This is a genomic window from Mesorhizobium sp. WSM4830 (assembly GCF_055811495.1).
In genome coordinates this window covers 55,780-106,234 of sequence record NZ_JBVVQI010000025.1, presented here as the reverse complement: position 1 = coordinate 106,234, position 50,455 = coordinate 55,780, and the positions used below count along the sequence as shown (strand labels likewise).

The 50,455-nt window shown below is 63.4% G+C and carries 49 protein-coding genes and 1 pseudogene (1 of these 50 cut by a window edge); 21 read left to right on the top strand and 29 right to left on the bottom strand.

Annotation, left to right across the window (positions count from 1 at the left end):
- The 3 genes and pseudogenes from AC0L2Y_RS26345 to AC0L2Y_RS26335 all read right to left on the bottom strand — a co-directional run.
- Positions 1-346, bottom strand: a pseudogene (locus AC0L2Y_RS26345) (ABC transporter permease); the annotation flags it as partial.
- Complete coding sequence (locus AC0L2Y_RS26340) at positions 343-1,329, bottom strand: ABC transporter permease (RefSeq protein WP_473560521.1); 987 nt, start codon at positions 1,327-1,329, stop codon at positions 343-345. The gene AC0L2Y_RS26340 and the pseudogene AC0L2Y_RS26345, both read right to left, overlap by 4 nt.
- 262 nt (positions 1,330-1,591) lie before the next feature.
- Positions 1,592-3,202, bottom strand: a complete 1,611-nt coding sequence (locus AC0L2Y_RS26335) for an ABC transporter substrate-binding protein (protein WP_473560520.1) — start codon at positions 3,200-3,202, stop codon at positions 1,592-1,594.
- Between the two features lie 368 nt (positions 3,203-3,570).
- Between AC0L2Y_RS26335 and AC0L2Y_RS26330 the strand changes: the two genes are divergently transcribed.
- Complete coding sequence (locus AC0L2Y_RS26330; RefSeq protein ID WP_473560518.1) at positions 3,571-4,758, top strand: M24 family metallopeptidase; 1,188 nt, start codon at positions 3,571-3,573, stop codon at positions 4,756-4,758.
- 11 nt (positions 4,759-4,769) lie between these two features.
- Here AC0L2Y_RS26330 and AC0L2Y_RS26325 read toward each other — a convergent pair whose 3' ends face one another.
- The 3 genes from AC0L2Y_RS26325 to AC0L2Y_RS26315 are packed head-to-tail and all read right to left on the bottom strand — an operon-like array spanning position 4,770 to position 7,253.
- Complete coding sequence (locus AC0L2Y_RS26325; RefSeq protein WP_473560516.1) at positions 4,770-5,189, bottom strand: cupin domain-containing protein; 420 nt, start codon at positions 5,187-5,189, stop codon at positions 4,770-4,772.
- A 16-nt stretch (positions 5,190-5,205) separates the two neighbouring features.
- Complete coding sequence (locus AC0L2Y_RS26320; protein ID WP_473560515.1) at positions 5,206-6,045, bottom strand: phosphoenolpyruvate hydrolase family protein; 840 nt, start codon at positions 6,043-6,045, stop codon at positions 5,206-5,208.
- Between the two features lie 11 nt (positions 6,046-6,056).
- Positions 6,057-7,253 (bottom strand): Tm-1-like ATP-binding domain-containing protein, encoded by a 1,197-nt coding sequence (locus AC0L2Y_RS26315; protein WP_473560513.1) that lies wholly within the window; start codon positions 7,251-7,253, stop codon positions 6,057-6,059.
- A 106-nt stretch (positions 7,254-7,359) separates the two neighbouring features.
- Between AC0L2Y_RS26315 and AC0L2Y_RS26310 the strand changes: the two genes are divergently transcribed.
- From AC0L2Y_RS26310 to AC0L2Y_RS26275, 8 genes are all read left to right on the top strand, one after another.
- Positions 7,360-8,055: a TetR/AcrR family transcriptional regulator gene (locus AC0L2Y_RS26310; protein ID WP_473560512.1), complete on the top strand. Its 696-nt coding sequence runs from the start codon at positions 7,360-7,362 to the stop codon at positions 8,053-8,055.
- A 358-nt stretch (positions 8,056-8,413) separates the two neighbouring features.
- Positions 8,414-9,730 (top strand): ABC transporter substrate-binding protein, encoded by a 1,317-nt coding sequence (locus tag AC0L2Y_RS26305; RefSeq protein WP_473560511.1) that lies wholly within the window; start codon positions 8,414-8,416, stop codon positions 9,728-9,730.
- Between the two features lie 92 nt (positions 9,731-9,822).
- On the top strand, positions 9,823-10,728 hold the full coding sequence (locus AC0L2Y_RS26300) for a carbohydrate ABC transporter permease (protein ID WP_254816733.1): 906 nt from the start codon (positions 9,823-9,825) through the stop codon (positions 10,726-10,728).
- Between the two features lies 1 nt (position 10,729).
- Complete coding sequence (locus AC0L2Y_RS26295; RefSeq protein WP_352484970.1) at positions 10,730-11,689, top strand: carbohydrate ABC transporter permease; 960 nt, start codon at positions 10,730-10,732, stop codon at positions 11,687-11,689.
- On the top strand, positions 11,686-11,907 hold the full coding sequence (locus tag AC0L2Y_RS26290; protein ID WP_473560508.1) for a hypothetical protein: 222 nt from the start codon (positions 11,686-11,688) through the stop codon (positions 11,905-11,907). The genes AC0L2Y_RS26295 and AC0L2Y_RS26290 overlap by 4 nt, the downstream gene beginning before the upstream one ends.
- The gene (locus tag AC0L2Y_RS26285) at positions 11,904-13,007 is read left to right on the top strand and encodes an ABC transporter ATP-binding protein (protein WP_352714066.1); all 1,104 of its coding nucleotides are present in this window, start codon (positions 11,904-11,906) and stop codon (positions 13,005-13,007) included. The genes AC0L2Y_RS26290 and AC0L2Y_RS26285 overlap by 4 nt, the downstream gene beginning before the upstream one ends.
- On the top strand, positions 13,007-14,110 hold the full coding sequence (locus AC0L2Y_RS26280) for an ABC transporter ATP-binding protein (RefSeq protein WP_473560506.1): 1,104 nt from the start codon (positions 13,007-13,009) through the stop codon (positions 14,108-14,110). Before AC0L2Y_RS26285 ends, AC0L2Y_RS26280 begins: the two co-directional genes overlap by 1 nt.
- Positions 14,111-14,356: 246 nt before the next feature.
- On the top strand, positions 14,357-14,638 hold the full coding sequence (locus AC0L2Y_RS26275; RefSeq protein ID WP_473560505.1) for a hypothetical protein: 282 nt from the start codon (positions 14,357-14,359) through the stop codon (positions 14,636-14,638).
- Between the two features lie 30 nt (positions 14,639-14,668).
- On the opposite strand, the gene AC0L2Y_RS26270 is transcribed toward AC0L2Y_RS26275, so the two are convergent.
- Positions 14,669-15,640, bottom strand: coding sequence for an AraC family transcriptional regulator (locus AC0L2Y_RS26270; protein ID WP_473560504.1), 972 nt, complete (start codon positions 15,638-15,640; stop codon positions 14,669-14,671).
- A 91-nt stretch (positions 15,641-15,731) separates the two neighbouring features.
- On the opposite strand from AC0L2Y_RS26270, the gene AC0L2Y_RS26265 reads away from it, so the two are divergent.
- Positions 15,732-16,955, top strand: coding sequence for an MFS transporter (locus AC0L2Y_RS26265; protein ID WP_473560503.1), 1,224 nt, complete (start codon positions 15,732-15,734; stop codon positions 16,953-16,955).
- Here AC0L2Y_RS26265 and AC0L2Y_RS26260 read toward each other — a convergent pair.
- A complete protein-coding gene (locus tag AC0L2Y_RS26260; RefSeq protein WP_473560502.1) occupies positions 16,952-17,299 on the bottom strand; it encodes a GFA family protein in 348 nt (115 codons plus the stop codon). The two genes, AC0L2Y_RS26265 and AC0L2Y_RS26260, sit on opposite strands and share 4 nt — an antisense overlap.
- Before the next feature lie 120 nt (positions 17,300-17,419).
- Between AC0L2Y_RS26260 and AC0L2Y_RS26255 the strand changes: the two genes are divergently transcribed.
- Positions 17,420-18,715 (top strand): amidase, encoded by a 1,296-nt coding sequence (locus AC0L2Y_RS26255; protein WP_473560501.1) that lies wholly within the window; start codon positions 17,420-17,422, stop codon positions 18,713-18,715.
- A 14-nt stretch (positions 18,716-18,729) separates the two neighbouring features.
- On the opposite strand, the gene AC0L2Y_RS26250 is transcribed toward AC0L2Y_RS26255, so the two are convergent.
- The 5 genes from AC0L2Y_RS26250 to AC0L2Y_RS26230 are packed head-to-tail and all read right to left on the bottom strand — an operon-like array spanning position 18,730 to position 22,968.
- Positions 18,730-19,113, bottom strand: coding sequence for a hypothetical protein (locus tag AC0L2Y_RS26250; RefSeq protein ID WP_473560499.1), 384 nt, complete (start codon positions 19,111-19,113; stop codon positions 18,730-18,732).
- A gap of 43 nt (positions 19,114-19,156) precedes the next feature.
- Positions 19,157-20,137: a hydroxyacid dehydrogenase gene (locus AC0L2Y_RS26245; protein ID WP_352491778.1), complete on the bottom strand. Its 981-nt coding sequence runs from the start codon at positions 20,135-20,137 to the stop codon at positions 19,157-19,159.
- A gap of 1 nt (position 20,138) precedes the next feature.
- Positions 20,139-20,855 carry a FadR/GntR family transcriptional regulator gene (locus AC0L2Y_RS26240; protein ID WP_292661187.1) on the bottom strand — a complete coding sequence of 239 codons (717 nt, stop codon included), beginning with the start codon at positions 20,853-20,855 and terminating at the stop codon, positions 20,139-20,141.
- 1 nt (position 20,856) lies between these two features.
- A complete protein-coding gene (locus tag AC0L2Y_RS26235; RefSeq protein WP_352491777.1) occupies positions 20,857-22,026 on the bottom strand; it encodes a mandelate racemase/muconate lactonizing enzyme family protein in 1,170 nt (389 codons plus the stop codon).
- A gap of 54 nt (positions 22,027-22,080) precedes the next feature.
- Positions 22,081-22,968, bottom strand: coding sequence for a sugar phosphate isomerase/epimerase family protein (locus AC0L2Y_RS26230; protein ID WP_023675190.1), 888 nt, complete (start codon positions 22,966-22,968; stop codon positions 22,081-22,083).
- Between the two features lie 392 nt (positions 22,969-23,360).
- Here AC0L2Y_RS26230 and AC0L2Y_RS26225 point away from each other — a divergent pair, with 392 nt between their 5' ends.
- From AC0L2Y_RS26225 to AC0L2Y_RS26215, 3 genes are all read left to right on the top strand, one after another.
- Complete coding sequence (locus tag AC0L2Y_RS26225; protein WP_352491776.1) at positions 23,361-24,416, top strand: sugar phosphate isomerase/epimerase family protein; 1,056 nt, start codon at positions 23,361-23,363, stop codon at positions 24,414-24,416.
- Between the two features lie 153 nt (positions 24,417-24,569).
- On the top strand, positions 24,570-25,757 hold the full coding sequence (locus tag AC0L2Y_RS26220) for a Gfo/Idh/MocA family protein (RefSeq protein WP_352491775.1): 1,188 nt from the start codon (positions 24,570-24,572) through the stop codon (positions 25,755-25,757).
- 36 nt (positions 25,758-25,793) lie between these two features.
- Positions 25,794-26,648, top strand: coding sequence for a sugar phosphate isomerase/epimerase family protein (locus AC0L2Y_RS26215; RefSeq protein WP_352491774.1), 855 nt, complete (start codon positions 25,794-25,796; stop codon positions 26,646-26,648).
- Between the two features lie 228 nt (positions 26,649-26,876).
- Here AC0L2Y_RS26215 and phnE (AC0L2Y_RS26210) read toward each other — a convergent pair whose 3' ends face one another.
- The 11 genes from phnE (AC0L2Y_RS26210) to phnG form a co-directional block, all read right to left on the bottom strand.
- Positions 26,877-28,244 carry a phosphonate ABC transporter, permease protein PhnE gene (phnE, locus tag AC0L2Y_RS26210; protein ID WP_473560496.1) on the bottom strand — a complete coding sequence of 456 codons (1,368 nt, stop codon included), beginning with the start codon at positions 28,242-28,244 and terminating at the stop codon, positions 26,877-26,879.
- Between the two features lie 67 nt (positions 28,245-28,311).
- Positions 28,312-29,268, bottom strand: a complete 957-nt coding sequence (gene phnE / locus AC0L2Y_RS26205) for a phosphonate ABC transporter, permease protein PhnE (protein ID WP_352491772.1) — start codon at positions 29,266-29,268, stop codon at positions 28,312-28,314.
- Between the two features lie 53 nt (positions 29,269-29,321).
- On the bottom strand, positions 29,322-30,230 hold the full coding sequence (gene phnD, locus AC0L2Y_RS26200; protein ID WP_473560494.1) for a phosphonate ABC transporter substrate-binding protein: 909 nt from the start codon (positions 30,228-30,230) through the stop codon (positions 29,322-29,324).
- Positions 30,231-30,377: 147 nt separating this feature from the next.
- Positions 30,378-31,226 (bottom strand): phosphonate ABC transporter ATP-binding protein, encoded by an 849-nt coding sequence (gene phnC, locus AC0L2Y_RS26195; RefSeq protein WP_352644070.1) that lies wholly within the window; start codon positions 31,224-31,226, stop codon positions 30,378-30,380.
- A gap of 278 nt (positions 31,227-31,504) precedes the next feature.
- A complete protein-coding gene (locus AC0L2Y_RS26190; RefSeq protein WP_473560492.1) occupies positions 31,505-32,122 on the bottom strand; it encodes a DapH/DapD/GlmU-related protein in 618 nt (205 codons plus the stop codon).
- Positions 32,119-32,826 (bottom strand): phosphonate C-P lyase system protein PhnL, encoded by a 708-nt coding sequence (phnL, locus tag AC0L2Y_RS26185; protein WP_473560490.1) that lies wholly within the window; start codon positions 32,824-32,826, stop codon positions 32,119-32,121. The genes AC0L2Y_RS26190 and phnL overlap by 4 nt, the downstream gene beginning before the upstream one ends.
- A 2-nt stretch (positions 32,827-32,828) precedes the next feature.
- On the bottom strand, positions 32,829-33,605 hold the full coding sequence (phnK, locus tag AC0L2Y_RS26180; protein WP_473560489.1) for a phosphonate C-P lyase system protein PhnK: 777 nt from the start codon (positions 33,603-33,605) through the stop codon (positions 32,829-32,831).
- A complete protein-coding gene (locus AC0L2Y_RS26175; RefSeq protein WP_473560488.1) occupies positions 33,602-34,501 on the bottom strand; it encodes an alpha-D-ribose 1-methylphosphonate 5-phosphate C-P-lyase PhnJ in 900 nt (299 codons plus the stop codon). The genes phnK and AC0L2Y_RS26175 overlap by 4 nt, the downstream gene beginning before the upstream one ends.
- A 265-nt stretch (positions 34,502-34,766) precedes the next feature.
- The gene (locus AC0L2Y_RS26170) at positions 34,767-35,879 is read right to left on the bottom strand and encodes a carbon-phosphorus lyase complex subunit (RefSeq protein WP_473560487.1); all 1,113 of its coding nucleotides are present in this window, start codon (positions 35,877-35,879) and stop codon (positions 34,767-34,769) included.
- A 1-nt stretch (position 35,880) separates the two neighbouring features.
- A complete protein-coding gene (phnH, locus tag AC0L2Y_RS26165) occupies positions 35,881-36,492 on the bottom strand; it encodes a phosphonate C-P lyase system protein PhnH (protein ID WP_473560485.1) in 612 nt (203 codons plus the stop codon).
- On the bottom strand, positions 36,492-36,953 hold the full coding sequence (gene phnG, locus AC0L2Y_RS26160; RefSeq protein WP_473560484.1) for a phosphonate C-P lyase system protein PhnG: 462 nt from the start codon (positions 36,951-36,953) through the stop codon (positions 36,492-36,494). Before phnG ends, phnH begins: the two co-directional genes overlap by 1 nt.
- A gap of 137 nt (positions 36,954-37,090) precedes the next feature.
- On the opposite strand from phnG, the gene phnF reads away from it, so the two are divergent.
- Positions 37,091-37,834, top strand: a complete 744-nt coding sequence (phnF, locus tag AC0L2Y_RS26155; protein ID WP_473560482.1) for a phosphonate metabolism transcriptional regulator PhnF — start codon at positions 37,091-37,093, stop codon at positions 37,832-37,834.
- 342 nt (positions 37,835-38,176) lie between these two features.
- On the opposite strand, the gene AC0L2Y_RS26150 is transcribed toward phnF, so the two are convergent.
- The 5 genes from AC0L2Y_RS26150 to AC0L2Y_RS26130 all read right to left on the bottom strand — a co-directional run bounded on the left by AC0L2Y_RS26150 (position 38,177) and on the right by AC0L2Y_RS26130 (position 44,711).
- Positions 38,177-39,196, bottom strand: a complete 1,020-nt coding sequence (locus AC0L2Y_RS26150) for a zinc-binding alcohol dehydrogenase family protein (RefSeq protein ID WP_473560481.1) — start codon at positions 39,194-39,196, stop codon at positions 38,177-38,179.
- A gap of 69 nt (positions 39,197-39,265) precedes the next feature.
- Positions 39,266-40,231 (bottom strand): ABC transporter permease, encoded by a 966-nt coding sequence (locus AC0L2Y_RS26145; RefSeq protein ID WP_473560480.1) that lies wholly within the window; start codon positions 40,229-40,231, stop codon positions 39,266-39,268.
- The gene (locus tag AC0L2Y_RS26140; RefSeq protein ID WP_473560478.1) at positions 40,228-41,781 is read right to left on the bottom strand and encodes a sugar ABC transporter ATP-binding protein; all 1,554 of its coding nucleotides are present in this window, start codon (positions 41,779-41,781) and stop codon (positions 40,228-40,230) included. Before AC0L2Y_RS26140 ends, AC0L2Y_RS26145 begins: the two co-directional genes overlap by 4 nt.
- Positions 41,782-41,884: 103 nt before the next feature.
- Entirely contained in the window at positions 41,885-42,880 is a 996-nt protein-coding gene (locus AC0L2Y_RS26135; RefSeq protein ID WP_352491760.1) for an ABC transporter substrate-binding protein, read from the bottom strand.
- A 325-nt stretch (positions 42,881-43,205) separates the two neighbouring features.
- Positions 43,206-44,711 carry a UxaA family hydrolase gene (locus tag AC0L2Y_RS26130; protein ID WP_473560477.1) on the bottom strand — a complete coding sequence of 502 codons (1,506 nt, stop codon included), beginning with the start codon at positions 44,709-44,711 and terminating at the stop codon, positions 43,206-43,208.
- Between the two features lie 257 nt (positions 44,712-44,968).
- Between AC0L2Y_RS26130 and AC0L2Y_RS26125 the strand changes: the two genes are divergently transcribed.
- From AC0L2Y_RS26125 to gndA, 6 genes are all read left to right on the top strand, one after another.
- Positions 44,969-45,871 carry a GntR family transcriptional regulator gene (locus tag AC0L2Y_RS26125; protein WP_352491758.1) on the top strand — a complete coding sequence of 301 codons (903 nt, stop codon included), beginning with the start codon at positions 44,969-44,971 and terminating at the stop codon, positions 45,869-45,871.
- A 119-nt stretch (positions 45,872-45,990) separates the two neighbouring features.
- Positions 45,991-46,347 carry a DUF2946 family protein gene (locus AC0L2Y_RS26120; protein ID WP_473560475.1) on the top strand — a complete coding sequence of 119 codons (357 nt, stop codon included), beginning with the start codon at positions 45,991-45,993 and terminating at the stop codon, positions 46,345-46,347.
- Positions 46,348-46,449: 102 nt separating this feature from the next.
- On the top strand, positions 46,450-46,986 hold the full coding sequence (locus tag AC0L2Y_RS26115; RefSeq protein WP_473560474.1) for a copper chaperone PCu(A)C: 537 nt from the start codon (positions 46,450-46,452) through the stop codon (positions 46,984-46,986).
- Positions 46,987-47,011: 25 nt separating this feature from the next.
- Positions 47,012-47,527: a YcnI family copper-binding membrane protein gene (locus AC0L2Y_RS26110; RefSeq protein WP_473560472.1), complete on the top strand. Its 516-nt coding sequence runs from the start codon at positions 47,012-47,014 to the stop codon at positions 47,525-47,527.
- Between the two features lie 52 nt (positions 47,528-47,579).
- Entirely contained in the window at positions 47,580-49,217 is a 1,638-nt protein-coding gene (locus AC0L2Y_RS26105; RefSeq protein ID WP_473560470.1) for a copper resistance CopC/CopD family protein, read from the top strand.
- A 139-nt stretch (positions 49,218-49,356) separates the two neighbouring features.
- Positions 49,357-50,455 carry the 5' portion of an NADP-dependent phosphogluconate dehydrogenase gene (gene gndA / locus AC0L2Y_RS26100; RefSeq protein ID WP_473560469.1) on the top strand. Its footprint extends 326 nt past the window's final position, so the window shows 1,099 of its 1,425 coding nt (coding positions 1-1,099); the start codon lies at positions 49,357-49,359; the stop codon falls past the right edge of the window.

Genomic DNA, 50,455 nt, shown 5'->3' with positions numbered 1-50,455 from the left:
CGTCGGTGATGCGCATCAGCATCTCGTCGACAAGGCCGCCGGCAAAGCCGGCCACCGTGCCGATCACGGCACCGACGGCAAGGGCGGCGGCTGCCGCAGCCAGCCCGACCGCCAGCGAGGTGCGGGCGCCGTGCAAAAGCTCGGCAAGGACGTCACGGCCGAGGCGGTCGGTGCCGAGTGGCAGCGACCAATCCTGGAACGGCGGCAGCAATGCCGGCCCGGCAATCGCTTGCGGATCGCCGGGAAAGAACAAAGGTGCGGCAAGTGCCACGGCAAACAGCGCCGCCAGGATGACTGCGCCGGCGATCGCTTCCGGCGTGCGAAGAAAGCGGCGAAGCGGGTTCACGCGCCGGCCTCACTGGCCCCGACGCGCGGATCGAGGAAGGCGTAGGCGATGTCGACGAGAAGGTTGATGATGACCACCAGGACGGCGCTGACGAGAATGATGCCGAGCAGCATCGGCGTATCGCGTGCTGCCACAGCTTCCTGCGCCAACCGGCCAAGGCCTGGCACGGAAAAGACACTTTCAATGACGACGCTGCCGCCCAGCATTTGCGCGGACTGCAGGCCGAGCATGGTGACCAGCGGCAACAGCGCGTTACGGGCGACGTGAGCGAGCACGATGCGACGGCGGGAAAGTCCCCTGGCGCGGGCGGCCAGCACAAAGTCCTGTCGCCAGACCTCGGCCATACCGGCGCGCATCATGCGGAGATAGAGCGCGAGATAAATGAAGCCGAGCGCCGAAACCGGCAGGACGAGATGGCGGGCGATATCGGCGGCGCGGTCGAGGCCGGTCCTGGCCGAGACGATACTCTCGATGCCGCCGATCGGAAACCAGCGCAGGTCGACGGCGAAGACAATGATCAGCACAAGCCCGAGCCAGAAGCCCGGCACGGCATAGAGCGCCAGCGAACCGATAGACAGGAAGCGATCGCGGAAGCTGCCGGGTCTGGCGCCGGCATAGATGCCGAGCGCCGAGCCGAGACCGAAGGAGAGCGCGGTGGCGCTGCCCATCAACAGCAGCGTGTTGGGCAGCCGCTCGAGGATGACGTCACGGATCGGCCGCGAAAAAGTGACCGATTGGCCGAGATCGAGATGCAGCAGCGCCCAAAGATAGTTGGCGAGCCGCGTCAGCTCCGACTGGTCGAGCCCCCAGCGGTGACGCAACAGCTCGATCATGCCGGCGTCGCCGCCGGTCGAGACGATGTAGGCATCGACCGCGTCGCCGGGAGCGGCTTCGAGCAACAGGAACGTGCCGATGACGACAATCAGCAGCACGAAGATGCTGCCGACGAGACGGCGGCGAAGGAGGATGACGGCGCGGCTCATGGGGAAAGGGCACCGCTGCCGGCCACTTGAGATTGCGTTCTACGGCGCCCCCCTCTGTCCTGCCGGACATCTCCCCCACGAGGGGGGAGATCGGCCGTCATTGCGGCTTTGGCCAATCTCCTACGTTGCAGGACTGGGCGTGGCGCCAACGCTGCCAATCTCCCCCCTCGTGGGGGAGATGTCCGGCAGGACAGAGGGGGGCGCGAAGGAACTCTCATTGTCGAATCTGAGCACCCAGGCCGTAGATCTGCAAGTCTGGAGGTCAACTCGCCAAATAAGTGTCCGCCCAGTTCGATACCGCCCAGCGCGGGTTGTTGGCGATGTTCTTGACCGTGTTGCGAGCGACGCTGATGAAACTCCATTCGGCGACGTTGATCAGCGGCAGGTCGGCGGCAACTTTTCTCTGGAACTCCTTGTAGAGTTCGGTGCGGGCGGCGGTGTCGAGCATCTCCGATGCCTTGGCTATCAGGGCGTCGAGTTCGGCGTTCTTGTAGCCACCCTGGTTGGAGAAGGGCACGCCGTCGGGAATGCCGCTCTGCACCAGGATGGTGGTCGAGATCGCCGGATCGCCGCGGAATACCGGCGGCCCGACCGCAAGGTCGAAGGCGTGGTCGGTGTAAACAGCCTTAATATGCGCGGCTGAGTCGTTGTTGACCAGCTGGGCGTCGATGCCGATGGCGGCGAGCGCCTGGCGCAGATAGTCGCCGAACTGCTTGGTCTCGTTGAAGTAGGGCGCTGGCAGCAACCTCAGCGAAAAGCGCTTGCCGTCATCGCCTCGGCTGTAGCCGGCCTCGTCAAGCAAGGCGTTGGCCTTGGCGACGTCGAAGGCATAGGTCGGCACGTCGGCGGTGTAGAACTGCGGGTCGTTCTTCGGCACCGGGCCAGTGGCGGTGGCGGCATAGCCGAGAAACACCGTCTTGACGACGAAATCCTTGTCGATAGCGTGAGCGATCGCCTGGCGTACTTTCAGGTCGGCCAGCTCCTTGCGGCGATGATTGATCTCGACGACGAGCTGATAGGTCAGCCCTTCATAACCCTTGGTGATCACCTTGAGTCCGGACACTTTGGAGATGCGGTCGAGATCGGCCAGAGGCACGGCGGAGAAGGCGGCGAGCTGGATCTCTTCGGCCTCGAGTGCGCTGGCGGCGGAGGTGCGGTCCGGCAGCACCTGATAGATGATCTCGTCGAGATAGGGCTCGTCCTTGCCCCAATAGTCGGTGTTCTTCTGCAGCCGGTAATATTGGCCGGGCTTGTATTCGGCGAATTTGAACGGTCCGGTGCCGACCGGGGCGTTGTTGGCCGGATTGTCCTCGATCTTTCCGGTCTCGTAGATGTGCTTGGGCACCACGCTGCTCAGCGCCGGCAAGGCGTTGCGGATCAGCTGGAACGGTGTCGGCTTGGCGAATTTGAACACGGCGGTGGTTTCGTCCGGCGTGTCGACCGCCTCCAGATCCTTGAACACGGTGCGGCCGAGATTCTGCAGCGGCTTCCAGACCTGCAGCGCCGAGAAGGCGACATCGGCTGAGGTGAAGGGCTTGCCGTCATGCCATTTGACGCCCTCGCGCAGTTTGAACGTCACCGACAGGCCGTCGGCGGCACCTTCCCAGCTGAGCGCCAGCCGTGGCTCGAGCCCGTCCTTGCCGCCGAAGGAGGCCTCGGCCAAGGTTTCCACGATCTTGCTCGAAATGAAGAAGACGCCGTTCGAGGCGACAATCGCCGGATTGAGATTGCGCGGCTCGGAATCAGCGGCGACAACCAGTCGTCCGCCCTTTTTCGGCGTCTGCGCCCAGCCGATCGTCGGCATCGCGGTAGAGGCCAGCAGCAATGCCGAACCCGCAAGCATCGTCCGTCTGGAAATGGTGAACTCTGGCATGATCGAACTCTGTCCTCTCCGCGGACCCGGCCGGGTCCGCCGTCCCCCTCGGACGCTCGCAAGCATCCCGCAAAGCTGATTATGGGCCTTGTGCGGGGTTTCACCAAAGACGGAATTGGCGCATTTTTACGTGGCTTTGAAATTTCCGTCCGCTGGACCAGTTGTACAGAAGACGGTTCGATGCGCGGTTCTGGCAAGACCAGACTGGAGTAAAGCACAGCAGGTGGAGCAGCTTTTGGGGGCTGGTTCGCTCCATTCTGGCTGGACCACATCGGGCAAAATGATGCAGATTTGAGCATAGCTGAGGATCAGAGCCGGAAAAGCCGGTGCCGGCGAGCGGCCGGCCAAGGGATTTCAGGGAGAGAGACATGAACATTGCCCCAGGCAAGAATGCCGTCGGCAGCGTGCCGTTCGACCAGGCCAGGGTGGACGGGCTGATGGAGGAGGCCGGTATCGACGTGCTGCTCGCCACCTCCAAGCACAACACGCAATATCTGCTTGGCGGCTATAAGTTCATCTTTTTCGCCGCCATGGATGCAATCGGCCATAGCCGCTATCTGCCTGTTGTCGTCTATGAGCAAGGCGGGCCGGAGCATGCCGCCTATATCGGCAACCGCATGGAAGGCGGCGAGCACCAGAACCATCCGTTCTGGACGCCGACACTGCATGCCGCCTGCTGGGGAACGCTCGATGCCGCCAATCTGGCAGTCGAGCATTTGCGGAAGATCGGCAAGGACAACGCCCGCATCGGCATCGAGCCCGCCTTCCTGCCGTCCGACGCCTATATGCTGATCCGCAACGCGCTGCCGGACGCCAAGCTGATCGACGCGACTGATATGCTGGAGCGCATGAGGGCAATCAAGACCGAGGCCGAGCTGGAGAAGCTGCGCATTGCATCGGAGCTGATCACCGATTCCATGCTGGCGACCATCGGCTGGGCACGCGAAGGCACGACCAAGAGCGAGATCATTGAGCAGCTCAGGCGCGAGGAGACAAATCGCGGTGCGCATTTCGAATATTGCCTGTTGACGCTAGGCTCCAGCCACAACCGGGCCGCCTCGCCACAGGCGTGGAAGAAGGGCGAGGTGATGTCGATCGATTCCGGCGGCAACTACCACGGCTATATCGGCGACCTTTGCCGCATGGGCGTGCTGGGTGAGCCTGACGCCGAACTCAAGGATCTGCTGGCCGAGATCGAGACAGTGCAGCAGGCGGCCTTCTCCAAGGTCAAGGCGGGCACGCTGGGCGGTGACATGATTTCTCATGCCGAAGGCGTGCTGAAAGCGTCGAAGGTTGCGGCCTATACCGATTTCTTTGCCCACGGCATGGGGCTGATCACGCATGAAGCGCCATTTCTGATGACCAACCATCCGGTGACCTATGAAGGTACCTATGCCGAAAAACCGCTGGAAAGAAATATGGTGCTCTCGGTCGAGACGACCATGCTTCACCCGACGCGCGGCTTCATCAAGCTGGAGGACACGGTGGCGGTGACCGATGCCGGCTACGTCATGTTCGGCGATCGGGGCAGGGGCTGGAACAGGGGCGGGGTTTAGGCGCTTCTATCTCACTTCCCGCCCGGCGGCAGCAGCCTGAAATCCGGCAGGTCGCGCAGTGCCAGTTCCGGCCCGGCCGGCGAATAGACGACGAAAAGCTGCATCGGCGCATCGCCGGTATTGAGCGTCGAATGGAAGCGGCTTTCCGGCACATAGATGGTGCAGCCGGGACCGACCTTCTCGACGACCGGGTTGCCCTTCTCATCTTCGACCATCTGCTCGCCATCGCCTGAGATGACAAAGATGATCTCCTCCGCACCCGGATGGTTATGACGCGTATGGCCCTTGCCCGACGGCAGGTCGACGACACCACCGGAAAATCGCTTTGCGCCATTCACTTCGGGCGCGACCGTCAGCGACAGCCTGCCCCAGTCGAAGCCGAAGGCGCTGACGTCTTTTGGGTATACGAACACCTTGCTGTTGTCGGTCATCGTCTCACCCCTTCTTCTACGCAGCGCCGAACGTGACGGCCTTGAAATCCGCCGTTTGCCTGGCGATCGAAGCTTCCGCCGGCAGCCGTTCCATCGAACTCGCGCCATAGAACCCGTGCAGGCCCTTGCAGCGCTCGAGAATATATCTGGCGTCGTCCGGCATCGAGATCGGCCCGCCATGGCAAAGCAGGATTATATCCTCGCGCACCGAGCGTGCCGCTTCGGCAATGGCGTCGATCTCGCTGACACAATCGTCCAGCGATTTGGCCGATGTCGCGCCGATCGAGCCGCCCGTGGTCACCCCCATATGAGCGACGACGATGTCGGCGCCGGCTTCTGTCATGGCGCGCGCCTCGTCTGGGTTGAAGACATAGGGCGTGGTCAACAGGTCGAGTTTGTGAGCCTCGGCGATCATGTCGACCTCGAGCCCGAAGCCCATGCCGGTTTCTTCAAAACTCTGCCGCATCTGGCCGTCGAACAGGCCGATGGTCGGAAAGTTCTGCACGCCGGAAAAGCCCATCGTCTTCAACTCGGCCAAAAGCAGCGGCATGATGACGAACGGATCGGTGCCGTTGACGCCGGCCAGCACCGGCGTCTTCTTCACCACCGGCAGCACTTCGTAGGCCATCTCCTTGACGATCTCGTTGGCGTTGCCATAGGCGAGCAGGCCGGCGGCCGAGCCGCGCCCGGCCATGCGGTAGCGGCCGGAATTGTAGATGATGATCAGGTCGATGCCGCCGGCTTCCTCTGCCTTGGCCGACAGGCCGGTGCCGGCACCGCCGCCGACGATCGGAACGCCGTCCGCGATCATCTTGCGGAATTTCTCCAGGATTTTCTTGCGCGGTATGGCGGTCATGTCTTGGTGTCTCACTGTCTGGCGATGTCGAGGAAGGCCGTTGTGGCAGCCCAGGCGAATTCGGGGTCGTTGATGTGCAGCGGCAGGCGCAGCACGCGCCGCGTTTTGGCGGGTTTGATGGTACGCTCGATCGCCTCGAACAATGCGGCATCGGCTTCAGGGTCGAAGAAGGCGCCGCCTTCGATGTCGAGCGCCGACACGCCTTTCTCCGGAATGAGGAAACGAACCGGACCCTGGCAGAGGCTCAGCCTTGTACCGATCCATTCGCCGATCGTTCTGCTTTCGTCGGCAGTGGTGCGCATCAGTGTGACGTTTGGATTGTGCTCATAGAACAGCCGGCCGCGATAGCGTTCCGGAATTGTCGGCGGCGCCCAGAAATTGACCATGTCGAGCGCGCCGACCGAGCCGACATAAGGCAGCCCGGTGCGGGCGATGGCGCCAAAGCGATCTTCGGTCGCCGGCAGCACGCCGCCAAGCAGCAAGTCGCAGACTTCGGTCGTTGTGATGTCGATGACGCCGGACAACAGGCCGCTGTCGGCCAATTTTTCCATGGTGCGGCCGCCGGTGCCGGTGGCGTGGAAGATCATGCAGTCATAGGTCGAACGAAGCTCATCGGCGATCGCGGTCACGCATGGCGTGGTGACGCCGAACATAGTCAGGCCGAGCGATGGTTTGCCGTCGGCCGGCGGCGCCGGCTTTGCCGCCATGCCTGATATCGCCTGGGCGGCATTGTGCAGCACGACACGGGACAGCCGGTTGAGGCCGGCCATGTCGGTCACCGACGGCATCATCACGATGTCGGAGATGTCGACATATGGTGCGGTGTCGCCGGAGGCCAAGGTCGAAACCATGATCTTGGGCAGGCCGAGCGGCAGCGTGCGCATTCCTGCGGTGATGATCGAGGTGCCGCCGCCGCCGCCGATACCGATAATCCCGGCAATATCGCCGCGCGACTGGACAAACCGGGCAAAGGCGGCGGCCATCGCCGCCACCGCGGTGCCGCGATCGTCGATGCCGAGCACGGCATTGCGACCCTCAGAATGGTGGCTGGCGATTTCGTCTGCCGAAATATCGACCGGCACGGTCGCGCCGCGTGTTCCGATGTCGACACGAGCAACCGAAGCGCCGGTAGCGGCGACTGCATCGGACAGAAAAGCGAGTTCCTCGCCCTTGGTGTCGGCGGTGCCCACCACATAGATCCGCTTCATCGCGTTTCCCCGGTCTTGGGCGTGCTCGGCGCTGCCACCCGTTTGCCCGGCCGTTCGATGGGCGAAGGGCCATTGCAATTTTTTGAGACGCGCGTATCGTATTGACATGGATGTCTCACGTCAACAAGCGACAGTGAACGACGACGCCGGCCAAGGCGCCAGCCCGCGGGTAGAGCGCGGGGCCCGCGCGCGCACCAGGCGTCTCATGCTGGAGACGGCGACAAAGCTGATGCAAGCGGGCGCCACGCCCTCCGTCAGCGAGGTGGCGGAAGCAGCGGAAGTCTCCCGCGCCACCGCTTATCGGTATTTTCCGAGCCAGGCGGCGCTGGTGCAGGCGGTGGTGGACGAAGGGCTCGGGCCGATCCTTACCTGGCAATCGAGCTCTGCCGATCCCGAGCGCCGGGTCGCCGAACTGTTCGAGACCGCCATGCCGCGCATCGAGGCCTTCGAAGCGACGTTCAAGGCGGCGCTGAAACTGTCGCTCGACCAGTGGGCGCAGCGACAGGCAGGGACACTGGGTGGTGAGCCGGCCTTCACGCGCGGCCATCGCGTCGACCTTTTGAAGGATGCGATCGCGCCACTCAAAGGCCGGTTGCCGCCGCGCGAATTCAAGCGGCTCGCGCAGGCGCTGTCATTGATCTTCGGTGTTGAGATGCTCATCGTATTGAAGGATATATGGGGATTGGATAGCCGCAGAATGATGTCGGTCGCTCAGTGGACGGCCGGCGCTCTGGTGCGCGCGGCTATGACCGAATCGATGATTGAAGGAGATGGGATCGCGCCGACGACGGCCGCTAGATAACGCCAATCTGGTTCGACCAGATTTTCAACCTGATTGTTCATACTACTAGCGATGCAGCGGCCCAGGTAAGGCATTCATGTATCAACGAGTAGGAAAATTAAGGGAAAACAGGCAGATATCGCAGAAACCAACTTGTCTGCGTGTCCGCCACCGTCCAAGAAAGGGCTTGACGTTCGTCTGAAATTGGTAATACCAGATCAGGACAAATAAAGCGGATCAAGGGTGAAGGCTAAGATCCGTTTCGGTTGAACGAGGAGGTTCAAAAACCGGAACGGTGCCGTCACGGGAGGACTACCAGGGCCGGCCTCGCCGCCGGCTCGCATGACGCGGTAGAATGCGCACAAGGGAGGAAATCATTATGCGCAAGACAATGACCAGCTTGCTTGCTGGTATCGGCCTAGTGCTCGCCTGCGGAACGTCCGTCTACGCGCAGGAAAAGGAACTTACAATCTTCTGGGCGGAATGGGATCCGGCCAATTACCTGCAGGAACTCGGCAACGAGTACGAGAAGGAAACCGGCGTCAAGATCACGGTGGAAACCACACCGTGGCCCGACTTCCAGACCAAGGCCTTCACCGAGTTCAACGCCCATGGCGACGCCTACGATATGGTCGTCGGCGACTCGCAATGGCTCGGTGCCGGCTCGACCGGTGGCCACTATGTCGACCTGACCGACTTCTTCAACAAGCATAAGGTCGGTGAAGTGATGGCACCGGCCACGGTGAAATACTATGCCGAATATCCAGGCGGCAGCGGCAAGTACTGGGCCATTCCGCTCGAAGGCGACGCCGTCGGCTGGTCCTATCGCAAGGACTGGTTCGAAGACCCCAAGGAAAAGGAAGCCTTCAAGGCCAAGTATGGCTACGATCTCGACGTGCCGAAGGACTGGAAGGCGCTGCGCGATATCGCCGAATTCTTCCACCGTCCGGACCAGAAGAAATACGGCATCGCCATCTACACCGACAATTCCTACGACGCGATGGCGATGGGCTTCGAAAACGCGCTGTTCTCCTTTGGCGGCGAGCTGGGTGACTATAAGACCTACAAGGTCGATGGCTTCATCAACTCCGACAAGGCGATCGCGGCGCTCGACGCCTACAAGGAACTCTACAAGTTCACGCCTCCGGGCTGGGCCAAGTCGTTCTTCGTCGAGGACAACCAGGCGATCACTGAAAACCTGGCCGCGATGAGCATGAACTACTTCGCGTTCTTCCCCTCGCTGATCAACGAGGCGTCGAACCCGAATGCCAAGAACACCGGTTTCTTCGCCAATCCTCCCGGCCCGAACGGCGATCAGTTCGCCGCACTCGGCGGTCAGGGCATCTCCATCGTTTCTTACTCGCAGAAGCAGGAAGAGGCGACGAAGTTCCTGGAATGGTTCATCAAGGACGAGACCCAGAAGAAATGGGCAGCGCTTGGCGGCTACACCTGCAGTGCCGCTGTGCTCAAGTCACCCGAATTCCAGAACGCCACGCCCTACAACAAGGCGTTCTACGAGACCATGTTCAAGGTCAAGGATTTCTGGGCGGTTCCGGAATATGCGGAACTGCTGCAGCAGCTCAACCAGCGCATCTATCCCTACATGATCGGCGGCGAAGGCACCGCCAAGGAGACGCTGGACGCACTGGCAGCCGACTGGAACGCGACCTTCAAGAAATACGGCCGCGGCCAATAAGCATGAAGTGTCACGGAGGGGGCGTTCGTGCCTCCTCCGTTTCTTTTTCTGATTTTTGAAATCTTTCTGATTTCTGAACTGGGAGCAGGGTCTTGGCGACCACGATGATCACCACGCTGGACAGGTCCTCGCGGGCCGCCGCTCGCGGTCTCAGCGACATTTCTATCCGCAATCTCTTCATTATCCCGACGATCCTGTTCCTGATCGTCTTCAACATCTTCCCGCTGATCTATTCGCTGGGCTATTCGTTCACCGATTTCCGCGCCTCGACCAGCGCGGCGGCGAATTTCGTCGGGCTGCAGAACTATCGCGACCTGCTCAGCGATCCCTATGTCTGGTCCAACTTCGCCATCACCGCAAAATACGTCATCATCTCGGTCGCCGGCCAGCTGCTCGTCGGCTTCGGCGTGGCCATGCTGCTCAACCGCGACATTCCGCTCAAGGGCCTGCTGACGACGCTCCTGTTGTTGCCGATGATGCTGTCGATGGCCGTCGTCGGCCTGTTCTGGAAGCTGCTCTACGATCCGTCCTTCGGCATCATCAATTATGCGCTGGGCCTCGGCACCTTCGAATGGCTGTCGAATCCGAAAATGGCGCTCTATGCGGTCGCGCTGACCGACATCTGGATGTGGTCGCCCTTCGTCATGCTGTTGTCGCTGGCCGGCCTGTCGGCCGTGCCCAAGCATCTCTACGAGGCAGCCGCGATCGACAGGGCCGGGCCGTTCTACACCTTCTTCCGCATAACGCTGCCGCTGGTTGCGCCGATCCTGATGATTGCGGTCATCTTCCGCACCATGGAGGCGTTCAAGACCTTCGACCTCGCCTACATCCTGACCAGCCAGCCGACGGCCGAGCTGATCTCGATCCGGCTCTACAAGATGGCGTTCCAGGAATGGCAGACCGGGCGTTCCTGCGCGCTCGCCTACATCGTGCTGATCATGGTGCTGGCGATCACCAACATCTATGTCAAATACCTCAACAAGGTGAAGGAGCGCTGAGATGGCTGCAGTCCGCACTTCTTCCGAAATCACCTTCAACCGGGTCGCCATCGTCGCTGTCCTGCTGGTGACGATCATCTTCCTGGCGCCGATCTACTGGATCGCCTCGACGGCGTTCAAGCCGCGCAACCTCGCCACCACGATCCCGCCGACGGTGGTTTTCCAGCCGGAGATATCGCCCTTCGTCAAGTTGTTCACCAAGCGTTCGCAGCTGCGCAGCCCGCCGTCGCCGGAGGAGTACGCGGCTGCGCCGTGGTGGGAGCGCGTCGTCTTCAATGGCGGCGAAAAGATCGTGCGCGACGGCAAGGGCCAGGTGCAGTGGTCGGGCTATCCGAGCCGTTTCATGAACTCGCTGATCGTTGCCATAACCTCGACCGTCCTGGCCGTCGGCATGGGCACCTTCACCGCCTATGGGTTCTCGCGCTTCAAGGTAAAAGGCGAGGCGGACCTGCTGTTCTTCATCCTGTCGACGCGCATGCTGCCGCCGGTGGTCGTCGCCATTCCGATGTTCCTGATGTACCGGGCGGTCGGCCTCAACGATTCCCATATCGGCCTGATCATCCTTTACACCGCTTTCAACCTGTCCTTCTCGGTGTGGCTGATGAAAGGCTTCATGGACGAGATCCCCAAGGAGTATGAGGAGGCGGCCCTCGTCGACGGCTATACGCGCATGGAGGCCTTCTTCAAGATCGTGCTGCCCGAGGCCGCCACCGGCATCGCCGCCACCGCCGTGTTCTGCTTTATCACGGCGTGGAACGAATATGCCTTCGCACTGATCATGACCAGCCGCCGTGCCCAGACAGCACCGCCTTTCATTCCCAGCCAGGTCGGCGCCGGCCTGCCGGACTGGACGGTGATCGCCGCAGGAACCTTCCTGTTCCTGCTGCCGGTCGCAATCTTCACCTTCCTGCTCCGCAACCATCTGCTGCGCGGAATGTCGTTTGGAGCGATCCGCAAATGAGCTTTCGTGCCATCAACCAGAAATATCTCGAACCAGGCTCTCAAGTGCTGATGGTGCTCGGTATCATCGCGCTCTGCCAGCCGTGGAACATGCTGCTGCACAGCTACGGCGTGACCATCATCCTGATCGGCCTGATCGGCTTCAACGTCACCTCCAAGATCGCGCCGGAGGAGAAGGCCGGCACCGGGCAAGGGGCAAATCCGGGGGCACAGCATTGACCCAGATCGAACTTCGCGGCGTCCAGAAATATTTCGGCGCCGTCCAGGTCATCAAGGACCTCAACCTGAAGATCGACGATAACGAGTTCATCGTGCTGCTCGGCCAGTCGGGCTGCGGCAAGACGACGACGCTGAGGGCGATTGCCGGGCTGGAGACGATCGACGGCGGCGACATCCTCATCGACGGCAAGCCGGTCCAGCACCTCAAGGCCGCCGATCGCGATATCGCCATGGTCTTCCAGTCGTTCTCGCTCTATCCGCATATGAGCGTCTATGAGAACATCGCCTTTCCGCTCAGGGCGACGCGCAAGAGCAAGGCCGAGATCGACAGCGAGGTGCGCTCGGTCGCCAAGACGCTGCAGATCAGCGATCTCCTCGCCAAGAAACCGTCGGCGCTGTCGGGCGGCGACATGCAGCGCGTGGCGATCGGCCGAGCCTTGGTGCGGCGGCCGAAGGCGATGCTGATGGACGAGCCGATCGGGGCGCTCGATGCCAAGCTGCGCGAGGAGATGCGGGCCGAGATCAAGCGGTTGCACATCAAGCAGGGCTCGACCAGCATCTACGTCACCCACGACCAGATCGAGGCGATGAGCCTCGCCGACCGCATCGTCATCATGCATGAAGGTGTGCTGCAGCAGGTCGGCTCGCCGGACGAGGTCTATTCGCATCCGGCGAATCTTTTCGTCGCGCAATTTGTAGGCAGCCCGGTGATGAACGTCGCCGACGCTTCGGTGACCGAGAAAGCCTCATCGGCCTCGGTCACGGTCGGCGATGCGGCCGCCGGTTTCGAATTCCCGCGCGCCTTGCTGTCGAAGCTCAACGGCCATGCCGGCAGCCAACTCGCGCTCGGCATCCGGCCGGAAGGCGTCCTCGTCCGCCGCGAAGCCGCCGAGGGATTCTTGCCGGTGGAGACGCAGATCGTCGAGCCGCTCGGGTCCTTCGACATCGTAGACCTCAAGGTCGGCTCCAAGATGCTGCGTGCGCGCACCAAGAGCGGCTTCATCGGCGGCCCCGGCGAAAGGGTCTTCGTCAGAATCGATCCCAGCCAGGCGCATTTCTTCGACACGGCGAGCGGCAAATCGCTGGGAGTGAGACTCTGATGGCCCACATCCAGCTCAAGAACATCTCAAAGAAGTTCGGTAACCACACCGCCTTGACCGGGCTCGATCTCGACATCGCCGATGGCGAGTTCTTCGTCCTGCTCGGCGAGACCGGCGCCGGCAAGACGACGACGCTGCGCATGATTGCCGGCCTGGAAAAGCCGAGCGAAGGCCAGGTCTTTATCGACGGCGTCGATGTCGCCGACTGGGGCGCGGCCGAGCGTGACGTGGCGCTGGTGCTGCAGCAATATTCGCTCTATCCGCGCTATACGGTGCGCGAAAACCTCGAATTTCCGCTGAAGCCGAAGATCCGCCGGCTGCCCGATGCCGAGATCAAGGATCGTGTCGACCGCGCTGCCAGGACGCTGCGGATCGAGCATCTGCTCGACCGCAAGACCGACAGGCTTTCAGGCGGCGAGATGCAGCGCGTCTCGATCGGTCGCGCTATTGTGCGCAAGCCGCGGGTATTCCTGATGGACGAGCCGTTGTCGGCGCTCGACGCCAAATTGCGCGAGGCGCTACGCACCGAATTGAAGAACCTGCAGATGCAGCTCGGCGCCACTTTCCTGTTCGTGACGCACGACCAGATCGAGGCGATGTCGATGGGGGACAAGGTCGGCGTGCTCAACCATGGCCGCATCGTCCAGACCGGCACGCCGTACGAGATCTACAACAATCCGCGCGACACCTACGTGGCGAGCTTCGTCGGCTCGCCGCCGATGAACCTCATCGACGGCAAGCTCGTCAACGGACGTGCGGTGATGGCGCCGCTCAATTTCGAATTGCCGTTTGCGGGGGGTGCCACGACTTCGGGGGGTGCCAAGACGGGCGCGGCGACCGACGGTCGCCCGCTCGTCTTCGGTATTCGTCCCGAGGACGTCTATCTCGAGACCGGCGCGCCGGTCGAGGCGCGGGTCCATGACGTCGAGAACCATGGCGTCGAGAAGATCCTGACGCTGCGGGTCGGCGACGCCATGCTGCGCGCCACCGTACCGGCCAGGACCGACGTCCAGATAGAGCAGCCGGTGCGCTTTGCCTGGAACCCGGACAAGGTGGTGCTGTTCGACAAGGGCAGCGGAATAAGCTTGCGTCACGCCGGCTAAGTATAAGCCTCTTTACTGCGCTAGAGCGGGATGCGTTCAAAGTGAACCGTGCATCCCGCTCTATCCATGTGTTTTAGCCGCATTTGTGCGACGCCACGTAATTCCACTTGGCTGCGACATGCTCGAGTCTTCCCGTCATCCCCCGTACGGGGGATGCGGATGCTTCGATTTGTCGAATAGGCTGATCCTTTGGTCCCAAACGGGCTTTGCAGGCCCAATTTGGAGGCCCAAAATGGAGGGTTGGCTATGGGAAATCTGTTACGCAGTTTTGCGACGATCCTGCTTGTCGCCGGTATGGGATTGTCGGCGGCGCATCTGGGCGAGGCGCAGGCAGCCAAGAAAGTTGTCGCCGGCGCGCAGGTCGACGCCAAGAAGATCAAGGACCTCAACGGCGCGGTCAATCTGTCCACCAGCGACTGCAAGCTGTTGTTGGGCGGCACCGTCGTCGAAGTCTCGGATGGCAGGTGCGGGGCCTCCGGTAAATATTGCAAGAGCAGCGCCGGCTCGGCCTGCATCACCGAGCAATAAGCCGGCCAACGTTTGGCTGGCCTAATTAGGTTAGCGGATCTCCGCCTGTTCCTCGGCCCGGAAGTGGCTGGGTGGCGATCCGATGACCCGTTTGAAGGCGCGGCTGAAGGAGGCGTCGGATTCGTAGCCGAGGCGAGCCGCGACGACGGAAATCTTGAGCCGGTCGCGGACAAGCCATTGCCTCGCCTGGTGCATCCGCACCTGCGTGACGTACTTTGCCGGTGTTTCGCCGACAATGGTGGCGAAGCGCTCGGCGAAACCTGATCGCGAGGCGCCCATCATCTTTGCCAGAGCCTCCACCGTCCAGTCGCGATTCGGTTCGAGATGGATCGCGGCCAGCACCCGGCCGATCTCGCGGTCCCTGACCGCCGCAATCCATCCGGAGGCATCGCCGCAGCCGCGCTCGACCCATGAGCGGATGACGGTTGCGGCAAGCACATCGGCCAGCCGCGCCAGGATGCCGCCGGAGCCGACGCGCTCCATCGTGACCTCGCGGGCCATCGCTTCCAGCAAATGCGGGATACCTGGCTCATAGGCTTCCAACTCATGCGCGCGCATCACGTCCGGCATCATGCCGAGCAAAGGATGCAAGCCATCGAGATTGAAATACATGCTGCCGAAAAACAGCAAGGTCCCCGGACGGCAGCCGGGCACGCCGTCATTCGACATGCAATAGACGCCCTTGCAGATTTCCTCGACCTCATAGCCATGGATCGGCGCCGCCTCGACACCCGGCTCGCTCGCCAGCGTGTGGGCTGAGCCGCGCGGCAACAAGGCAGCGTCGCCCGCCTTGAGCTCGACCCAGTCGCCGGACGGCTGCAGCAACCAGCAGCCTTTGCGTCCGATGAAATGAAACCGTGCCGCCGCCTGAGCCGGAAAATAGATGCCCCAAGGCTCCTTCATCTCGCAACGGCCGTAATCGACGCCTTCGAGACGCAATCCGCGCAATATGTCCGTCAGCGGATCGCCGGTGATTGGAATTTTGGACGAACGGTCAAACATAATGGTGTTTCTAGCATGGAAACTCCAGCCAGTCACTCCTTATGTTGCCTTGCAGCCAAATGCTGCGCTGCAACAGACCGGAGATTCTCTCATGACCGAACCCGCGACAGGCGTCATGGACGCCGTTCTCGATCCATCGGAAACCGGCGAACGATCCGAGCCCGCATGGGGGGCGGTGGTCTCCCTGGCGCTCGGAGTCTTCGGCCTGGTGACCGCGGAATTCCTGCCGGCCAGCCTGCTGACGCCGCTTGCGCAGGATCTCGGCATCACCGAAGGCGCCGCCGGGCAGGCGGTAACGGCCACCGCTGTCATTGGTGCGATAGCGGCGCCGACCATGGCCATTGTCACCAAGCGGCTGGATCGCAGGCTGGTCATGTGGGCGCTGACGGTGCTGCTTGTGCTGTCAAACCTGGTAGCCGCGTTTGCGTCGTCGCTTCCCGTTCTTCTGATCGCCCGCATCATGCTTGGCATTAGTCTCGGCGGCTTCTGGTCGATGTCGGCTGCCATGGCGATGCGGCTCGTTCCGATGCGGCTGATGCCGCGCGCCATGTCGATCATCCTCACCGGCGTTTCGGTGGCGACGGTCTGTGCGGCTCCAGTCGGCGCCTATGTCGGCGACATCTGGGGATGGCGGACGGCGTTCATGATCGCCGCCGTGGTCGGCGCGCTGGCCCTGCTGGTGCAGGTGGCTACCATTCCGAAGCTGCCGCCGGCAGTTACGGCAGGTTTTCGCACGCTGCTGGAGGTGATGAAGCGGCCGATGATCAGGGTGGCGCTGCTGGTGGTGCTGCTGGTCGCCTCGGGACACTTTGCCGGCTTCACCTATGTCCGCCCGTTTCTCGAGAAGGTTCCCGCGCTGGACATCGAGACGATCTCGCTTGTGCTGCTCGCCTACGGCATTGGTGGCTTCTTCGGCAATTTTGCCGGCGGCTTCATTGCCGAACGCAGCCTCAAGGCAGCCGTCAGCCTGGCGCCTCTGCTGATCGCGTTTTCGGCGCTCTTGCTGCTGGTCGTCGGAGGCTCACCCGTGGTTGCTGCAATAGCAGTGGCCAGCTGGGGCTTTGCCTTCGGCGCCGTCCCAGTCGGGCTGCAGACCTGGCTGGTGCGGGCCGCCCCCGATCAGGCGGAAAGCGCCGGCGGGCTGATGGTTATGACATTCCAGGTCGCCATCGCGTTGGGCGCCGTCTTCGGCGGCCTGCTGGTCGACAATGCCGGCGTTGCCAGCGCCTTCGCCTATTGCGCGGCGGCGACATTGCTTGCGGCACTGGCGGCGTTCTTCCTTGGCCTAAAGCCGGTCGACGATCCCAAGGCCTAAACGGAACGGCCGTCGAAGTCGAAGACCGGCACGGCGGTGACGTCCAACGCCTCGATGCAATGAATATTGATATAGGCACTTCGCCCGCTCCCTTCGCCGCCATCCTCGGCGAAGGGGTGAATGCCGCAGCTGCGGCAGAAGCGGTGGGCGATGACATGGTTGCCGAAGCTGTAGCGGCCGAGATCATCGCCCCAGGCAAGCACCCGTAGGCTCTCATGCGGCACTGCCCATAGCAGTGCACCCTTGCGCGAGCAGATCGAGCAATTGCACCGTACGGCTCCGGTCAACTCGCCTTCGACCTCGAACGCGACCTTGCCGCAGTGGCAGCTGCCTTGGTAGAGCATCGGGCCTTCCTCCTTCGGTTCGACAGGTGCAAATCCGACCGTGCCGGGCTATGTCTCCTGCGGCCAGTTTCAGGCTGCTACCTTAAGACGTTGCAAGCGTGCGGAGTCCGACACCGAAAAATGCAATCAGCCCGCGATCACCTCGAAGCAATTCTTTCGCGTCTTGCCGCTCGCGTCGACGATGAAAGCGTTTTCGTAAAGCTCTACCCGGAAGCCGCACGGGCGGCGGCGGACGTCGCCGATGCGCGGCGAAAAGCCGGCGTCACGCTCGGACCGCTCGATGGGGCGATCGTCTCGATCAAGGATCTGTTCGATGTCGCCGGCGAGCCGACCACGGCGGGCTCTCTGCTGCTCGCCACCGCAGCGCCGGCGCTGCGGGATGCCATTGTCGTTCGCCGGCTGCGCCAGGCCGGTGCAGTCATCCTCGGCAAGACCAACATGACCGAGTTCGCCTTCACCGCGATCGGCGTCAATCCACATTACGGCACGCCCGGCAATGCAAGCGATGCCAGCCGTATTCCGGGCGGCTCGTCCTCAGGCGCCGCGGTTTCGGTCGGCGAAGGCACCAGCCAAATCTCTATCGGTTCCGATACGGGTGGTTCGGTGCGCATTCCGGCATCGCTGAATGGCGTCGTCGGTTTCAAGCCGACCGCGCGGCGCGTGCCGCTCGCGGGTGCGTTTCCGCTGTCGGCCACGCTGGACTCGATCGGTCCGCTGGCCCGCACCGTCGCCGAATGTGCGGCGGCCGATGCAGTGATGTCGGGCGAAAACCTGGCGGCACTGTTGCCGCTGCCGCTGGACGGCCTGCGCATCGGCATTCCGCGCGGCGTGCTGTTCGATGATACGCAGGAAGAGGTCGCGACAACGTTCGACGGGTGTCTTCGCAAGATGGAGCTTAGCGGCGCATGGCTTGTCGAGTTGTCGATCGACGACCTGCTTGCCGATCTGCGCGCGGCAACCCAACGCGCGTCGATCGCGGCAATGGAAGGGGCGGAAATCCATGCCGACTGGCTGGCGACGGGAGCGGCGACGCCGGTCGACCCGCGGGTAAGCGGGCCATTGTCGCGCGCCGCCACCATTCCGGCCACGGTCTATATCAGGGCAATGCGCCGCCGCATGGCGCTGGCCGCCGCAATGGATGAGCGACTGGCGTCGGTCGACGTGCTGGCCCTGCCGACCACGCCGGTGACGGCGCCGACGATCGTCTCGATGACCGACGACGAGGCTCTGTGCAACAGGACGGAAGGCCTTCTGCTGCGCAACACGCAGGTCGCCAACCAGTTCGATCTATCAGCCATCTCGCTGCCGATGCCGGGAATGACGCGTCCGGCCGGGCTGATGCTGGTGGCGCGCAATGGCCATGACCACGACCTGCTGCGCATCGCAGCGGGCGTGGAGGCGCTGCTTGCAAATTGATGCGATAGCGCGTGTCAGCGCGACGAGCAGTGGCCGCGTTCGCTGTCCTTGGCGGCGCGTTCGATGCTGGTGGCGACCAGCCAAGGCAGGGTGTACCGCTTGCCGTTGAAGGTCCGTGTGCGGTTCTCGATCGATCCGACAACAACGACCTTGCCGGCATAGAGCTTGTCCGAAAGATCGAGGGCCTTGCCTTGCTGCGGCAGGCGATCAATGTCGATCGAAACGCCTTTGATGAGCTTACCAGTAGCGAGGTCGAGTGCGCTGTTCGATGGACAGGGTGCCGCCACGCAGCGCAAGCCGTTGTCGCAGAACACGTAGCTGCCCTGTCCGTTGGCGAAGGCTTGCGCCGTCGCCACGCAGAAGCCGGCCGTCAGCAGGAATTTTGTGACGTTTACCATGGCCGGCACCATCGCCGGCGAGTTCGGGAAAATTGAGGCGTTCTCAGAGATCGACAGGGAACCGCCGCCGGTAGTGCTCGGCCACTTCGGGGTTGCGTAGATTGACCGGCAATCTGTTGGCCAGCACCAGCAAGGCTTCGCCAGCCGCGCCGACGCCCATGCGCATCATCGACTGCTCGGTGATCCCGGCCATGTGCGGGGTGACGATGACGTTGTCGAAGCCGAAATAGGGATGGTTGGGCGGCAGCGGTTGTGTTGCAAAAACATCGAGCGCAGCGCCGCCGATGCGGCCCTTCTGCAAGGCCTCGATCAGCGCGTCGTCATCGATTACCGGCCCGCGCGAAACATTGATCAGCAGCGCATCCGGCTTCATCCGGTCAATGCGCTCCCGGCTGATCAGCCCCCGTGTTTCCGGCGTCAGCGGGCAGCACAGAACGATGATGTCGCTCTGCTCGATGAGTGCATCGATCGACAGGAAGCCGACCCTGTCCGGCGCCGGCCGCATGCTGCGGGTCGTCGCCACCACATTCAGATCGAACCCATGTGCCGCGATATGGCCAACCGCCTGGCCGATCGCGCCGAGGCCGACAATGCCAATCGTCTTGCCCGCTAGCTCGCTGGCCACCACCGTGTGTTCGCGGCCCGCCAGCCAGCCCTTCGCACGCAAGTCGCGGTCCAACACACGAAAGTGCCTAAGCAGCGCCAGCGCCGCGAACATCACATATTCGGCGACGGATCGCGCGTTCACCCCCGGCACGTTCGCCACCAGCACGCCGGCCGCATTGGCCGCTTCCAACGGTACCATGTCCAGCCCGGCGCCGTGGCGGATCGCGGCCCTGAGCTTCTTCGCTCCTTCGAAAAGCGCCGCAGGCAAGGGAGCGCGAACGATGATGACATCGGCGTCCCTTGCCTCGGCGGCAAGCGTGGCCGCATCGAGGGCGGAAGCAACGACGAGTTCGCCGGCCCCTGTCAGCATGGAAGCGGCACGAGGGTGCAGTCTGTGTGTTGACAGGATCTTGGGCATTTCAGGCCTTTTCGAGCGCTGGGCTTTCCGGCTCCGCCCCGCGCCCCTCGATCAGCCCCTTCCAGTAGCTTTCCGCGCCTTGCAGGTGGGCGCTCATCAGCGCCTGGGCGAGATTGCCGTCGCGGCGCAGCAGCGCCTCGTAGATCTGGATATGCTCGGCATGGGAGCGCACGCTGCGTTCGGGATCGTTGAAATAGATCGGCAGGCGCAGCTCACCCATCATGTAGTAGACGCTGCAGATATTGTGGAAGACGCTGTTCTTGGTCGCCCGCACGATCTCGAGGTGGAACTCGCGGTCTTCCCGGGCAAGGCCTTCACCGGCGGCGATGCGATCCTCGGAGGCCTTCAGGATCTCGCGCAGCCGCTCGAAATTCTCCTCGGTGGCGCGTGAACAGGCAAGTTCGGCGGCCTTGATCTCGTGGATCTTGCGCAACTCGACCGTCTCGTAGATCTGGACGGGATCGAGCGGCAGGCCGGCGCGGGCGAACAGCGCCATCGCCTCGACGCTCGCCTGCTTCGTATCGATGTAGATGCCGGATTTCGCCCGTCGCTCGACGATGCGCATGGCCTCGAGAATGGCCAGCGCCTCGCGGATCTGGCCGCGGCTGACGCTGAAATGCTCTGCCAGTTCGCGCTCCGACGGCGTGCGGCCCGTCTCCTTGTCCGAATGGGAGAACAGATAGGCGGCGAGTTCCGCGAGAAGGTTTTTTTCTTTCATGTCAGCCGTGTTGCGCGTGCGCCTCCAGGAACCGCTCCGAAATGGTGAATCCCAGCCCGGGTCTATCAGGGATCGCTACCATACCGTCCTTTGCTTCGACAGTCTCTTCGATCAGATCGTGGATCATCGGGTTGGCGCCGAGCGAATATTCGACGGTGAAGCTCGCCGGCGAAGCAGCGCAGACATGCAGCCCGGCAAAGAAGCAGGGCGCGCCGGCCCAAAGATGCGGCGCAAAGCGCAGATTGAAGGCGCTGGCGATGGTGCCGATCTTCATCGCCTCGCTGATGCCACCGCAAAAGGCCGGATCCGGCTGGAAGATATCGGCGGATTTGAGTACGGCGAGGTCGCGGAAGGCATAGCGCGTCGCCTCGCTTTCGCCGGTAGCGATCGGTATCGAGCCGCAGGCACGCACCTCGGCCATGCCGGGCTTGTCGTCGGCGATCACCGGCTCCTCGAACCAAGCGAGATCGAGGTCGCCGGCGAGATGGATGAAGCGCTTGGCTTCGGCCACCGTGTACGTGCCGTGCGCGTCAACCATCAGGTCGATATCGGGACCGAGCGCCTGTCTTGCGGCGCGGACGCGAGCCGCCGAGATATGTGGGGCGCCGTCCATCGCACCGACGCGCATCTTCAGCGCCTTGAAGCCGCCCTTGGCGATGTAGGACCGCAGCTGGTCGCCGATGGCTTCCGCGGTGGCCCAGCCGCCGGAAGCATAGGCCGGCATGCGGTCCAGCTTGCGGCCGCCAAGCAGCCGCCAGACCGGAACGCCGAGCGATTTGCCGAGAATGTCCCACAATGCGATGTCGACGGCGCTGATGGCGGCGATGCTCATGCCCCGTCGTGCCAATTGCGGCATGGCATGGCCGGCGCGAGCGGCGCTGTCGTGGCGCGTACCATTATAGAGCATCTCCCATATGACGGCGATGTCGGCCGGGTCGCGGCCGACCAGCTGCGGGCCGACCTCGTAGTTCAGCAAATGAACGAGAGCGCCGTAGCTGCCGGCGCTGCCGGCAGCATTCTTGCCTTCGCCCCAGCCGACCAGACCGTCGTCGGTTTCAATGCGCAGGATGGCGGCGTCGAACGTCGCCACCTGACCGAAGTCGCTGCGGTGCTGCTTCGCGGCTTCGATCGGTATGCGGACCCACCAGGCTTGGACCGTCTTGATGCGCATGTTCATCCTCGGCCCGGCCGCGGTGAGGCGGAAGGGCTTTTCCAAACGGCTCGGCTACTTGATCAGCGGCAGCAGCGTTTCCGCGTTGATGCGCATCTGGTCGGTGTAGAATTTCTCCGTGAGCACGCTGGAGCCGTGGTCCTGAATGAATTTCAGCTGCTCCGGCGAGATGTCGACGGGGTTGCGTTCGACCATGTCGGGATAGGGGGCAGCCGGCGTGCGGTCGACGGGGGCGACGAATTCATTGGTCAGCGCGCCGTCATAGCCGATCTCCTTCAGCGTGCCGACGATCTTCGGCCAGTCGATCTGCCCGAGGCCGGCGGCGAAGCGGTTGTTGTCGGCGACATGGAAGTCGTACAGGCGCTTGCCGACCTGCCGGATGGCATCGTAGACGTTAAATTCTTCCATGTGGATGTGGTAGGCGTCGAGGCAGACGCCGCATTCGGGGCTGACCGCATCGGCCAGCGCCAGTGCCTGGGCGCCGCGGTTGAACAGATAGGTCTCGAAGCGGTTGAGCGGCTCGACCGCGATCTTGACGCCGACCTTCTTGGCGTGGGTGAAGCATTCCCGGGTGGCGTCGACCACCCATTTCCATTCCTCTTCCTCGGTGCCGTCCGGCACCACCTTGCCGACGGTGGCCGGAACCAGCGTGATGATCTCGCCGTCGAGCTCGCTGACCATGGTCAGCACGTCCTTGACATATTGCACCGAGCGCTCGCGCTGGCCCTGATCCTTGGCGGCGAGATTGCGCTCGCCCAGCATCAGCGTCACCGCTCCCCAGCAGCGAATGCCGTACTCGTTCAACAGCGCGCGCGTCTCCTTGGGCTTGTACTGTTCGGGTTCGCCGGAGATCTCGATCGACTCGTAGCCGAATTTCTTGATGCGCTTGAGCGTCGTTTCCAGCGGCTCCGCCCGCATCCAATTGTGCGTCGAAAGATGCATGGTCTATCCTTCCCAGAATCGCCTGTACCAGTTCGCCTGCGGCGCACTCTGCCGAAGCGTGCCGCATGATTCCTCCCCAAGGCGTCCCAGCATTTTTGTCAAACTGGTTCGACCAATTGGGCCTGATGGGAGGTCTACAGTAATTTCATCTGGACGGCAAGAACTGCTGAAATCAAGCGTTTGTTCCTGGCTAGTTCATTGATTCTGCTTAAACATGTGGCCTAACTCGGTATGGTTGCAGGACTGCGGCAGCGCGTCAAATGGCTTGACCAGATTTCGGCATTTGGTAATACCAGAATAGCGGCGCCAAGCGCGCTGTGCAAAGAGACCAAAGCGGCTGGCCCTGTTTTCAATCGGCGCTATGCTTGGTCGTGAAACATAGGGAGATGCCGATGCCGACGACGATGAAGGGGCCTGGTCTGTTTCTGGCGCAGTTTGCGGGCGACGCCGCTCCGTTCAATTCGCTGGGCTCGATCACCAAATGGGCGGCCGGTCTGGGCTACAAGGGCGTGCAGATCCCGACATGGGACGCTCGACTGTTCGATCTCGAGAAGGCAGCCTCCTCCAAGGCCTATTGCGACGAGGTGAAGGGCATCTGCGCCGATGCCGGCGTCGAGATCACCGAACTGTCGACGCATCTGCAGGGGCAACTGGTGGCGGTGCATCCCGCCTATGACGCGCAGTTCGACGGCTTTGCGCCGGCTGCGGTGCACAACAATCCAAAAGCCAGGCAACAATGGGCGGTCGAACAGATGAAGTTCGCCGCCAAGGCGTCGAAGAATCTCGGGCTCAAGGCGTCGGTGTCGTTTTGCGGCGCCCTGGCCTTCCCATACCTCTACCCCTGGCCGCAGCGGCCGGCGGGATTGATCGAGGAAGCATTTGCCGAACTCGGCAAGCGCTGGAAGCCGATCCTCGACGTCTATGACGAGAACGGCGTCGATGTCGGCTACGAAATCCATCCGGGCGAGGACGTGTTCGACGGCGCGACGTTCGAGATGTTCCTCGAGGCGGTCGGCGGCCACAAGCGCTGCAACATCAACTACGACCCGTCGCATTTCCTGCTGCAGCAGCTCGATTATCTCGAATTCATCGACATCTACCACGAGCGGATCAAGGCGTTCCACGTCAAGGACGCCGAGTTCAATCCGACCGGGCGGCAAGGCGTCTATTCCGGCTACCAGAGCTGGACCAACCGCGCCGGGCGTTTCCGCTCGCTTGGCGACGGGCAGGTGGATTTCGGCGGCATTTTCTCCAAGCTCACCCAATACAATTACGACTCATGGGCGGTGCTGGAATGGGAATGCTGCCTCAAGCACCCGGAGGATGGTGCGGCCGAAGGCGCTCCCTTCATCCAGCACCACATCATCAGGGTGACGGAAAAAGCGTTCGACGATTTCGCCGGCGGCACGACCGATAAAAAGGTGCTGCGCGGCATGATGGGGATCTAGCACAGATATCCCTCCCCCTCGAGGGGAGGGTGGCCCGGAGGGCCGGGTGGGGTCGGTCCATGCCGAGCTTCATGGCCGCCAACCCCACCCCGACGCTACGCGTCGACCCTCCCCTCGAGGGGAGGGGTATCTCAGATAACGAGGGAGAAAATCATGGTTGGCGCATCGAAGACGGAAACGGGAGGCGGTCCGATCCGCTACGGCATGGTTGGCGGCGGACAAGGCGCCTTTATCGGCGCGGTGCACCGCATCGCGGCGCGCATGGATAACGAGTTCGTGCTGGTTGCCGGCGCCTTGTCGTCGAATCCGGAGCGCGCCAAGGCCTCGGCGGCCGAGCTTGGGCTCGATCCGGCACGCAGCTACGGCTCCTATGCCGAGATGGCCAAGGCGGAGGCCAAGCGGCCGGACGGCATCGAGGTGGTGGCCATCGTCACGCCGAACAATGTGCACGTGCCGGCCGCCAAGGCTTTTCTCGAGGCAGGCATCCACGTCATCTGCGACAAGCCGCTGGCGACGACGCTGGCCGAGGCAAGGAAGCTGGCGGCGCTGGTCGACAAGACCGGCAAGGTGTTCGTGCTGACGCATAACTACACCGCCTATCCGATGGTGCGGCAGGCACGCGAGATGGTGGCCAAGGGGCAGCTCGGCGACATCCGCATCGTGCAGTCGGAATATCCGCAGGACTGGCTGACCGAAGATCTGGCCGCCACCGGCCAGAAGCAGGCTGCGTGGCGCTCAGACCCCAAGCAGGCCGGTGCCGGCGGTGCGCTGGGCGACATCGGCACGCATGCCTACAACCTTGCCCGTTTCGTCTCCGGGCTGGAGCTCGATTCGCTGTCGGCCGATCTTGATGCCTTCGTGCCGGGGAGGCTGCTCGACGACAACATCAATGTGCTGCTGCGCTTCAAGCCGATCGGCGGGTCGCACCCGGCCAAGGGCATGATCTGGGCAAGCCAGGTGGCGCCCGGCCACGAGAACGGGCTGAAATTGCGCATCTACGGCTCGAAGGGCGGGCTCGAATGGGTGCAGGCCGATCCGAACTATCTCTGGTACACGCCGTTCGGCCAGCCGAAGCAGTTGATTACCCGAAACGGCGCCGGCGCACTTCCCGTCGCCGGTCGCGTCAGCCGCGTTCCGCCAGGGCATCCGGAAGGCTATCTCGAAGGTTTCGCCAACATCTACCAGGAAGCCGCGCGGGCTATTCGTGCGGCGCGCCGGAAGGGCGGCAAGCCGGCTAAGGATGTCGTCTTCCCGACCGTTCAGGACGGCGTCGAGGGCATGGCCTTCATCGAGGCCTGCGTGAAGTCTTCGAAGAAGAACGGGGCGTGGACAAGCCTCTAAACAAGCCTGCAGGCGAATTCATGCGGAGGGGCGTCGATGAAAATCGGCATGTGCATGCTGTTGTGGACGACCAGTGTCTCGAAAAAGCACGAGCCGTTGTTGAGGGACATCAAGGCGACCGGCTTCGACGGCGTCGAAATACCGGTCTTCTCCGGCACGCCGGACGACTACAGGAAACTCGGCGAGCTGCTCGACCATATCGGGCTGCAACGCACCGCCGTTTCTGCCATGGGCGATCCGGCGATGAATTTGATCTCGGCCGACGCCTCGACGCGCAAGGCCGGTATCGACTACATGAAATCGGCGATCGACTGCGCTCAGGCGCTTGGCGCGAACACGTTGAGCGGCCCGCTGCATTCGACACTTGGCGCCTTTTCCGGCAGCGGGCCGACGGCGGCCGAGAAGAAGCGCTCGGTAGCCTCGCAACGCGCCATCGGCGATCATGCCGGCAGCAAGAATGTCACCATCGGGCTCGAGGCGCTCAACCGCTTCGAATGCTATCTGCTCAACACGATGGACGATTTGTCGGAGCATATCGACGCGATCGACCGGCCGCACATCAAGGCGATGTACGACACCTTCCACGCCAACATCGAAGAGGCCGACCCGATCGGCGCCTATACGCGCAACCGCAAGAACATCGTCCATATCCATATTTCGGAGAACGACCGCGGCGTGCCGGGCCGCGGCCACGTCCCCTGGAAGGAGACATTCTCCGCCATCCGCAAGAGCGGCTATGACGATTGGCTGACGATCGAGGCGTTCGGCCGCTCGCTGAAGGAGCTGGCCGCGGCCACCAAGGTGTGGCGCGACTTTTCCGAAGGCCCGGAAGCGGTTTATCGGGAGGGATACAAGCATATCAAGGACGGCTGGAAGAGGGCGGCCACCTAGGCCGCGGTAGGCGCCTTTCGGCCGACGAGCGTCGGCGATCCTTCGCCCCCCTTTGTCCTGCCGGACATCTCCCCCACGAGGGGGGAGATTGGTCGTCATCTCCTCTTTCGCCAATCTCGAACGGCGCAAAAGAGGGTGCCGAGGACCAAGCTGCCAATCTCCCCCCTCGTGGGGGAGATGTCCGGCAGGACAGAGGGGGCGCTGTCCCGCCGGCTTCTGGCGAGGGGATCACCCCTGCTCGGCCTGGATCCTGTTATAGTCGTGGATCGTCCTGCTCAAGCGGCGGCGCAGGAAATTGGAAATGTTGTCGAAGATGAAAACGACGAGCAGGACCAAGAGCACCATATAGAAGACATTGGCCCAGTTGGAATTGGTGCGCATCGCCTCCCAGAGCTTAAGGCCGATGCCACCGGCACCGACGGCGCCGATGATCGTCGCGCCCCTGGTGTTGGATTCCCACTGATAGAGTGTCTGGCTGATGAAGACTGGGATCACTTCCGGCAGCACGCCATAGCGCTGCACCAGCAAGCCGTTGGCGCCGGTCGACTGGATGCCCTCGCGTGGCTTGTCGTCGATGTTCTCGAGGCCTTCCGAATAGACTTTGCCGAGCGTGCCGATCTCGGTGAAGAAAATCGCGGCGCTGCCGGCAAGCGGGCCTGGGCCGAAGGCGCGGGTGAAGAACAGCGCCCAGATCAGCATGTCGACCGAACGCATGAAATCGAAGAACCGCTTTAGCACCTGGCTGAGCAGGCCGCTCGGGGTGATGTTGCGGGCGGCGAAGAAGGCGAGCGGGAAGGCGGCCATGCCGCCGAGCAAGGTGCCGAGAAATGCCATGACGATGGTCTGGAACAGCTTCGTCCAGACATCGCCATGCTGCCATTGGGCGTTGTTCCAGATATTGTCGGCGGCCAGCGCAATGTTCGATGTGCCCGGCTTGAGCTGGGGCCCGGACACCAGCAACGAGACCACCTCGCCGGGCGATTTGCCGAAGAAGGGCGAGCGTGTGTCGAAGACGAAATTCGCCCAGCCGAGGAAGCGCTTGCGGACCTTGACGCGATCGACGGTTATACGGACCTCGCCGGCAAAGCCCATCCTGGCGACGATCTCATCGTCGTGCGCGGTGATCCACTCCGGCACCGGGCCGGATATTACCGGTTTGCCGCTGGTCAACGACACCGGCACCGCCTGGCCATTGGCGACAAGCGTCGCCTCGGCCTTGTCGAAGGTGACGGATTTGGCTCGGCCGTCGATCAGGATGGTGTAGGAGCCGTTGGCATTGGTGATGACCCAATCGGGATGAGGGTATTCGCCAAGTGCGGAAAACCGCGGGTATTTGGGCGTGATCTGAGGCTGATCGAGACGGAATTCCGGCTGCAGATCGTAGCTGATCCATTGCGTCAGGAAGAGCGGCAGGCGCTCCCAGTGCGATTCCCTCAGTACTTGCGGCAGGCTGAAGAACCACAAGGCGTAGAGGAGGTAGAGCAGGATGCCGGCGAACAGGGCCAGCGGGCCGAAGCGCTTGTACAGGGGCCGCCGGAACACCTCGGGAAAGCGTTCCTCGATCGATTGCATCTCATTGGCGGTCATCGCGGCCATGGTCAGTCTTCTTGTTGATTTGCCATGATCTTTTCCAAAAACCGGAATCCACTTTTTGGGATCATGGTCAGGCACCCATCATGAATGCCTGCTCGCCGACGAGCTTGCGGCGTAGCCAGGCGGAGAACTGGTCGACGAGGAAGATGGTGGTGAACAACAGCAGCACCAGCGCCAGCGTCTTGGCGCCGAAGCCGCGCGAGATGGAGAGCTTCAGCTCCTCGCCGATGCCGCCACCACCGACCGCGCCGATGATGGTCGAGATACGCACATTGATCTCGATCCTGAGCAGAGCGTAGGACATGAAATTGGGCAGCACTTGCGGCAGGCCGGCGAAACGCACGCGCTCGAACCAGTTCGCGCCGACCGCGCGCAGGCCTTCTTCGGCGCGCATGTCGATGTTTTCGTTGATCTCGTAGAAGAGCTTGCCGAGCGCGCCGATCGAATGCAGGCCGATGGCGATGATGGCTGCGACCGGGCCGGGCGAGAGGATGGCTGCGAACAGGCCGGCAATGACGATCTCGGGGAAGGCGCGAAGCAGTTCCATGAAGCGCTTGACGACGAGCCTGAGCACCGGACTGGGTGTCAAATTGCGGGCCGCGATGAAGGAAAAGGGCACCGCAAAGACAAAGCCGATGAAAGTGGAAACCAGCGCCACGTTAAGTGTGGTGAGCATCAGCTCGAAATATTCGGGTAGATAAAAGCCGCCCCAGAGATAGACGCGGCCAAGCGGGAAGTTGAACTCCTGGCTGCCCTTGTCGTGCGGCGATGCGATGTCGAACAGCGCCCGCCAGACGTCGTTCCAGTCCTTGGGAACAAGCCAGCTAAGGAAATCCAGTATGTGGGGCAGCCGATCGAAGAAATGTCCGGCATTGGCCTCGTCGGCGAACCACATGGCTGTGCACATGGCAATAAGCAGCAGGCCGATGCCGAGCGCCGTGTAGAACCGGCGCAAGGACGTCTGGCGTCGCCAGGTATCGGCCGTCCGCCGGGTCACGTCTGATCGGATCGTGGCTGAGATGGTCATGATGGGCATGCAAAAAGGGCGGCGCGAGAAAACGCCGCCCTTCCCAATTGCATTCAGCCGCCGATCGCGGCTTTGCGGGCTTCGACGATGACGCTGTAGAAGTCCGGCTTCACCGGAACGTAGCCGGTGAAATCGCCGCCTTCGATGGCCTCGAAGCAAGGCTTGTCCTTGGCCGGCAGGCTGGTGAAGAAGTTGGCGAGCTTGGCGCTCGTATCGCCTCCGAGCGCGGTGCGCACGACCAGCGGGCCGTTCGGGATCAAGCCGGAGCGCCAGACTTCGACGAAATCGTTGGGGTCGACGGCGCCCTTGGCGACTTCCTTGTGGAAAGTGCCGGAGGTGTAGCCGTTCTTGAAGTCGCCGATGCCCGACGAGTCGTCAACCGCCACGTCGACCTTGCCGTCGCGGACGGCGAGGAGGTTGTTCTCGTGGCCGCCATTGAACTGGGTCGAGGCGAAGAAGGTTTCGTTCGAGGCGCCGGTGTCCTTCGGGATCTGGGTCAGCGGGATCAGATAGCCGGAGGTTGAATCCGGGTCGGCATAGCCAAGCTTCTTGCCCTTTGCCGACTTGATGTCGGTGATGCCGGACGACTTCAGCGCCAGGCCGATCGAATAATAGCCGGTCGCGCCGTCGGTCTGCTGGGTGGTGAGGATCGGGGTCACGGCGTTCGGATCCTTGAGGTAGACGCTGGCATAGCCTGACGCGCCAAGCTCGGCGAAATCGAGGGTGCCGCCGAGCAGGCCCTGGATAACGCCGTCATAATCGGCGGCCGGGAACAGCGAGACCTTTTCGAAGCCGAATTCGGACTTCAGGTGATCGGCGAGGCACTGAAAGTTGCGCAGCCGGTCCGCTTCGTTTTCACCACCAAGGATGCCGATGCGGAATTCCTTGATATCCGCGGCGTGAGCGGCGCTTGCCGCGATGGCGAGCAATGAAACGGCGCCAAAAACCATCTTCCTGAACATTATCTCTCTCCTGTTGGCCCCCGGCCTCGCGCCGGTAGCGTTCGAATTTTTGACGAGTGCCTTTGACGCGGGCGGGCGATCCGGGTTGCTCTTTTGCTTGTCCATGATCTTTCCCGAAAACCGGTGTCCACTTTTCGGGATCATGGACTAATATCCCGGGAACGCGGGCTCGAGCGGTCCGGCGGATGCTGCGATTTTCTGTTTGATGGCGACACTGGTCGAGGTGATGGCCTCGGAGATTTCGCCGCCATTGCTGTCGGCGCCGTAGACCATGCGCACGGCCTCGCGGTTGAGGGCTTCGGGCGGGCCGTCGAAGACCACCTTGCCGGCGGCCATGCCGATGATGCGGTTGCAATAGGTGCGCGCCGTGTCGAGCGTGTGCAGATTGGTGATGACGGTGATGCCTTCGCGCAAATTGATGTCCTGCAGCGAATCCATCACCACCTTGGCGTTGAGCGGATCGAGCGAGGCGATCGGCTCGTCGGCAAGCAGCACTTTCGGCTGCTGCATCATGGCACGCGCAATCGCAACGCGCTGCTGTTGGCCGCCGGAAAGCGTGCCGGCGGGCTGCAGCGCGGTGCGGGCGATGTCGAGGCGCTCGAGGGCGGCAACCGCCTCGGCGCACTCACCGCGGGAGAACATGCCGAACAGGTTGGACAGGGTCGAGCGGTGGTTGAGCCGGCCGAGCAGCACATTGGTCAGCACATCGAGGCGCGGCACCAGATTGAACTGCTGGAAGATCATGGCGCAGTCGCGCTGCCAGCGCCGGAGCGGCGAGCCGCGCAACCCGGAGACCTCGACGCCGTCGAACAGGATGGATCCCTGGCTCGGATCGATGAGGCGGTTGATCATGCGCAGCAGCGTCGATTTGCCGGCGCCGGAGCGGCCAATGATGCCGACCATCTGGCCTTGCGGAATCGCGATGTGAACATTGCTGACGGCGGTGTTCTTGCCGAACCGGCGGGTGACGCCGCGGATTTCGAGCGTAGCTGACATGGTGCAGGCTCCAGTCCAGTCGCAATTGGAGGTCTGTTAACCCTCGCTAGCGCAGCTACGTGAACCTGCGGTGTCTGATTGATGTCAGTTTTGTTACCGCCCACAGGCTGGCGCGGGGCGGAATCAACTCGGAGCGAGAAGCTCGAATGGTGAATGGTGAATGGTGAATGGTGAATGGTGAATGGTGAATGGTGAATGGTGAATGGTGAATGGTGATAAGAAAGGCTTTCCTGAGCCTCGAAACCTGTCCGCTGCCCCCATTCACCATTCACGATCCCTTAGCTGCCATACTTCTCCAGGAAATCCTCCGCCGACAGCTCCCGAAAATCGTCGAGCGCGGCGCGCAGCCTTGCATGGTCCCAGTCCCACCAGGCGAGCGCCTGGTAGCGCTCCGCGGTGCGGCGGTCGAAGCGTTCGCGGATCGGCTTGGCCGGTACGCCGGCGACGATGGTGTAGGGCGCGACATCCTTCGACACCACCGCGCCGGCGCCGACTGCCGCGCCGTCGCCGACGGTAACACCGGGCAGGATGGTCGAGCCATGGCCGAGCCAAGTGTCGTGGCCGATGGTGACGCGTTTGGCGCGGCGCTGGGCGAAGAATTCGCTCTCGTGTTCGGCGTCGTCCCAATAGTCGGAGGCGCGATAGGTGAAATGGTGCAGCGTCGGCCGCCAGGTCGGATGGTTGGTGGCGTTGATGCGCACGCTTGCAGCGATGTTGGCGAATTTGCCGATCGTCGCGCACCAGACGCCGCAGTCCTGCATCATGTAGGAATAGTCGCCGAGCGTGCTTTCGGAAACCCGGCAGCGCTCGGCGATCTCGGTCCAGCGGCCAAGCGTCGAGTTCTCGATCTCCGCCGTCTCGTGGATCAGCGGCGCCTCCGACAGTTTCCTGGTCATGCGGCGATTTTCCCGGCGGCGAAGGCGGTCACGTCGATGACGCGGTCGGCCACCGCCTCGCGCACGTCGTGATCGTGGAAGATGCCGAGCAGGGCGACACCGGCCGCCTTCTTGGCGGCGATCAGCGTTATCACCACGTCGCGGTTCCTGGCGTCGAGCGAAGCGGTCGGCTCGTCGAGCAGCAGGATCGGGTGCTCGGTGATGAAGCCGCGCGCGATGTTGACGCGCTGCTGTTCGCCGCCGGAAAACGTCGCCGGGGGCAGCGCCCAAAGCTTCTCCGGCAGGTTCAACTGCGCCAGCAAGGCGCGCGCCTTGTCGCGCGCGACCTCGCGCTCCTCGCCGCGCTCGACCAGCGGTTCGGCGACGACATCGAGCGCCGAGACACGCGGCACGGTGCGCAGGAACTGGCTGACATAGCCGATCGTGAGCCGGCGCACAGCTAGCACGGTGCGCGGGCTGGCCGAAGCCAGGTCGATCAGCCCGTCCTCGTGCTGGACGATGATCTGGCCTTCATCGACGGCATAATTGCCGTAGAGCATTTTCAGGATCGAGCTCTTGCCGGCGCCGGACGGGCCACCGAGCACGGCGCATTCGCCGGCCCTGATCGCGAACGAGACACCGGCGACCACCGGCAGTTTGACGCCGTCGCGCAGATGCATGGTGAAGCTCTTCGCGACATCGGAGACAACGAGCGGGGTTGCCATAGTCACACCTGCAGAATGGAAGAAACGAGAAGCTGCGTGTAGGGCGCGCGCGGATCGTCGAGCACGCGGTCGGTGAGGCCGCTTTCGACGACGCGGCCGTCCTTCATCACCATCATGCGCTGCGACAACAGCCGCGCGACGGCGAGATCGTGGGTGACGACGATGGCCGCCAGGCCGAGATCGGTCACCAGGCCGCGCAACAGATCGAGCAGACGTGCCTGCACCGAGACATCGAGGCCACCGGTCGGCTCGTCCATGAACACCAGCCGCGGCCCGGTAACGAGGTTGCGGGCGATCTGCAGGCGCTGGCGCATGCCGCCGGAAAAGGCGCGAGGCTCGTCGTCGGTGCGGTCCTCGTCGATCTCGACGCGCGACAGCCAGTCGACGGCCGTGGCGCGGATTTTTCCATAGTGGCGGTCGCCGACCGCCATCAGCCGTTCGCCGACATTGGCGCCGGCCGACACCGTCATGCGCAACCCGTCGGCGGGGTTCTGGTGGACGAAGCCCCAGTCGGTGCGCATCAGGAAGCGGCGCTCGGCCTCGCTCATGCGGTAAAGCTCACGGAACTGGCCGTCGCGCATGCGGTAGCTGGCGGTGCCTGAAGAGGGCAGCAACCGCGTCGACAGGCAGTTGAGCAAAGTTGTCTTGCCGGAACCGGATTCGCCGACCACCGCCAGCACTTCGCCCGGCCAGAGGTCAAAGGTGACGTTCTCGCAGCCGACCCGCGAGCCGTAGAATTTGGACAGCGCCGAAACGCGCAGTAGCGGTTCGTCGGTCATTGCGCCGGCTCCGTTTTTTCCAGGGCAAGAGTGGTCTCGGGCGCAAGATGGCCGCGATGGCCTTCAGCCCGCCGCTTCTCGCAATGATCGGTGTCGGAGCAGACGAACATGTGACCGCCATGATCGTCGAGAATAACTTCGTCGAGATAGACGTTCTCGGCCGCGCACAGCGCGCATGGCTGGTCGAAGGTCTGCACCTCGAACGGATGGTCCTCGAAATCGAGGCTGACCACCTCGGTGAACGGCGGTAGCGCATAGATGCGCTTTTCGCGGCCGGCGCCGAACAATTGCAAAGCCGGCGAACGGTGCATCTTGGGATTGTCGAATTTCGGCGTCGGCGACGGATCCATTACATAACGGCCCTCCACCTTGACCGGATAAGCATAGGTGGTGGCGATACGGCCGTGCCTGGCGATGTCCTCGTAGAGCTTGACATGCATGAGGCCGTATTCCTCCAGCGCATGCATTTTGCGCGTCTCCGTCTCGCGCGGCTCGAGGAAGCGCAGCGGTTCGGGGATCGGCACCTGGTAGACCAGCACCTGACCGGCACTCAGCGGATATTCAGGGATGCGATGGCGCGTCTGGATGATGGTCGCCTTGGCCGTCTCGGTGGTGACCGCGACATTGGCGACCTTCTTGAAGAAGGCGCGGATCGAGACGGCATTGGTGGTGTCGTCGGCGCCCTGGTCGATGACCTTGAGCACATCGTCCGGTCCGATGATCGACGCCGTCACCTGCACGCCGCCGGTGCCCCAGCCATAGGGCATCGGCATTTCGCGCGACGCGAACGGCACCTGATAGCCAGGGATGGCGATGCCCTTGAGAATCGCCCGGCGGATCATCCGCTTGGTCTGTTCGTCGAGATAGGCGAAGTTGTAGGTGGCGATGTCGGTCATGGCGATCGCTTCCGCTCTGTGCTACCGAATTGAGTTCCAAGACACGTAAAAGGGGCTGGGCTCCGATGACCCCGACCGGATGGATGCGCCTCGGAATACTGTTGCTGGTGTTCGTCGGGGTGGTTGCCTTTGTGCTTCGTAGAATGGTTCTTCCTGAGCCGAGGGAAGGCGCGCAAGGCGAGACCGTCGGCGGCAGTAGCGGTTACGGCGGATCCGGAGGCCATTCCCCAGACGGGGGAAGTCACGGTGGTGGAGCTAACTGAAGTCATTCCGCGGCTTGCCTCTTCTCTTCGCCCTTGCCGGCATTTTCGCGGGCGTCGTGCTCGGCGCGCATGCGGCGCACGAGGTCGAGTTCGGCCTGGAAGTCGACATAGTGCGGCAGCTTCAGATGCTCGACGAAGCCGGTCGCCTGGACATTGTCGGAATGCGAGATGACGAACTCTTCGTCCTGCGCGGCAGCGATGACATCCTCACCCAACTCCGAGGCGCGCAGCGCGCGGTCGCATAGCGCCATGGCCATCGCCTTGCGCTCGCTCTGGCCGAAGACGAGGCCGTAGCCGCGGGTGAATTGCGGCGGCGCCTTGGCCGAGCCCTTGAACTGGTTGACCATCTGGCATTCGGTGACGCGGATACTGCCGAGCGGCACGGCAAAGGGCAGTTCCGGCACATCGAGTTCAAGTTCGACCTCACCGATGCGAACCTCGCCGACGAACGGATGGTTGCGCGCGTAGCCGCGCTGGGTGGAATACCCGAGCGCCAGCAGAAACCCCTCGTCGCCGCGTGACAGCGCCTGCAGGCGGATGTCACGCGCCATCGGGAATTCCAGCGGCTCGCGGGTGATGTCGCCGGGGACATGATCCCCAGGCATGTCGCCGTCGGGTTCGATCAGGCCTTCGCGGGCGAGGATCGCCGAGACACGCGGCATGGCTTCCGGCTCGCTGGCACGCTGCTCCGGTTCGGCGACTTCGCCGCCGGCGGCAAGCTCGGGATCGAGCAGCCGGTGGGTGTAGTCGAAAGTCGGGCCGAGCAACTGGCCGCCGGGCAGGTCCTTGTAGGTCGCCGACACCCGTCGCTCGACCAGCATCGTGCCGGTGTCGATCGCCCCGGTGTAGCCGAAGCGCGGCAGCGTGGTGCGATAGGCGCGAACCAGGAAGATCGCCTCGATCATGTCGCCGCGCGCCTGGACGATGGCGAGTGCCGCCAATTCCCTGTCGTAGAGCGAACCTTCGCTCATCACCCGGTCGACGCCGAGCGCCAGCTGCTCGACGATCTGGTCGAGGCGAAGTGCGGGCACCGAACGGTCGCCGCGCCGGCGGTCGGCGAGCAGTTTGTGAGCATTGCGAATGGCCGCTTCGCCACCCTTTACCGCAACGTACATGCTACGCCTCCATCGTCTTGATGCGCGTCGTGCGCGGCAGGCACGCAATCGCGTCGGACGTGGCGAGGATGATGTCGACGCCACGCGGAAAGCGCTGGTTGTTCTGCTTCCATTGCTCGACGAAATGACGCGGCATTTGCGCCGGCGCGATCGTCGCCGTCTTCTCGATGCCCGGGCCTTCGAGCAGCAGCGGAGCGCCGGAGACGAGATCGCCGACCCCGAGAATCAGCGTCGTGGAACGGTCGGGATAATCCTGGGTGCCTTGCGAAAACCCGTCGAGCGCCATCATCTCGGCCGGCGAAGCGATCAGCGCGAAATGCGCGTCGGCCGGGGTGTTGGCCAGCGGCGCCCCGGTATGGAAGCCAAGCCAGGATTTCACCGCTGCCGATCCCTGCAAAGCCGGGTCGAGCCAGAGCGGCGTGTCGTTGTCGCATAGCGCCAGCGCAACGGCGCCGGCGGTGGCCGACAGCGGCGACGGGGGTTGGGCGAGCGCCGGCAGCGGCTGCACGCTGCCCGGCCGCGCCATTGCATCCATGACGGCGCGGAACACCGTCTGGGCGTTGAATACCGGATCGGCGAAGCCGCCTTCGATCGATTGCACAGCAGCGTCCATCAGTCTTCCCCGCGCACCATGGTGAAGAAATCGACCTTGGTCGCCGCCGTCTCGGCGCGGCGCTGGTCACGCGCCTTGGCCAGCGCCGCTTGCAAGGGCGCGACGATCCTGGTCTCGACCTCGTTGCGGTGGGCAGGATCCTGCCAGAGCGCATCGGCGATTGCCGCCAGCCTTGCCTTCTGCTTGTCGCGGCCGAGCGCATAGCAGTGGCCGACATGGCCGGACGCCAGCCGCACCGTGGCACGGGTGACCGTCGCCTCGCCGACATTGAAGGGCGCGCCGCCGCCGCCAATGCGGCCGCGCACGGTAACCAGGCCGGTTTCGGGGCCACGCAGAAGCTCCGCTTCGGAAGGCAGGCCGGCTTCGTCCCACAGGCGGACGATATCGTCGCCGGCCGATTGTGCCAGCGTCGCCATCACGGCCTTGCGCTCGGCCTGCTCTCGCGCTTCCCGTCCTCGCATAGTTAACAGTCCCTTGTCACCAAAAACTTGTCTATTGATATAGACAACTATACAAATTATATCTATTTTCTAATGCGTGTCCATGACGAGTGCATGACACGAGGAAAATGTCTGGGGCAAAAAGATCGGGGGCGGAAATGATCGGGCAGCCCAGCAGCATCGAGCGGCGCAGCGGTGTCGCGCTGTGGCGACAGATCGCCGACCAGATCCTGCATTCAATCGCCGTCGGCGATTTTCCCGAGAATGCCGCGCTGCCGCCGGAGATCGCGTTGGCCGGACGCTATGGCGTCAACCGCCACACGGTGCGCAGCGCTATCGCAGCGCTGGTGCAGGAGGGCGTGCTCAGGGCGGAGCAGGGGCGCGGCACCTTCGTGCTGTCGCGCAGGCGGCTGTCCTATCCGATCGGCGCCCGCACACGCTTTTCCGAGGGATTGCAAGGACAGGCGTCCGAGCGGCATATCACTTTGCTGGCGTCGTCGGTCGAGCCGGCCAACCGTCGTGTCGCAGAGGGCTTAGGCCTTGCGACGGGGGCCGATGTGATACGCCTGGAAACGCGCGGCGAAGCCGATGGAATGCCGGTGTCCCGCGCTGCCGGCTGGTTCGATGCCAGGCGCTTTGCCGGCATCGATGCCGCCATGGCGGAAACCGGTTCGATCACCGCATCGCTGGCACGTTTCGGCATTGACGACTATCTCAGGCAATCGACCGTGCTGTCGGCGCGCCATGCCGATGCCGCCGACCTTGCGGACCTCGACCTGCAACCCGGCGCCATCGTGCTGGTGACCGTCGCCGTCAACGTCACGCCCGACGGTCAGCCGATACAGTTTTCGGAGTCGCGCTTCCCGGCCGAGCGGATCGAGCTCAAACTGTCGGCGCTGTAGGTAGTGCCGGCCTTATGCGAGACCGTGATTTATTTGACTCACGCCAATATCATACCAGCTCGGTCGCGCTCACTTATCAGCGGCTTGGCGTTTGAGGACCGCCTTCCCCCACTCCGTCTCGGCTTCGCCGAGCCACCTCTCCCCCCTCCGGAGGGAGAGGAAGGGAGCCCGCTGACGGCGGGAGAAGGAGGGAGTCTGATTGAGGAGCGTTGGCTGCAATAGGCTCGCACCCTTCCTCTACCCCGTCGATCGGGGGAGAGGTGGCTCGGCGAAGCCGAGACGGAGTGGGGGTCGACCTGCGCGGGGCGTCGTCAATTCGGGCCGGGTTCACCGCCTGCCATGTTATGACCCCACCTCGATCACAGCCTTGATCAGGCCGGACTTCTCATGCGCCCAGCGGGCGAGGTCGTGCGGCGTTTCGCCAAGCGTAGTGCGATGGGTGACGAGCTTCGCCAGCGGCAGCGCGCCGTTGCGGATCGAGGCGGCGACATGGTCGAAATCGGCGCGCAGGGCGTTGCGGCTGCCGATCAGCATCATCTCGCGCTTGTGGAATTCGGGATCGGAAAAGGCGATGTCGTCCTTGACGACGCTGACCAGGACCAGCGCTCCGCCATGCGCGACATGGGCGAACGCCGACTGCACCGACTGGGTGTTGCCGGTGGCGTCGAACACCACGTCGAAGCCATCGCCGCCGGTTGCGTCCCGCACCAGGTCGGCAGCGGTGCCTCGCGAGCAGTCGAGGGTCGCGAAGCCGAGTTCGCTTTCGGCGAAACCCAGCCTCTCCGCACTCATGTCGAGCAGCGTCACGTCGAGCCCGGCGATGCGGGCGAACAGCGCCGTGCCGAGCCCGATCGGGCCGGCGCCGATGACCAGCGCGCGCGCACCTGGATCAGCCAGCGAGCGCCGCACGGCATGGGCGCCGATCGCCAGGAATTCGATGGCGGCGGCATCGGCCAGCGACAGGCCGTTTGCCGGATAAAGATTTTGCGCCGGCACCAGGATCTGCTCGCACATGGCGCCGTCGCGGTGGACGCCGAGCACCTCGATCCTGACGCAGCAATTGGGCTTGCCTTGCCGGCAGGCGATGCATTTGCCGCAGGCGAGATAGGGATTGACGATCACCGCTTCGCCGACGGCGAGATCGACGCCCTCGCCAATCTCGATCACGGTGCCGGAAACCTCGTGGCCCATGATGCGGGGGTAGGCGAGGAACGGGTGCTTGCCTTCGAAGATGTGATAGTCGGTGCCGCAGATGCCGACATGGCTGACTGCGACCAGCGCCCAGCCGGCGGGGGGCGCGCCAGGCGCCGGACGATCTTCGAGGACAAGTTCGCCGGGAGAGCGGCAGACGACGGCTTTCATGCTTCAATCCAGTCGGTTCATGGCACCGCCGGCCCTGCTGTCGCGAGGCCGGCGGTTGTTGGGAGCGGTCTATTTGCCGCGGCGGCGCAGCCCGTCGAAATAGACGATGACGATGATCAGAACGCCGGTGATGATGCGCTGCCAGAAGGCGTTGACGTTGAGCAGATTGGCTCCGTTGTTGATGGTGGCAAGGATGAAGGCGCCGAGCAGCGGCCCGTGCACGGAGCCGACAGCGCCGAACAGCGAGGTGCCGCCGATCACCGAAGAGGCGATCGCCTGCAATTCCCAGCCCTCGGCCTGCGTCGGATTGCCGATGCCGATGCGCGAGGCAAGCAGCACACCGACGAAGGCCGCGCACAGCCCGGATAGCGTGTAGGCCATGTAGATGGTGCGCTGGACGTTGACGCCCGACAGACGCGACGCCTCGGCGTTGGAGCCGACCGAGAACAGATAGCGGCCCCAACGGCTGTGGTGCAGGAAGATGTAGGCCGGAATGCCGACCAGGATCACCATCCAGAACAGATTGGGGACGCCGGCGAAGGAACTGCGCGAGAACGTCTGGAAGGCGTCGTTGTTGATCGAGATCGAGTTGCCGTTGGTCATCAACAGGCCGATGCCGCGCAGCGAGGTCAGCGTCGCCAGGGTGATGATGAAGGGTGGCAGGCCCATCTTGACGATGCCGAACCCATGGAACATGCCGATGGCGACGCCGACCAGCAAGGTAATCAGGATGGCGAGGAAAACCGGTGTGCCGGCGTTGATCAGCATCGCGACGATGACGGTGGCGAAGCCGACCACGGCGCCGACGGAAAGGTCGATGCCGCCGGTGATGATGACGAAGGTCTGGCCGACCGCCAGGATGGCGATCATCGACCCTTGCCGCAACAGGTTCGAGATGTTGTTCGCCGAGGCGAAGCTCGGCGTCGCCACCGACAGGATGACCCACAAAAGAACCAGCAGCGCCAGCAGTGTCAGCCCGAACAGGGCGTTGTAGTTGCGTTTCGGCCTTTCGACAGCGATCGCCTCGGTACTCATATCCGTCCTCCCGGTCTTTCTTGTTTCTCGGCCAGCGCCTGGGTGAGGATCTCCTCGTGATCAGCGGTACGAAACCCATGCGTGGCCACCAGCTTGCCGCGCCGGAACACGTGCAGCGTGTCGGCGAGCTCATAGACCTCAGGCAGGTAGGACGAGATCAGGATGATGCCGGCTCCCTTGGACAGCAGCGCGCCAAACAGGCGGTAGATCTCGGCCTTGGTGCCGACATCGACGCCGACAGTCGGCTCGTCGAAGATGAACAGCTTGGCGCCATGGGCGAGCCATTTGCCGATGACGATCTTCTGCTGGTTGCCGCCGGACAGGCTGGAGGCCAGCGCGCCGCGCGTCGGCGTCTTGATGCGCAGGTCGGCGATCTGGCGATCGGCTTGCGCCTTTTCCTGCGCGCGCGAGATCAGCAGATTGCTCGAGATGCGCTTGTAGATCGGCAGATTGAGGTTGAGTCCAACCGGCAGGTTGAGGCAGAGGCCCTGGTCGCGGCGGCTTTCCGGGGCCAGCGCCATGCCGAGCCTGATCGCGTCGTGTTCGGAATTGACCTTGACCTCCTTGCCCTCCCACAGGATCTGGCCGGCCGACTTGCGGTGACGGCCATAGAGCGTGGTGACGAACTCGCTGCGCCCGGCGCCGATCAGGCCGTAGAGGCCGACGATCTCGCCGGCGCGGACGGACATCGAGACATTTTCGAAACCCTTGCCGGACAGGTTCCTGGTTTCTACAAGCATCGCGCCGGGGGTGAAATGCTCCTTGTGGTAGACCTGCTCGATCGAGCGGTTGATCATCATCTTGACCAGCTCGGCGTCATTGGTCTCGGCAATGTTCCTGGTGCCGACCAGCGTGCCGTCGCGCAGCACCGAGACGCGGTCGGCGAGCTCGAACACTTCTTCCATGCGATGGCTGATGTAGATGATGGTGACGCCTTCGCCCTTCAGCCGGCGGATCAGCGTGAACAGCTGGTCGGCCTCCTTGCGGGTGAGGTAGGCGGTCGGCTCGTCGAAGATAAGGAATTTGGTGCCGCGCACGGTGGCGCGGGCGGCGGCGATCAGCTGCTGCTGGCCGATGGTCAGGTCACCCAGCATGACATGCGCCGGCAGGTCGAAGCCGAGATCGTCGATGATCTTCTGCGCCTGCCTGACCATCGCCCGCTGCTGCAGGATGCCGAAGCGGGAATCCTCCTCGCCGAGGAACATGTTGGCGGCGACGGTGAGATGGCGGCACAGGACGACTTCCTGATGCACGGCATTGATGCCGAGCGCCATCGCTTCATGCGGCGTCGCCAATGCGGCAGGCTTGCCCTCCCAGATGACGTCGCCGGAGGTGCGCGGCATGACGCCGGTCAGAAGCTTGATCAGGGTGGATTTGCCGGCGCCGTTCTCGCCGACGATGGCGTGGATCTCGCCGGCCTTGAAGGCGAGGTCGACCGGCTTCAGCGCGTGGGTGCCGGGATAGCGCTTTTCCAGTCCGCTGAGTTCGAGGATGGTCCTGCCCGGTTCAAGCGTTGGGGCCGGATGGAGTTCCTGCGCCGTCGACATCATGACAATCCTCCCAGATTGGCCCCAAAGATTGGCCTCGCGATTGGCACGAGTGGGATGTTTCCGGGGCGAAAAGGCCCCGGAAACAGTTCACTTGCGGCTATACTCAGTCGAGCTTGGGGTTGAGCAGCGCGTCGATTTTCGGATCCTTCATGTTGGCCTTGGTCACCAAATTGGCGCCGGTGTCGACATTGGCCTCGACCTTCTCGCCCTTCGAGGCGGCGAGCGCCGTCTTGATACCGTCATAGCCCATCCGGTACGGGTCCTGGACGACGAGCGCCGAAATGACGCCGTCATTGAGGAACTTGATCAGCTTCTCGTCGCTGTCGAAGCCGACCAGCCCGACCTTGCCTGAGAGGCTGTTCTCGGCGATCGCCTGACCGACGCCCTGCGCCATGATCAGGTTGGAGGCGAAGATACCCTTGAGGTTGGGGTTGGCGGTGATCAGGTCGGTGGCAATGTTGAGGCCGGTGGTGGCCTGGCCGTCGGCGTATTTGTCGGCGACCAGCTTGAGGCCCGGATATTTGGCGGCGAGCTGTTCCTTAAAACCCTGGGCGCGCTGTTCGAGCGAGCCGGCACCGGGAAGCGCGGTGATCAGGGCGACGTCGCCCTCGACCTTGCCGCCATTGGCTTCGCCGATGGCTGCTGCAAGGCCGTCAGCGGCGACGCGGCCGCCCTGGATGTTGTCGGTGGTCAGGAACGAGGTGAAGGCCTTGGAGTCGGCACCGGAGTCGATACCGATGATCTTGACCTTGGTGGCGGCCTCGTCGATCGGCTTGCCGAGCGCCTTGGCTTCGGTCGGCGCGATGACGACGGCGGCCGGGTTGCCGGCGACGGCATTTTCGAGGATCGAGATCTGGCCGTTGACGTCGGTCTCGGCCTGGGCGCCGAGTTCCGGCACGTTGACGCCGAGGTCCTTGCCGGCCTTGCGGGCGCCGGCCAGAACGATCTGCCAGTAGAAGGAGGTAGTGTCCTTGACGATGATCGGAATGGTCACGTCGGCCGCGGATGCCGGGGCCGAATGCATCACGCCGGCAAGCATCGAGGCGGCTGCAAGTGCCACGAAGGCGCGGCGATTGAGAATGCTGGTCACGAATTTCATTAGGAGTCCTCCCTAAGTCGCCCGGTGAATGTTACGGAAGCTCCATTCGGATGGCGCGGCCCAAACGGAACTTTATCAATAAAAAACATTTACCGCATTTTGATAGTGCATCAACTCGGTCGGCGCAAGCGATGTTTGATGGCCGCTTCGAATGGCTGGGCGGAAGGGTTTTCTCCGTCGGAACTCCGTTGCCAATCTCCTCCAATATCAGCATGGAATATTAATTCCATCGACCAGTCAATATAGAATGTTCATTCTTTTTTGACTTGAGGAACTGGGAAACCTGGCGACCGCATCGTGTTCGCGACTGCAGCGGGCGTCCGGCTTAGAGCGTCGCTCCGAGGTGCCATGGCACGAACTCGTTGTCGCCGTAGCCGAACTCCTCGCTCTTGGTCTTGCGGCCCGAAGCCGTCTCGACGATCAGTTCGAAGATCTCGCGGCCCATGCCGGCGATGGTCTTTTCGCCGGAGGCGATGACGCCGCAATTCACGTCCATGTCTTCCTCCATGGTGTGATACATGGTCGAGTTGCTGGCGACCTTGATCGACGGCGTTGGCCGGCAGCCGAAGCAGGAGCCGCGGCCGGTGGTGAAGACGATGACATTGGCGCCGCCCGCCACCTGGCCGGTGGCCGAGACCGGGTCGTAGCCGGGCGTATCCATGAACACCAGCCCGTGCCCGGTGACCTTTTCGGCATAGCCGAAGACGCCGTTGAGCGGCGTCTGGCCGCCCTTGGCAACCGCGCCGAGCGACTTTTCCAGGATGGTGGTCAGGCCGCCGCGCTTGTTGCCCGGCGAGGGATTATTGTCGATGGATGCGCCATGCTTGGCGACGTGGTCTTCCCACCATTTCACATAACCGTCGAGCTTGGCGGCGATCTCGGGGGTTGCGGCGCGATAGGCAAGCAGGTGCTCGGCGCCGTAGATCTCCGTCGTTTCGGAGAGGATGCCGATCCCGCCGACGCCGGCCAGGATGTCGACCGCGGCACCCAGCGCCGGATTGGCGGTGATGCCGGACATACCGTCGGAGCCGCCGCATTGCAGGCCGACGACGATCTCGCTGACCGGGATCGGCTCACGCTGAAGCTTGCCGACCTCTTCGGCAATCTCGGCCAGCACGACCAACGCCTTTTCGACCGATTTGCGCGAGCCGCCGGCTTCCTGGATGTTGAAATGGCGTTTTCCCGCAGCAACGCCCTTCTGGCCATAGAGGGTGAGCTGGTTCACCTCGCAGCCGAGCCCGACCATCAGCACACCGCCGAAATTCGGATGACGGGCGTAGCCGGCCAGCGTGCGGTGCAGCACCATCATGCCGTCGCCGGTGGCGCTCATGCCGCAGCCCTGGCCGTGGACGATCGGGACGAAGCCGTCGATGCCGGGATATTGCGGCAGAAGCGTGCGGTTCGCCGCGTCAGCGATGGCGTGGCAGACGGTGGCCGAGCAGTTGACGCTGGCGAGAATGCCGACGAAGTTGCGCGTGCCGGCGCGGCCGTCGGCGCAGCGGTAGCCCATGAAGGTGCGGGCGCGGTCGGCCTCGGTCGCATGCACCGCTTCGCTCGGCGGCACCACCGGCAAACGCCCGCTTTCGAAAACCAGATTGTGCGAATGGACATGCTCGCCGGGCGCGATGTCCTGCGTGGCGCGGCCAATCGCCTGCGCGTATTTGACCACGGCTTCGCCGGCCGCAATCAGCTTGATCGCCACCTTGTGGCCCGGCTCGATCACTGCGGCGGCGACGGCGCCGCCCGGCAGCACGGTGCCGATCTCGATGCGGCCATTGGCGACCGCGACATTGTCGGCGGGAGACAGAAGAATGCTGTTTGCGGCGTTCACGGGAGCTTCCTGGGTGTGTTCCTGGGTGCGCGAGCGGATTGACACGCGGCTCTTAACATATAATGTCTTTTATCGTGAAAAAACATTTTTGCGTCAATTGTTTTTTCGCCAGAGCGCGACGCGTCTTTATGGATGCGCGAAGTAGGCTCTACAACCAAAACCAGCGTTGCGCATGATGTTTTCCGAAGCGGTACCGGTTTCATGCGCAAGAAACGCTTCACGTCGGACGCAAACGCCGGCGCGCCACGGGGCAGGGGATGTCGAAGAGCAACAACGTTTACAAGGACGCCTATAATCGCGGTCTGAGGCTGCTCGACGAAACCAGGAGCCTGCCTTCGGAGCCGGAGCTGGGCACGCTGCTCGGCGTCAGCCGCACGACGGTCCGCACCATCCTTGCGCGCATGGAAGAGACCGGGCTGATCGACTGGAACAAGCGCAGCAAGACGGTTCTGCGCGAACCGCGGCCGGACGATTTCTTCCCCGAGGAAGAAACCGACACGCTGGCCGAGATCATCGAGCGCTCCTTCATGCGGCGGCTGCTTGCCAGCGGTGCCGAAGCCGGAATGCAGATCAACGAGCTCGAACTGGCGCGCGAGATCGGCGTCGGCACCACCAGCGTGCGCGAATTCCTGATCCGCTTCTCGCGCTTCGGGCTGATCGAGAAGCGCCGCAACAGCCACTGGGTGCTGAAAGGCTTTACCCGCGCCTTCGCGCTGGAGCTGACCGAAATCCGCGAGATGTTCGAACTGCGCTCGGCCGCAGCCTTTGCCGCTCTGCCCGAGGACAGCCCGGTGTGGGCCGACCTCGACGGCCTGGAAGACGAGCATCACCGGCTGGCACGCGAGATCGCCGTGCGTTTCAACGAATTCTCCGAGCTTGACGAGCGCTTTCACCGGCTGATCCACCGGGCGTCGCACAACCGCTTCATCGTCGATTTCTACGACGTCATCGCCATGATCTTCCACTACCACTACCAGTGGAACAAGGCCCAGGAGCGCGAGCGCAACGAAGTCGCGGTCCAGGAGCATCTCGCCTATATCGCCGCGCTCAAATCGCGCGATCTCGCCAAGGTCGACGCCGCCTGCCGCAAGCACCTGAAATCGGCTCGCCACACGCTGCTGACATCGATTCCCGAGGGCAGGCAGCCGCTGCGCGCGTGATTGTGTTGCGTTGCCGCAGCAACGTTTTGGCGATTTTCCGGCCGCCGGCTCCGTGCTAGAGAGCTGACGTTGCTGCGTGAAGAGGCTGGTTCTTGACCATACGCCGGAGACGATCGAGCATGCCGGTCGCGTTCGCCGCGGCGTGGCTTTTCGTGCTCCAGTCGATGTTCGGCGCGTTTGCTTCCGGCGTCGAGCCGAACGCTTCCCAATTCGATGCTTTCGGCAACACGATCTGCACCCATGACGGTGCGGCGCAACTCCCCGCCGGCGATCCGCATCAGCAGCACATGCCGGCTTGCTGCATGCTTGGCTGCAACCTGGTCTCGGCGATCTACGCGCCGCCCGGTGCCGCCGGGAGCCTGTCTCGCGGCCTTTCCGTCGAAACCATCGCCTTTGTCCTGCCGGCCTTCCGGCATCGTGATTTCGCCCGCGCCCGCACTCCGTCCAATCCGCGCGCACCACCGGCGACGGCCTGATCCGTTCTGGTTCGCGCCGCGCAACGCTTGGCCGGCGCGTTTATCGACATCGTTCGCGACCGGCCATCGGCGCGATCCCCCATTAAAGTCCACGGAGCAATCATGTCTCACACTTTTCGCGCTGCCGCATCCAGCCGCAGGCGCTTCGCACTGGGTGGTTTCGAGCAGCGTCTCGGCGTCGCCCTTTGCGTTCTTGCCCTCCTGTTCGCCAGCGCCCAGACGGTGTTGGCACATGAGTTCAAGCTTGGCGATCTCGAGATCGGGCACCCCTGGTCGCGCGCCACACCATCCGGTGCCAAGGTGGCCGGCGGCTACTTCACCATCACCAACACCGGCAGTGCGGCGGATCGCCTGCTGTCGATCACCTCCGACATCTCGGCCAAGGCCGAACTGCATGAGATGAGCGTCAGCAATGGCGTCATGACCATGCGGCCGGTCACCGGCGGCCTTGAAATCCCGGCCGGTGGCAAGGTCGCATTGGCGCCCAACGGCTATCATTTGATGTTCATGGATTTGAAGCGGCAGCCCAAGGAGGGCGAAATGTTCTCCGCCACGCTGACCTTCGAAAAAGCCGGGCCCGTGCAGATTGAATTCGCCGTGCAAGGCATCGGCAGCGCGGCGCCCCAGGACGACGACTGAGTTGGCCGCTTCGAGAGGTACCATCATGAAGAAATCTCTTTTGCCCGGCTGCGTGCTTCTTGTCCTCGGGACCAGCGCGGCCTTTGCCCACATCACGCTCGAAACGCCGGAGGCAGCAGTCGGCTCGACCTACAAGGCGGTTCTTCGGGTGCCGCATGGCTGCGAGGGCAAGGCTACGACCGCGCTGCGCGTGCAGATCCCGGAAGGGGTGCTTTCGGTCAAACCGATGCCGAAGCCGGGTTGGACGCTGCAGGTCAAGAACGGCAAATACGAGAAGTCCTACCAGCTCTACGGCCAGGCAGTGACCAGCGGCGTCAAGGAGATCGACTGGAGCGCCGGCAGCCTGCCGGACGAATTCTACGACGAATTCGTCTTTCGCGCGACGCTGGCGTCCGACCTGCCGGCAGGCCAGACGCTGCATTTCCCGGTGGTGCAGGAATGTGACGGCATCGCCGATCGCTGGATCGAGATTCCGGCGGCCGGGCAGGCTGAGGACGCGCTGGAATTTCCGGCGCCCGGCCTCAAGCTGCTGCCGAAGTGAGCTCCGGCGGCGCGCTTTGGCGGATGAGCGCGCCGCTGCTCTTGGCGGTGAGATGAGCCCGGCATCCTTCCTGCGGCAAGCTTGCATGGCCGGCAACTGTTCTGGCCGGCTTCTGGCTGGGCTGCTGGCTGCCATCGTGCTGCTCGCCGCAATTGCCATGCCTGATCCGGCCTTCGCCCATGCGGCGCTGATCAAGGCCGAGCCGGCTGACGGTGCGGTGCTGGCGCAGAGCCCGTCGCAGATGTCGCTGACCTTCAGCGAGCCGGTTTCGCCGCTGGTGCTGACGCTGGTGCGGCCCGACGGCACGTCGATCCCGCTGACCTCTTTCCGGCTCAGCGGCCAGACCGTCGAGATCGACAATCCGCAGGCGCTGAAATCCGGCACGCATGTGCTGAGCTGGCGGGTCATCTCCGCCGACGGGCATCCAGTAGGCGGCTCGGTGCTGTTCTCGGTCGGTGCACCGAGTGCCGCGCCGGCCGCCTCCGAAGCCGTCGACCTGGGGCTTCGAACGGCGATCTGGATTGGCAAGGTTTTTCTGTATATCGGCCTGTTCTTCGGCGTCGGCGGTGCCTTTGCGCTGGCCTGGCTGGCGCAAGGCGGGCGATCCGGCCGGAACCTTGTCGTCGCTGCGATCCTGTGCGGGCTGGCGGCGGCACCGCTGTCGCTCGGTTTCCAGGGGCTGGATGCACTCGGTGCGCCGCTCGCCCGGCTGGCGCAGCCGGTCATCTGGCAGACCGCGCTCGGTACCAGCTTTGGCTGGACGGTGCTGATCGCGCTGATGGCGCTCGGCCTTGGCCTGTTGTCGCTGGTCGTGCCGCCCGCCGACGCCAGGCCGCTCGCCTTGGCCGGACTGGTCGGCGTCGGCGCTGCACTTGCCGCCAGCGGCCATGCCAGTGCCGCCGAGCCGCAATGGCTGACAAGGCCGATGGTGTTTCTGCACGGCGTCGGCATTGCTGTCTGGGCCGGCGCGCTGATGCCGCTCGGTCTAGCCTTGAAACGGCAGCCGGCCGAAGCCGGGCCGTTGCTGCGCCGGTTTTCGCGAGCGATCCTGTTCGTCGTGGCCGTGCTTGCGGCAGCCGGCATCGTGCTCGCCGTCATCCAGGTGCAAACGCCGTCGGCGCTGGTCCATACCGCCTATGGCCGGCTGCTGCTGATCAAGCTGGTGCTGCTCGTCTTTCTGTTCACGCTCGCTGCCGTCAACCGCTTCAAGCTTACGGTCCCCGCCGAGGCGGGAAAGACGGAAGTCCAGAGGCGACTGGCCCGCTCGATCGGCATCGAGGTGCTGATCGTGCTGGCGATCTTCGGCATCGCCGCCGGTTGGCGCTTCACGCCGCCGCCGCGCGCGCTGGCGATCGCCGCCGCACAGCCGGCATCGGTGCATATCCACACGCTGCAAGCGATGGCCGACCTCAGCATTGCGCCCGGCCATGCCGGGCCTGTTGCTGCTTCGATCTTCATCATGACCGGCGATTTCGGCCCGCTCGACGCCAAGCAGGTGACGCTGGTGCTGTCAAAGCCCGATTCCGGCATCGAGCCGATAAAACGCCCGGCGACGAAGCTTGGCGACGGCACCTGGCGCGTCGACGATCTCGTCATTCCGGTCGCCGGCCGCTGGACGGCGCGGCTCGATATCCTGGTCTCGGATTTCGAGATGGTGAAGATAGAGGCGCCGATCGACATCAGGCCGTGACGAGAGCGCTGGTCCACGCAACTCAATTCGGCGAGACGGTTGACGCGGCCTTGAAGGCCCGTCAATCATCGCCATCAAGAATGGGCGTCCAACCCAATCGCGGCTCAAAGCAACAAGATCCGAAAGCAGGGAAGAAACAATGGAAAAAGCCGAAATCGGCCTGATCGGCCTTGGCACGATGGGCTCCAACCTGGCGCTCAACATCGCCGAGAAGGGGCACCGCATCGCCGTCTTCAACCGCACGGCGGCGCGCACCGATGCCTTTGTCGAAAATGCCGGCGCGCTCAGGGATAGGGTGGTGCCTTGCTACAGCCTCGAGGAACTGGCCGCCGCGATCCGGCCGCCGCGGCCGATCGTCATCATGGTGCTGGCCGGCAAGCCGGTCGACGAGCAGATCGCGGCATTGCGTGGCGTGCTGTCGGCCAACGACATCGTCATCGACGCCGGCAACGCCAATTTCCGCGATACGATGCGGCGCTTCTCGGAGCTTACCGATTCGGGCCTGACCTTCATCGGCATGGGCGTGTCGGGCGGCGAGGAGGGCGCTCGCCACGGTCCCTCGATCATGGTCGGCGGCACCGAAGAGTCCTGGAAGCGCGTCGAAAAGGTGCTGACCGCGATCTCGGCCAAATTCAAGGGCGAGCCTTGCGCGGCGTGGCTTGGCACCGACGGCGCCGGCCATTTCGTCAAGACCATCCACAACGGCATCGAGTATGCCGACATGCAGATGATCGCCGAGATCTACGGCATATTGCGCGACGGGCTCGGCATGGGGCCGAAAGAAATCGCCGAGGTGTTTTCCCAGTGGAACACGGGCCGGCTCAATTCGTACCTGATCGAGATCACCGCCAAGGTGCTGGCCGCCGACGATCCCAAGACCGGCAAACCGGTGGTCGACATCATCCTCGACCGCGCCGGCCAGAAAGGCACCGGCAAATGGTCGGTGATCGAGGCGCAGCAGCTCGGTATCCCGGCCACCGCGATCGAGGCGGCTGTGGCGGCACGCGTGCTGTCGTCGATCAAGGACGAGCGGCTTGCCGCCGAAAAGGTCTATGGCGGCGGCGTGAGCAAGATTTCCGGAGACAGGGACGCCCTGCTCGGCGACCTCGAGCTGGCGCTGTTTGCCGGCAAGATCGCCGCTTACGCGCAGGGCTTCGCGGTGATGAGCGGCGCGTCGAAGGAATTCAACTGGAACCTGCCGATGCCGGTGATCGCCAAGATCTGGCGGGCCGGCTGCA

Coding starts and splice junctions, on each gene's coding strand:
- AC0L2Y_RS26340 (WP_473560521.1), bottom strand. CDS start 1,329: ATGAGCCGCGCCGTCATCCTCCTTCGCCGCCGTCTCGTCGGCAGCATC.
- AC0L2Y_RS26335 (WP_473560520.1), bottom strand. CDS start 3,202: ATGCCAGAGTTCACCATTTCCAGACGGACGATGCTTGCGGGTTCGGCA.
- AC0L2Y_RS26330 (WP_473560518.1), top strand. CDS start 3,571: ATGAACATTGCCCCAGGCAAGAATGCCGTCGGCAGCGTGCCGTTCGAC.
- AC0L2Y_RS26325 (WP_473560516.1), bottom strand. CDS start 5,189: ATGACCGACAACAGCAAGGTGTTCGTATACCCAAAAGACGTCAGCGCC.
- AC0L2Y_RS26320 (WP_473560515.1), bottom strand. CDS start 6,045: ATGACCGCCATACCGCGCAAGAAAATCCTGGAGAAATTCCGCAAGATG.
- AC0L2Y_RS26315 (WP_473560513.1), bottom strand. CDS start 7,253: ATGAAGCGGATCTATGTGGTGGGCACCGCCGACACCAAGGGCGAGGAA.
- AC0L2Y_RS26310 (WP_473560512.1), top strand. CDS start 7,360: ATGGATGTCTCACGTCAACAAGCGACAGTGAACGACGACGCCGGCCAA.
- AC0L2Y_RS26305 (WP_473560511.1), top strand. CDS start 8,414: ATGCGCAAGACAATGACCAGCTTGCTTGCTGGTATCGGCCTAGTGCTC.
- AC0L2Y_RS26295 (WP_352484970.1), top strand. CDS start 10,730: ATGGCTGCAGTCCGCACTTCTTCCGAAATCACCTTCAACCGGGTCGCC.
- AC0L2Y_RS26290 (WP_473560508.1), top strand. CDS start 11,686: ATGAGCTTTCGTGCCATCAACCAGAAATATCTCGAACCAGGCTCTCAA.
- AC0L2Y_RS26280 (WP_473560506.1), top strand. CDS start 13,007: ATGGCCCACATCCAGCTCAAGAACATCTCAAAGAAGTTCGGTAACCAC.
- AC0L2Y_RS26275 (WP_473560505.1), top strand. CDS start 14,357: ATGGGAAATCTGTTACGCAGTTTTGCGACGATCCTGCTTGTCGCCGGT.
- AC0L2Y_RS26270 (WP_473560504.1), bottom strand. CDS start 15,640: ATGTTTGACCGTTCGTCCAAAATTCCAATCACCGGCGATCCGCTGACG.
- AC0L2Y_RS26265 (WP_473560503.1), top strand. CDS start 15,732: ATGACCGAACCCGCGACAGGCGTCATGGACGCCGTTCTCGATCCATCG.
- AC0L2Y_RS26260 (WP_473560502.1), bottom strand. CDS start 17,299: ATGCTCTACCAAGGCAGCTGCCACTGCGGCAAGGTCGCGTTCGAGGTC.
- AC0L2Y_RS26255 (WP_473560501.1), top strand. CDS start 17,420: ATGCAATCAGCCCGCGATCACCTCGAAGCAATTCTTTCGCGTCTTGCC.
- AC0L2Y_RS26250 (WP_473560499.1), bottom strand. CDS start 19,113: ATGGTAAACGTCACAAAATTCCTGCTGACGGCCGGCTTCTGCGTGGCG.
- AC0L2Y_RS26245 (WP_352491778.1), bottom strand. CDS start 20,137: ATGCCCAAGATCCTGTCAACACACAGACTGCACCCTCGTGCCGCTTCC.
- AC0L2Y_RS26240 (WP_292661187.1), bottom strand. CDS start 20,855: ATGAAAGAAAAAAACCTTCTCGCGGAACTCGCCGCCTATCTGTTCTCC.
- AC0L2Y_RS26235 (WP_352491777.1), bottom strand. CDS start 22,026: ATGCGCATCAAGACGGTCCAAGCCTGGTGGGTCCGCATACCGATCGAA.
- AC0L2Y_RS26230 (WP_023675190.1), bottom strand. CDS start 22,968: ATGCATCTTTCGACGCACAATTGGATGCGGGCGGAGCCGCTGGAAACG.
- AC0L2Y_RS26225 (WP_352491776.1), top strand. CDS start 23,361: ATGCCGACGACGATGAAGGGGCCTGGTCTGTTTCTGGCGCAGTTTGCG.
- AC0L2Y_RS26220 (WP_352491775.1), top strand. CDS start 24,570: ATGGTTGGCGCATCGAAGACGGAAACGGGAGGCGGTCCGATCCGCTAC.
- AC0L2Y_RS26215 (WP_352491774.1), top strand. CDS start 25,794: ATGAAAATCGGCATGTGCATGCTGTTGTGGACGACCAGTGTCTCGAAA.
- phnE (WP_473560496.1), bottom strand. CDS start 28,244: ATGGCCGCGATGACCGCCAATGAGATGCAATCGATCGAGGAACGCTTT.
- phnE (WP_352491772.1), bottom strand. CDS start 29,268: ATGACCATCTCAGCCACGATCCGATCAGACGTGACCCGGCGGACGGCC.
- phnD (WP_473560494.1), bottom strand. CDS start 30,230: ATGTTCAGGAAGATGGTTTTTGGCGCCGTTTCATTGCTCGCCATCGCG.
- phnC (WP_352644070.1), bottom strand. CDS start 31,226: ATGTCAGCTACGCTCGAAATCCGCGGCGTCACCCGCCGGTTCGGCAAG.
- AC0L2Y_RS26190 (WP_473560492.1), bottom strand. CDS start 32,122: ATGACCAGGAAACTGTCGGAGGCGCCGCTGATCCACGAGACGGCGGAG.
- phnL (WP_473560490.1), bottom strand. CDS start 32,826: ATGGCAACCCCGCTCGTTGTCTCCGATGTCGCGAAGAGCTTCACCATG.
- phnK (WP_473560489.1), bottom strand. CDS start 33,605: ATGACCGACGAACCGCTACTGCGCGTTTCGGCGCTGTCCAAATTCTAC.
- AC0L2Y_RS26175 (WP_473560488.1), bottom strand. CDS start 34,501: ATGACCGACATCGCCACCTACAACTTCGCCTATCTCGACGAACAGACC.
- AC0L2Y_RS26170 (WP_473560487.1), bottom strand. CDS start 35,879: ATGTACGTTGCGGTAAAGGGTGGCGAAGCGGCCATTCGCAATGCTCAC.
- phnH (WP_473560485.1), bottom strand. CDS start 36,492: ATGGACGCTGCTGTGCAATCGATCGAAGGCGGCTTCGCCGATCCGGTA.
- phnG (WP_473560484.1), bottom strand. CDS start 36,953: ATGCGAGGACGGGAAGCGCGAGAGCAGGCCGAGCGCAAGGCCGTGATG.
- phnF (WP_473560482.1), top strand. CDS start 37,091: ATGATCGGGCAGCCCAGCAGCATCGAGCGGCGCAGCGGTGTCGCGCTG.
- AC0L2Y_RS26150 (WP_473560481.1), bottom strand. CDS start 39,196: ATGAAAGCCGTCGTCTGCCGCTCTCCCGGCGAACTTGTCCTCGAAGAT.
- AC0L2Y_RS26145 (WP_473560480.1), bottom strand. CDS start 40,231: ATGAGTACCGAGGCGATCGCTGTCGAAAGGCCGAAACGCAACTACAAC.
- AC0L2Y_RS26140 (WP_473560478.1), bottom strand. CDS start 41,781: ATGATGTCGACGGCGCAGGAACTCCATCCGGCCCCAACGCTTGAACCG.
- AC0L2Y_RS26135 (WP_352491760.1), bottom strand. CDS start 42,880: ATGAAATTCGTGACCAGCATTCTCAATCGCCGCGCCTTCGTGGCACTT.
- AC0L2Y_RS26125 (WP_352491758.1), top strand. CDS start 44,969: ATGTCGAAGAGCAACAACGTTTACAAGGACGCCTATAATCGCGGTCTG.
- AC0L2Y_RS26120 (WP_473560475.1), top strand. CDS start 45,991: ATGCCGGTCGCGTTCGCCGCGGCGTGGCTTTTCGTGCTCCAGTCGATG.
- AC0L2Y_RS26115 (WP_473560474.1), top strand. CDS start 46,450: ATGTCTCACACTTTTCGCGCTGCCGCATCCAGCCGCAGGCGCTTCGCA.
- AC0L2Y_RS26110 (WP_473560472.1), top strand. CDS start 47,012: ATGAAGAAATCTCTTTTGCCCGGCTGCGTGCTTCTTGTCCTCGGGACC.
- AC0L2Y_RS26105 (WP_473560470.1), top strand. CDS start 47,580: ATGAGCCCGGCATCCTTCCTGCGGCAAGCTTGCATGGCCGGCAACTGT.